Origin of the sequence: Paraburkholderia tagetis (genome assembly GCF_022213065.1) — a bacterium.
Classification (GTDB): domain Bacteria; phylum Pseudomonadota; class Gammaproteobacteria; order Burkholderiales; family Burkholderiaceae; genus Paraburkholderia; species Paraburkholderia tagetis.
Map to the genome: position 1 here is coordinate 1 of NZ_JAKLJA010000041.1, position 56327 is coordinate 56327.

The window sequence follows — 56327 nt, forward strand, 5'->3', positions numbered from 1 at the left end:
GAAACAGCTCCACGCCGATGATAGTGCGGATTGCCCGTGTGAAAGTAGGTAATCGTCAGGCTCCCTATGCAGTATGTCCAGAACCCCGGTCGCTCCGAAAGAGCACCGGGGTTCTGGCGTTTTTGGGCGCCGGAAATCCTCAATGATCGCCGGTATCGCGGGACATCGATACCAGCACTGCAGCCATTCAACCTGCGCATACAAAAACAGCCGTCACACGAACGGCTGTTTTACATTCCGCATCCAAGGACCGCAGTTCAGGTTCAATCCGCAGTTTTTAGCCTTTCTGACTGGCTGCGAGGGCATCGGGCGTTGAAATCGCAGCGCTGTCCACAAGCTGTTCCTGCGTGAGCTCTTCGAGCAACGCCATATCGCGAGCGATCACCTGTGGAAGATGTGCACGCAAGAATTCCACCCAGGTCTTCGTTTTCGCATCCACGAACTTGCGCGACGGATACAGCGCGTACACGTGGTTTTTCTGCAGGATGTGCTGAGGCAGCACGCGCACAAGCGAGCCGTTGCGCAGACCCTCTATTGCCGCATACACCGGCAGCATGCCAATACCCATTCCTTCACGAATCGCCACCGCAAGCGACTCAGCGATGTTCACCTGAACCGGCCCGTCCACTTGCATCTCGATGCTGCCTTCGGGGCCTTCGAGCACCCATTCATGTGCGGGCGCAGTTGGCGTCTTGAGGATCAGGCAGTCGTGATGCGCGAGATCCGCCGGCGCGCGCGGCGCGCCGTGCGTATGCACATACGCGGGCGACGCGCACAGGATGCTGCACGACGAACCCAGTTGGTGCGAGACGAGATCGGAGTTCGGCAGCGAAGCTGCGGTCACCACCGAGACGTCACTGCTGCCCTCGAACAGATCGGGCATGCGCTGCGAGAGCGTGAGTTCGACCGTTACTTCGGGATGCAAAGCACGATAGCGCGAGATCGCGGGCAGTACGTACTGTTGCCCGATGCTCGCGAAACTGTGCATACGCAACGCCCCCGCAGGGCGCTCGTGGGCACAACTGGCTTCTTCTTCGGCGCTGTCGACGTCCGCGAGAATCTGCGAGCAGCGTTTCAGATAACGTTCGCCGGCGGGAGTGAGTGCGAGTCGGCGTGTCGAGCGATTCAACAGGCGCGTGCGCAGGTGCGCTTCCAGTTCGGAGACCGCGCGCGACATCGCGCCCGTGGTCGAATCGAGCGACTGGGCCGCGGCGGTGAAGCTGCCGGCTTCGACAACGCGGATAAACACCCGCATATTTTGTAGCGTATCCATCAGACCTTCTTTAAGAACTTCTTGTTCAGCACGAAAACAATATTGTCCGCCCGGCGGACCTCGACATTGTTGAGTGATCTGGAACGGACGTTCCCTGCCCGTCCCGTTAATTCGCTCAACTGACACTCCTACAATCGGCGGCTGTCGACCAGAGTTGGCGCTTCAGCGCTTACTCTGGTCCCATGCAGAGCAGTCGACCAGAGTTGGCGCATTAACGCGTACTCCGGATCCCATGCAACTTCGTTGCTCAGCCACTGCATTTGCAGCGGCATTCTTCGTAACAATCCAAGCGTAGTGCGTTTTAAATGAACCGCCAGCCAGCGATACATCGAGCGATCGACCCGCGTCGTCGCGGCGAAATCATATGGCGAGCCGCGCGGCGAGGCCTGAGAGACTGGCAGGGTAGCGATGGCGCGATCTGGCTGCATCTGCTGAAAACGGTTGCTGCGGGATTGCTCGCAATGGGCATTTCGATGCTGCTCGATCTGCCTCAGCCGCGCATTGCGATGACGACAGTGTTCGTGTTGATGCAGCCGCTTTCCGGCATGGTGTTCGCGAAGAGCGTTTACCGCATCGTGGGTACCGCAGTGGGTATGGTTGCGGCGGTCGTGCTGGGAGCCGTGTTCACCCAGCAGCCCGAGCTTTACATTCTCGGGATGACGGGGTGGGTGGCTGCATGTACCGCGGCCGCCATGCGAAATCGGCATTTTCGTTGGTACGCTTTCGTGCTGGCAGGCTATACCGCTGCGCTGATCGGCATTCCACTCGTGACGCAGCCAAACGGACTCTTTCTCGCCGCGCTCGGGCGCGGGGCCGAAGTCGCCGTGGGGATTCTGTGCTCCGGGGTGGTCAGCGCCGTTATCGTGCCCCGGCAGTCGGGCTCGGTGCTCGAACGCACCTTGCGCACTCGCTATCTGGATTTTACTGCGTTCGCCGCGCTCGTGTTGTCCGGCGGTCTCGAAAGAGGCGTATTCGAAGGGCGATTCGCGAAACTCGTGGATGAGATCGTTGGCTTCGAGGCCACGCGTGCTTTCTCATTTTTCGAAGATCCGACCATGCGCTCGCGCAGCCAGTTGCTCGCGCGCCTGAACGGCGAGTTCATGGACGTATGCGCGCGCCTGCACGCGCTGCGTCAGTTGAAAAAGCGTCTGCGCCGGAGCGACGAAGCCATCGCACCGCTTGCACCGTATTTCAGCGAGCTTGCAGCGCTGCTCGCGCAACGCCCTCGCCAGGGGGAAGCCGATCGTGCGTATGCACTGCGTATCGCGCAAGACCTGGAGTCGTTCAAGCACACACTGCCGCGCCATGTGCGCGAGACGCGCCGGCCAGTCGAGTCGGCCGCGCCCGATGCGCTGCAGGACTTCGACACGTCCGCGGAGCTGATCTACCGCTTCACGGCCGAGATCGCGCGCTACAGCAGTACGTGGGCGTCGCTCACGCAGGCGGGTTTGCCACCCGAGCCGCGCATTACGCGCTATGTGCCGCGCACGAGCTGGTATGTGGTGGGGTTCACTTTCATGCGCACGGCCGTGGTAGTGGCGGCGCTGGGCTGGTTCTGGGTGGAGACCGACTGGCCCAGCGGCGGTCTCGCGATGGTCGCCGCCGCGCTGACCTGCGCGCTTACCTCATCGGCGCCGCGTGCCACGCGCATGGCCTTTCAGATGGCCGCGGGCGCGGGCTGCGCGGCCGTCGTCGGCTATCTGCTCACGTGCTACGTGTATCCGGGCGTCGACGGCTTCCCATTGCTCTGCGCCGCGCTCGCGCCGGCGCTCGCGCTGGGTGCGTTCTTCGCAACGCGGCCACGCATCGCCGGCTTCGGGGTCGGATTCTCGGTGTTTCTCTGTCTGCTCGCGGGACCCGACAACGTGATCGTCTACACGCCGGATCTGCTGATCAACAACGGCGTCGCCGTGGTTGCGGCGATGATCGTGGCCGCGCTCGGGTTCGCCGTTGTCTTTCCACCGCACATGAACTGGCTCGTCGAGCGCATGCGCGTGGCGTTGCGCGCTCAGGTCGAGCTCGCTTGCCGCGGCGAACTGCAAGGCCTCGGCCAGCAGTTCCAGTCGGGTACGCACGATCTGATGCACCAGTTGAGGCTGCTGCTCAACGGCCGCGAGCAGGCTCACCGGCGCGCGCTGCGCTGGATGCTGATCACGCTCGAAGTGGGGCACGCCGTGATCGACTTGCGTCACGAGGCACAGGCCGCCACGTGGCTCGGCATTGCCGATCGCAGATGGTCGGCGAGTCTCGATCAGGTGCTGGACGATATCGCGCATCTTTTCGAGGATCCCGGCGCGGTGCAACTGGAGCGTGCGCTTTCATCGGTGCGGGCGGCCACCTGGATCGCTCAGGAAGCGCTTCCCGGCGTTCACCATGACCGTGAGCGCAGGCACGACGTGCAGCGGCTCCTGAGCCATCTGCATTTCATCCGCAGCGCGCTCATCGACCGCGATGCACCGCTTGGCGCGCTTGCGCGTCAGGCGCGCTGCCGTCGGTCGTTGCGCGCGGGAGCATCTTGAAGCAGTCGCCCCGGCGGGCCTGCGGGCGCGATCTTGTCACAGTCTGGAAATATGCGTTCCAACCAGCCTTCTTAATCATTAAGGGTCCCGGTCATATAGTCACATCACTGCTTCGCAGTACCCGTTAGCACTGGAGAGTGAGATGAAGTCCCTGAAGATCGCTGTTGTTGCATGTTCGCTGTTTGCCGCCGCCGCTGCTTATGCACAGAACGAAGCACCGGCAGCGAGCGTCCCTCAGCAGGTCGCGCAAAGCGCAGCCCAGCCGGCTGTGCAGGCCCCCGCCAATCAGATCGCAAAGCCGGCGAAGAAAGACGAATGTGTCGGTCCGGTCAGCTTTTGCAACCTGTATTTCGGTAGCTGAGATCGAGTGAACGCCCGCGATGAATGAGCGAGGCGCAAGCTTGAATTCCTTGCCGCGGCGCCTTCGTATGAGGCCTCGCGGCTTTGTGCATTGTGGCTGCAAAACTGTATTGCAAAAGCCCTGATGCAATGCCGCCGAAGCGAGACCTGAAAAGGGCATTTGGCATTTCCGAGAGTTTGTGGAGACTTTGATGTACGAAGACCGTATTCGTTGTGCCGCGTTGCGCGGAAAAATCACTTCGGCTGCCGAGGCAGCGAAACTCGTGCGCAACGGCATGCGTGTCGGCGCGAGCGGCTTCACGCGCGCGGGCGACACGAAGGCCGTGCCCATCGAACTGGCGCGCCGCGCGCGCGAAGAGCAGGGGCCGCTGCGCATCACGCTAATGACGGGCGCCTCGCTCGGCCACGACGTGGACCGCATGCTGACCGAAGCCGGCGTGCTCGAGCGCCGCTTGCCGTTCCAGGTCGACGCCACGTTGCGCAAGGCCATCAATCGTGGCGAAGTCATGTTCGTCGACCAGCACCTCTCCGAGACCGTCGAGATGCTGCGTGCGAACCTTCTCGGCAAGCTCGACCTCGCGATTATCGAGGCCGCCGCGATCACCGAAACAGGTGGCATCGTCCCCACGACCTCAGTCGGCAATTCGGCGAGCTTCGCGATTCTCGCGGAGAAGGTGATCGTCGAGCTCAATCTCGCGCAGCCGCTTGCGCTCGAAGGTCTGCACGACGTGTGGATTCCGGGCCGCCGCCCGCATCGCGACCCGCTGCCCATCGTGCGCCCGCAAGACCGCGTGGGCACGCCCATCATCGACATTCCGGCCGAGAAGATCGCTGCCATCGTCATCACGAATGAGGCGGACAGCCCTTCGACCGTGCTGCCCGCCGACGAAGAGACCGCGCGCATTGCGGGCCATCTCATCGAGTTCCTGCAGCATGAGGTCAAACACGGACGCATGAGTGCGCAGTTGCCGCCGCTGCAGGCCGGTATCGGCACGATCGCGAATGCGGTGCTCTCGGGCTTCGTGGATTCGCCATTCGAAGCACTTACAATGTACTCCGAAGTACTTCAGGATTCCACCTTCGACCTGATCGATGCGGGCAAGATGGTGTTCGCTTCGGGCGCATCCATGACGCTCTCCGCACCGCGTCAGGCGCAGGTGCTGGCCGAACTCGACCGCTATCGCGACAAGCTCGTGCTGCGTCCGCAGGAAGTGAGCAACCATCCGGAAGTGATTCGCCGCCTGGGTCTCATTGCGCTGAACACGGCGCTCGAATGCGACATCTATGGCAACGTGAATTCCACGCACGTGAGTGGCACGCACATGATGAACGGCATCGGCGGCTCGGGCGACTTTGCGCGCAATGCGTCGTGCGCGATCTTCGCGACCAAGGCCATCGCGAAGGACGGCCGCATCTCCAGCATCGTGCCGATGGTGCCGCACGTCGACCACAACGAGCACGACGTGGACGTGATCGTCACCGAGCAGGGTCTTGCGGACCTTCGCGGCCTCGCGCCGCGCGAGCGAGCCAGGCTGATCATCGAGCGCTGTGCACATCCGCTCTATCGCGACCTGCTGCGCGACTACTATAGCGATGCGCAGAAGATCGGAGGCCAGACGCCGCACAATCTTGCCAAGGCATACGAAATGCATCTGCGCTTCAACGAGACTGGATCGATGCTTCCGGGCGTGGCAGAGGCGGGTACAGGCGGCCTCGTCGCTAACGGTTGATAGACGCGAGCGCGTAGATGCCAAAAGCGGTGAAAGCGGCCAAAGCGGTGAAAGCCGCGAAAGCCGCAAGCCGATGAAAAAGCGGGAGCACCGGTAACGGCGCTCCCGTTTTTTATTGACGGCCTTGAATCGCTACCCTCTTCGGAACAGCCTGATGATGAAGAGCAGGATGACCGCACCGATGATGGCGGTGATGATCGAGCTGATCATGCCGCCGCCGATGTGGATCCCGAGCAGGCCCGCGAGCCAGCCGCCGATGAAGGCCCCGACGATCCCGACGATGATGTCGACGATCAAGCCGAAGCCGCCGCCCTTGACGAGCAGTCCGGCCAGCCAGCCCGCGATTGCGCCGATGATGAGCCACGCGATGATGCCGTGTTGCATATGGAGGACCCCTCTAGTTGATGTGAACAAGTCACAATGAACTGGAGCTTAGTCCACGGACGGGGTCGAGTCCATGAAACGTGGCCAGAATTGACAGTTCCTGGCGTCTCTCGCGGGACATTTAAAAAACTACAACAGTGCTGAAATTAAATCGTAAGGAATGCATGGCGATTATGGTTCGACCCAGTGCGTGGCGCGCGCATTCGGGAGCGACCTCGGCTTGCGCAGCGTTCCAGCTAATGCTCGAAATGCCTTTTTTCAAGCTCAGGCGGTTCCCAAGCTGACGCGGCTGTCATGTACGAGTCAGCATGGGGCCACGGCCTGTAAGCGAGACTGGCACTATCGATGGCGGAGTGCTCGGGAGTCGCTGATGGACACGCTGCGCAATATGCGGATTTTCGTGAGAGTGGTGGAATCGGGCAGTTTTACGCGCGCCGCCGTGAGCGAGATGATGACGACGGCGCAAGTCTCGCGCGCCGTCACCGATCTGGAGTCGCGGCTGCGCGCGCGTTTGCTGAACCGGACTACGCGGCGCATGTCGCTGACCGAGGCTGGCGAGCGCTATCTGCAAAGCTGCAAGCGCATTCTTGCCGATATCGAGCAGGCGGAGTCCCAAGCCGCCGCTGCACAGGCGAACCCGGCGGGCAAGTTGCGCGTCTATGGCGGCACGAGCTTCGGTCAGCATTACGTGATGCCGTTGATCGCGCGCTACCAGCAACATTTGCCCGATGTCGCCGTCGATCTGACCATCGCGCAACAGATGCCCGACATCATCGAGGAAGGCTTCGACGTGGCCGTGGTGCTGGCCGCCGAGCTCGAGGATTCCGCGCTGATCTCCCAGCATCTGGGCAGCACGGCGGCCATTCTGTGCGCGTCGCCCGCATATTTGCGCTCGCGCGGCGAGCCGCGATCGTTCGACGATCTTCGGACGCACACCTGCCTGCACTTGACCGATGCGAGCCTGCCCGTGGGGCAGTGGGTTTCGGAGGGGCCACACGGCGAAACATTCCGCCATACCGGCGTGACGCCTTTCCAGGTGAACAATCCCGAAGCGCTCGCGCTTGCGATACGCGAGGGCATGGGCATTGGCCCGTTACCGGTGCCGGTGGCGCTGCCGGGCCTCGCCGACGGCTCGCTCGCACGCGTGCTGCCCACGCATCGGCTGCAAAAGCTCAACGTCTACGCGCTCTATGCTTCGCGCCGCTATCTGGATGCGAAGATCCGCACGTTCGTGGAGTTCCTGCGCGAAAAGGTGCCGGCGATGCTTGCGGAGCAGGAAACATCGCTCGCCGCCTGCGACGTGTCGCAACGCCAGCGCGCCGCGTCGCGTGCGCGTCTGCGCGAAGCGCGCCAGTCTCATGAAGTGCGTGAGGTCGAGCACCTGCGGCTCGTGAACTGAATCGTTTGCCTGTCGCGCGCGGCGCAGCATGTACCACTTCGCGAAGCCATGAACCAACCTGCACAACACACATCTCTCGACATCGTCGTGGACGGCGAGCACGATATAGGCTTGCCCAGGCGTGCGCGGGTGGGAAAGCGCGCGAGGGTCGCGGTGATCGTCGTCGCGTTGATGCTGGGTGCCGGCGCAACGCGTACGATCGGCACGATCGTCTCGAACGTGATGGGCGCGCGCCATCTGGCCGAAGTCACGAAGCAGAACGGGCCGCAATACTGCAGCGCGGGTCCCTGCCGCGAGGCGCTGGCGGGCGCTGCGCGAAGAGGAGGGTGACAATGAAAGTCCTGGTGGTCGAAGACGAGCGCAAGGTCGTGGATTATCTGCGCAGCGGGTTGAGCGAGCAGGGCTGGGTCGTCGATGTGGCGATGGACGGCGAAGACGGCGCGTGGATGGCGACCGAGTACGACTTCGACGTGATCGTGCTCGACGTGATGCTGCCGAAGCTCGATGGTTTCGGCGTGCTGCGCGCGGTGCGCGCGAAAAAGGACACGCCGGTCATCATGCTGACCGCCCGCGACCGCGTGGACGACCGCGTGCATGGTTTGCGCGATGGCGCCGACGACTATCTGACCAAGCCGTTCTCGTTCCTCGAACTCGTCGAGCGCCTGCGCGCGCTCACGCGCCGCGCACGTGTTCAGGAGTCCACGCTTATTGCCGTGGGCGATCTCCAGGTAGATCTCATCAGCCGCCGTGCGACACGCGACGGCGTGCGGCTCGATCTCACGGCGAAGGAGTTTCAACTGCTTTCGGTGCTCGCGCGGCGGCGTGGCGAGATTCTCTCGAAGACGCTTATCACCGAGCTCGTCTGGGACGTGAACTTCGAGAGCAACGCCAATGTGGTGGAAACGGCCATCAAGCGACTGCGCGCGAAGCTCGACGGACCCCATGCGTCCAAGCTGCTGCATACGATACGGGGCATGGGTTACGTGCTCGAAATGCGTGAGGCGCGCGAGGACGGAGGCCCGGCGTCATGAAGCGCTCGATCTCGCTGCGGCTTTCGGCGATGTTCGCAGCGGTGTCGCTGATCGTGTTCACACTCACCGGCACGGGGCTTTTTTTGCTGATGCAGCATCAGCTCTTCAACGAGCTGCGCGAAACGCTCGACGCGCGAGCGCGCATCGCCGGCCTGATCGTCGCCCATGCGCCGGACATCAAGAAGTGGGCGTTCGTGCAGGAGAAGCTGCGCGATCTCTCGCCTGCGGACAGCCGCATGCACTATTACGTGGAAGGCCCTGACCCGCGCTTTCGCTTCGGCGCGCCGATCATCGGCAAGATCACCGGCGATGTCGGTCCGAATTATCAGCTCGTGCGGCCAGCGGGCAGCCATTACGACTTGCTCGTCACGGGCATGAGGCTGCCCGCGAACGGTGACCGCCCCGCAGTGACGCTCGTGGTGGCGAGCGATTGCATGCGCACGGAAACCATGCTGCGGCGCTTCGGCATTGCGCTGGGCGTGTTGATCGCGCTTTCGACGGTCGTAGTTGCGCTGTTGAGCCGTGTCGTTACGCGCTTCGGTCTCGCGCCGCTTACGCGGCTCTCGCGTGAGGCGGCGCAACTGAGTCCCTTGAACCGCCGCCAGCGCCTGCAGGCTGGCGAGCTGCCCGAGGAACTGCACGAACTCGCCACCTCGTTCAACGGCGCGCTGGAGCGGCTGGACAAGGCCTACGAGCGGCTCGAATCATTCAACGCCGACGTCGCGCACGAACTGCGCACGCCCGTGAGCATCCTGATCGGCCAGACTCAGGTGGCGCTCACGCGTGATCGCTCGGTCGCACAGTTGCAGCACACGCTGCAATCGAATCTTGAGGAATTCGAACGATTGCGCGTGATCGTCAACGACATGTTGTTCCTCTCGCGCAGCGATCGCGGCGAGCGCGCGACCGAGCTCACGGAGGTCTCGTTGCGCGCCGAAGTGGAGCGCATGCTGGAATTCCTGGAGATGCCGCTCGAAGAGGCGCAATTGAACGTGCAGGTGCAGGGCGATGCGCGTGCGTGGGTGAATACCTCGCTGATCGGCCGCGCAGTGAGCAATCTGTTCGTGAACGCGATCCAGCATTCGCCGCCCGGGACCATGCTGCAGGCGACCATCGCGCCGCAGAACGGTCATGTCGAGATTGCCGTATCGAACCCCGGTGAGCCACTCGATCCGGTGGTGCGCGAGCACATTTTCGACCGTTTCTACCGCATTCAGGAAGCACGCTCGAATAGCCATGAGAACCACGGCTTGGGGCTTTCCATCGTCAAGGCGGTGGCCGAAATGCACGGCGGCACGGTATTCGTGCGCAGTGCGACCGGTGTCAATACGTTTGGTTTTTCAGTGGCCGTGCAGGGTGGCGAAGCCGTGGACGGCGCGCCCGGCACAGCCGTCGCGTCCGACGTTGCGCGCCAAGGCCGCGCAGGGGTGCCGCTGCACGTCTCTTCCTGAGGGGGCGATGCGTGGCGTGGCGTTGCCTTCGGCGGCGCTCGCTCCTAGACCAGATCGTCGTCCACGGCCTGGCTGGCGACGTCGTCGTTGTGGTGGTGCTGGTCGCGCCGCAGCAGATCCCAGCAACTAATGAAGAGCGCGGCAATCAGCGGCCCGATCACGAAGCCGTTGATGCCCATGAGCGAGATGCCGCCTAACGTCGAAATCAGCACGACCCAGTCGGGCAGGCGTGTGTCCTTGCCCACCAGCACGGGGCGCAGCACGTTGTCCACGGTGCCGATCACGAGCGTGCCGAAGAGCGCGAGGCCGATGCCTTTAGCGAGCGCGCCCGTCGAGAAAAAGTAGAGGGCAATGGGCACCCACACGAGCGCCGCGCCCACTGCGGGCAGCAGCGAGAGCAGCATCATCACGAAGCCCCACAGCAACGCGCCCTGAATGCCCAGGACCCAGAGCGCGATGCCGCCCAGCGCGCCCTGCACGAACGCCACGGCCACATTACCCTTCACGGTCGCGCGGATCACGGTTGTGAACTTGCGGATGAGATGCTGCTTGTGCGATTCGTCGAGCGGGATCGCATCGCGGACGAGCCGGGAAATCTCGCGACCGTCACGCACGAGGAAAAAGAACATGTAGAGCATCACGCAGAAGCTCACCATGACCTGCACCGTGATCTGCCCGACGCTCAGTGCGCGCGTGGCGACGAACTGGCTGATTTGCGCGGCGCCGGCGGAAAGACGCTGCTGGAGACCAGGCAGATCCATCAGGTCGTAGCGGGCGAGCAGGTTTTGCAGCGATTGCGGCAGCACATGCACGATCTGGCTGAAGTAGGCGCCGAAGTCGAGATTGCCCGAGCGCACCTGCGAGTACGCGTAGCTCACTTGCTGGATCAGCGTGCCCGCGACAAGCGTGAGCGGGAAGATCACGATGACGAGACAGATGGTAAGCGTGATGAACGCGGCGAGATTGCGTCGCCGCCCGAGGCGCGCGACGATGCGGCGCTGCACAGGCTGGAAGATCAGCGCGAGTATCGCGCCCCAAAGCACGGTGCTGAAGAACGGCGCGAGCACGAAACACAGCGCAATGGAGACGACGAAGAGCAGCAGATAGAACGCGGACTGGTGGAGGTGCTTTTTGCCGTCCATGAGCGATGAATTCCTGTGGGTACCGGGCGAGAGGAACCCCGCGCGAGCGGGTGGCGTTGCCGTTCATGATACGGCTTCGTGCGGGCCGCTGGCGGCAGCCTGCGCGCTGCCGGTGCGGACTACCCTGCGGCGTCTTGCGCGAGGCGTGCGGCAGGGACGTCCGGGTCCATATTGGATGCGTGCACAACTATTTTTGGGTGGCTGATCAAGCCAGGCCAGCGTTGGTTCAGCGGGCGCCGACGAGCCGCACGCGCGTGATTTCCGACGGCGCGCCGAGCCGCTTCGGCGGTCCCCAGTAGCCCGTGCCGCGGCTGGTGTAGACCCACAGGCTGCCGAGCTTTTCGAGGCCGGCTGTGAACGGCTGCTGCAACCGCACGAGAAAATTCCACGGGAAGATCTGCCCGCCGTGCGTGTGGCCCGACAACTGCAACGTGTAGCCCGCGTCTGCGGCGGCATGGGCGGTGCGCGGCTGATGGGCGAGCAGGACGCGCGTGTTCACGTCGTTGGGCGCGCCGCGCAATGCGCCTTGCGGATCGCTGCGATGCGCGGGATCGAAGTGGCCGCCTGTGTAATCGGTCACACCGGCGAGCACGAGCCGCGCGCCGCCGTGCTCGATCACCACGTGCTGGTTCATCAGCACCGTGAGGCCGATGCGCCGGAATTCGGCAACCCACGCGTCGGCGCCCGAGTAGTACTCGTGATTGCCGGTGACGAGGTAGACGCCATGATGCGCGGCGAGCCGCCCGAGCGGCGCGGTGTGATTCGAGAGATGTTGCACGCTGCCATCCACGACGTCGCCGGTGATCGCCACCACGTCGGCGTCGAGCTGGTTCACGGCGCGCACGATCGCATCCACGTAATCGTGCTTGATGGTGGGCCCGACGTGGATGTCGCTCAATTGCACGATCGTGAAGCCGTCGAGCGCGGCGGGCAGCCCGCGAATCGGCACGTCGACGCTGCGCACGCGCGCGCGCCGCCGCGCGTTGAAAAAGCCGAATGCGCTCGAGCAGAAGGCGAGCACGACCACGGCGGCGGCGCTGCCCGTGCGCCAGCTCGCGAGATCGATGTCGCCTGGCCAGATCGACGCGACTGTCATGAGCGAAGCGAGCACGAGATCGCGCACGATCGTCAGCATGAGCAGCGACGAGAAAAATCCCATCGCGACCATGCCGGTCCAGGCAAGACGGTCGCCGAGCGGCTGGCGCTTGAAGCGGCGCGCGAGCATGCCGGGCGGAATCGCCAGCACGGAAAGCACGAGCCACAGCACGGCAAGCCACTTGCCCGTGGCGGGCACGGGCAAGTCGGGAATCAGCCGGAAACCGACATAGATGTGCAACAGCACACCTATGGAAATGAAGCGGAGCAGAAACGAAAGTCGAGGCATGTCGGGCCGATGATGAACTCAGATAACCGGTTGAACAACTAAGTCGGACAACTAAGGCTGCGGAGTGGGAGGCGCAGGCACGGACACTGGGCGCGCCGCAACGCGCGGCGGATTGCGCGAGGCCGGCGGCGCGTGTCGCATGGCCCGCGACGCGGTTCGTGCCGATGCACCGCGCGTGCATCCGTCGCATTCTACCGGCAGTGCGGGGTTCGTGCCGGGCATGACGGACGCCGCTTCGGCTGCATTGCAGCACCGCATGTCCGGCATCTGGCGTCGTCCCTTTTTCGACTTGCAGCGCGCGGGTAACGGGTATGCAGCGGCCGCGCCAGGCTCGTGCAGGAAAGGGCGAACGGCAGCACGACGAGCCGGGTGCGGCGCTGCGGCATAACCCTGGATTGCCAACTTCGGGCCGTCGTCGCACTATTTTCTTGCGGGTCGGTGTGTGTTATTAAACGTTCATTGAATCGACCCGGTCGATGGACTATGCTCGAATCGAGGCCCGAGCGGTTTCGGGCGCTCGGGGGGGAGACGGGTCATGAAAATTACCAGGCCGGATATGCAAGGGCTTCATGGTCGTCATGTGGGTCACGAGGGTAGCCATGTCATGCTGCCGATGGTCGTGCTTTCGGTCATGGCCGTGGCGTTGTATTTCGCGGTCAGGCACGTCGACATTCTCGAGATCGGCCGCAGCGCGCTATTCGATGTCGTGATGGTGTTCGTCGCGCTCGGCATAGCCGGGTTCTTCGGCGTGGCGGGGGCGTGGCTGCGCTCGCGCAAGACCGATGAGCCGCCCGAAGGATTTTGCTTTGTCGGCGCGCTTATCGGCGCGGTCGTGTTCTATATTGCGCTGCTGACCTGAGGCGGCGACAGTTTCCGCTCGAGCCTCGATTCAAGCGCTTCCGATGTTCGATCTCTTCGACGATACTCCACAACCCGACGTCGACTGGCATCCCGCGTGGCTCACGCCCGAGGCGGCGGCCGAATGGCTTGCGCGCATCGTCGCCGAAACGGGCTGGCGCCAGGAGCGCATCCGCACGCCGGGCGGCTGGGTCGACCAGCCGCGTCTGACCGCGTGGCAGGGCGACCCCGGCGCCGTCTATATCTATTCGGGAATCCGCAATGTGCCGCAGCCGTGGACGCCGGCGGTGGCCGAACTGCGCGACGCCATTGACGCGCTCTGCGGCGTGCGTTTTAACAGCGTGCTGCTCAACTGCTACCGCAGCGGCACGGATAGCATGGGCTGGCACGCTGACCACGAACCCGAGCTCGGCCCGGAGCCCGTGATTGCCTCGCTGAGCCTTGGTGCAACCCGGCGTTTCGACTTGCGCCACAACGCGACCGGCGTGACGCGCTCATTCCCGCTTTCGAGCGGCAGTCTGCTGGTGATGCGCGGCAAGACGCAGGCGCAGTGGCGCCACCGGGTGCCTAAGGAGCCTGCTGTGAGCGGCGAGCGGGTGAATCTGACGTTTCGTGTGGTGATGCCCGAATTGCGTAAAAAGTAGGCGCGTTGACGGGTGTTTGCCGGGAATTGAGCGTTATTTCGCCGAAATTGCGTTCTGTCGGAGGATGTGGCGCTAAAAATCCGGTTCGACTTTATGCGCATAAATATTTTATTCGCGAATTTACGCCGATAGCCGGCGAGCGCATTGTCAGTCGACGCCCAGGCGCCGCCGCAGGGTGACCGCGAGCCGGTCGAGCGGCAGCGTGGCCGCGCTCAATGCCGCGATGTCGGGGTAATGCTCGCGCGCGATGTCGGTGAGCACCTGGCCGGGCGGCGCTTCGACCAGCACGGTCGCGCCCGACTCGATCATGACCGTGAGCGCGTCGAACCAGCGCACCGTGTGGCGCATATTGGTGGCGAGGTCGGCGCGAATCGCATCGCCGTCGTAAAGAGGGCGGCCGCCGCGATTGTCGACATAGACACCTTCGGGCGAGCGAAAAGGAATGTCGCGCGACCACGCCACGAGTTGTTCCGTGGCGTCGGTCAATAGTTCGCAATGCGAAGGAACGGAAACCGCGAGCCGCTGCGTCTTGCGTGCGCCCGCCGCGCGCGCGCGCGTGGCGAAAGTTTCGAGCGCCGCGTCGGCGCCCGCCACGACAATCTGGCGCGGCGCGTTGACGTTGGCCACGTAGACGCGCTCGCCGCCGTCCTGCGCGTTTGCGAGCGTCTCGACCTGCGTCTCGCTGAGTCCCGAAACAGCCGTGAGGCCATACCCCGATGGCCACGCGGACTCCATCAATTCAGCGCGCCTTTTCACCATGCGCAGGGCGTCGGGGAAGGCGAGCGCGCCGCAGCACACGGCGGCCGGATACGCGCCTACCGAGAGGCCGGCGCTGAACTGTGGCGTCAGTCCCGCCTGTGCGAGCGCGCGAGCGTGCGCGACACCGGCCACTACGAGGCCGATCTGCACGGCAACAGTCGATTGCAGCGCTTCGGCGCTATCAAGCGCAAGCACGTCGATGCCGAGCGTCGCCGAGGCTTCATCAAGCGTAGCGCGAACGATCTCGTGCTCGGGCAGTCGATGCAGGAAGCCAGGGCTTTGCGCGCCCTGGCCGGGAAAGAGACAGGCGAGGCTCATGATGTTTGCCATGGATCGGCGACTAGGCGTGCGCCGTCGCTCGCACGCGCGAGCACGTGTGCCTTGCCTTGTGCCAACTGCGCGAGTTCGGCGAGCGCGACTCCGCCCGCCGGCGTTTCCACCTGGGCGTCCACACGCGTGCCGGCGCGCTGCGCGGCACGCGCGAGCGTAGCGGCGAGCGCGTGGACCGTCGCCGCGTCGCTGCGTTGGGGCATGCGAATCAGCACGTCGAGATCGCTGGACCCGGTGAGCGTGGGGACTTGCGTGGCTAGCTCGAACCCCGCGCTGCCCGTCGGTCCCCAGATGAAATCGTGCAGCAGGCTTGGGGTTTCGCGCAGTGACGCGAGGGCCACGAACGCCGCGAGCGACACGCGCCCGGGCGAAGGCACCGCTGCGGCCAGCGATTCGGGCGACATGGACGATTCGATATCCTGATCATTAATCCATGTGCCGAAGCGCTCGGCGCGCGCGGTGCCGCGTATGCCCGCTGCCACGAAACCCGATGCGGCCTGAGCGCGGCGCACGACTGCAAACGGCGCGCGGGCGAATGCGGCGCGCACCCAGACCGGTTCGTCTTCCACAGCCGTGAGGCGTGCGAGCCGAAGCAGGTCGTGCGGGCGCCAGCGCGCATCGTTCGCGCGCGGCGCGTCGGGTGCGAACGGCGGTGCGGCACATACCCGCATTAGCTCGCATTCCACTGTTGAGCCAGCCGCTTGCGGACCTCGATCGACGCCGTGCGCGTCTGTTGCGCCGCTTCGCCCTGAAGGCGATGCGCGAGGCCGCTTTGGTCGGCGCGCGCTTCGCGCACTCGCCGCGCAAGCACTTCGCGCACGCGTGCGATTTGCGCGTCGTCCGGCGCATCGGCATCGACGCCCGCGATCAATTCGTCGAGCAGCCCGAGCTTCGCGAACGAGGCCATCGAATACGACATCGGCACGATTTTCTCGCCGAGTTCGTCGAGTTCTTCGACGCTGCGTCGCGTGACGCGCGCCGCCGCTTCCTTGCCCATTGCGTGCACCATCGTGCCCGGCGCATCGAGTGCGACGATGCGGTTCGCCTGATAGCCGTGCGCGAGGAACGCGCCCGACATGGCGGGGCCGACGATCAGGGCTACTACGGGATGCCCAGCGAGACGCGCGCTCGCATAGGCGTCGACGGCGGCCGCGCAGGCGAGGTGAATGCCGAGCATCTCTTCGCGATAGCCGTATGCCTGGCTTTTCACGTCGACGATCGCGACGAGCGGGCGGCGCGTGCCGCTGGCGGCGTCTTCGGCCATCGCCTCGCGCACGGCCTGCGCGAGACGCCAGCCTTGTTCGAGGCCCACCACGTTGTCGCGCGCGCGAGAGAAGCGGTTATCGGAATCGGGCGCGACCGTGATGAAGCGCGCAGTTTCGCCGTCGAGCGGCGCATCGGCATATTGCACGCAGGGCGCGCATGCATCGGCCGGCGCGCCCGCGAGTGCACGCAGCCACAGCGCGCCCCGGCTCAAATTCGCATCGCTCATGCGGGCTCTCCGTGTGCATGTGACGTATCGAACATCGCGCCCATCGTTTCGGACGTGATGCTGGCGGGATCGATTTGCGCGAGCTTCGCCAGCGTGGCATCGACCTGCTCGGTGCGATGCGCTTGTGGCACGCCTTGCGCGAACGCGGCGCGCACGGCGGCACGCACGTCGTCGACGGCGTCTTCAACGAGCGTGTCGGCATAACCGGTGCGTGCGCGCTGCTCGCCGCCGATCAACTGCCACACCTGGCGGCGGTCGCTCGAATCGAGCTCTTCAATGCCCGCTTCCTGCTCGATCACTTCGGGGCCATTCATGCCGAGGCGCCCTTGCTTCGTCATCACGAGATATGAGCACAGCCCCGCCGCGAGCGACATGCCGCCGAAGCAGCCCACCATGCCCGCGATCACGCCGACCACGGGCACGTGGCGGCGCAGCGCGACGATGGCCGACTGAATTTCGGCGATCACGGCAAGCCCAAGATTGGCTTCCTGGAGGCGCACACCGCCGGTCTCGAACAGCACGACGGGCCGCACGATCTTGCCTCGCTCGCAATCGGCGAGCGCGAGTTCGAGCGCGGCGGCGATCTTGCTGCCCGACACCTCGCCGATGCTGCCGCCCTGGAATGCGGATTCGATTGCGCACACAACGGCAGGCTCGCCGTCGAGCGTGCCGCGCGCGATCACGGCGCCGTCGTCGGCCTGGCAGACGATGCCTTGCAGCGGCAGCCACGGCGACTCGATGCGGTCGAACGGGCCGAGCAGTTCACGGAATGTACCTTTGTCCAGTACCGCAGCGGCGCGCTCGCGTGCGTTCAGCTCGATGAAGCTCTCGCGCAGCAGGGTTTGCGTGTTCGTACCCGCGCTCATGCTTGTGCTCCTTGCGCGCCGTCCTGCGCCGCTTCCACGGCTTCGGCCAGACGCAGCGCCACGACGCCCGGCGTCGCGCCGAAGTCGTTGATCTCGATGAGCGCCGCGCCGTCGTAGCGCGTGAAGAAGCGGTCGAGCACGCTCTTCCAGATATGGCTGTAGCCGTCCACGCTCGTGTGCACGACCACGCGCGCCTGCATATTGCTTGCTGGCTGCAGCAGTACTTCGAGATCGCCCGAGCCCACCACGCCCACGTGGGCGCGCGTCGTCACGGCGCGCTGCGCCGGATAGTCGAATGTCAGTTGTTCCATGAACCCATCCTCCCGCCGATGCGGTGGTGAACCAGTTTGTCGATGAAGAGCGTCGCGGCGAGCAGATCGGCCGCGCCGCCAGGCGATGCGTTGAGCGCGAGCAGCGCGCGTTCGAGTGCGTCGAATGCGGCGCGGCCCACGCGCGTGGCGATGCCGCCCGCGTCGCGCACGCGCTGCGCCCCCGCTTGCGCGGCCTCGCGGCCCGCGAGGCCCGCGCGGTGCAGCACGCAGGTGTCGTCGAGCGAGGCCATGATGGCGAGCAGGGCATCCACGCGCGCGGCCGCTTCGTCTTGCCCTTGCGCGCGCGCCGCATGAAGCGCGGGCAGGCCCACGCGAATCACATGTGGAAAACCGTCTTGTGCCTCGCGTCGCGCGCCGCCCACGTTGTAGCGCTGTCGCACGCGTTCGCCGTTGCTTTGCACGGGCCGCGCGAGCAGATCGTCGAAGCGCGCGATCCGTGCAGCCGTTTCGGCAATCTCCATGGCATGCGGATGGCCGCCTGCGTCGTTCGTTGGGGCGTGCGAAATAGTTGCGCCAGCAACCAGCAGGCCGACGATCCAGATCGCGCCGCGATGCGCATTGCTGCCGCCGGTCGCGCGCATCATCGCGGCTTCGCCGGCGCGGCCAATGCGCGCGAGGTCGGTGCGTAGTGCGTTGCCCGGGATCGCGCCGCGCGAAGCGCGCGCGAGTGCCGCGAATGTGGGTTCGAGCGCGTGCGCGGAACGCAGCATCGTCGCGAGATCGAGATCGATGTGCGCGCCGCTGCCGCGTGCATCCACGAGCGCGGGCTTGGGCGTGAGACGCGCTTCCTCGATCAGCGCGTCGCGTGCGAAGCGCGCGAGTTGCGCGTCGGGGTCCAGCGCATCACACGACGCCGGCTGCGTTGGTGCCGTCGCCGCCGTTGCCGTCGTTGTATAGGAGGCCGCCGCGCCTTCGGCCAGCGTGTCCAGTGAGAACGTGCGCATCGCGCTTACCAGCTACGGAAGCGCGCGGGCGGCGTATAGAGCCCGCCCGACCACGTCACGAGATCGTCGATGCTGCGCGCCGCGAGCAGCGAGCGTTTCGCGTCGCCGCGGCGGATGTCGAGATCTTCCGGGAACTGAACGATGCCGCGGCGGCGCAGTTCTTCGGTTTTCTGCGGCTGCGCGCGCAAGCCGATGGGCGTCACGCCCGCGACCGCCGCGAGCGCGGCACGCCGTTCGTCGACGCCTTGCGCGCGATGCAGGTGCGCGATGCCTTCCTCGGTTACCACATGGCTCACGTCGTCGCCGTAGATCATCACCGGAGCGATGGGCATGCCGCTCTTTTCGCCCACGGCGATGGCATCGAGTTCGTCCACAAAGGTGGGCTCGCCGCCTTTCTTCCACGTTTCCACGAGCTGCACGACCAGCTTGTGGCCGCGCCCGATCGACGGTTGCGGGCCGCTCGCCTTGAGCAGCTTGAGCCACGCGTCGCTCGCGTGGCGGCGCCCGCGCGGGTCGTGGCCCATGTTCGGTGCGCCGCCGAAGCCCGCAAGCCGTCCGCGCGTGACGGTGGACGAGTTCGCGTCGGCGTCGATCTGCAGCGTCGAGCCGATAAAGAGGTCCACGCCGTACTGGCCCGCGAGCTGGCACAGCACACGGTTCGAGCGCAGGCTGCCGTCGCTGCCGGTGAAGAAGACGTCGGGGCGCGCGGCGACATACGCTTCCATGCCCACTTCGCTGCCGAAGCAATGCACGCTGTCGACCCAGCCCGACTCGATGGCGGGAATCAGCGTGGGATGCGGATTGAGCGTCCAGTTGCGGCAGATCTTGCCCTTGAGGCCGAGCGATGCGCCGTAAGTGGGCAGCAGCAATTCGATGGCCGCGGTATCGAAACCGATGCCGTGATTGAGCGAGGTGATGTTGTACGGCGCGTAGATGCCCTTGATGGTCATCATCGCGGTGAGCACCTGCAGGTCGCCGATATGGCGCGGATCGCGCGTGAAGAGCGGCTCGACCGCGAAGGGCCGGTCGGCCTGCACGACCACGTCCACCCACGAGCCGGGAATGTCCACGCGCGGCAGCTCATCGACAATTTCGTTGACCTGAACGATCACGATGCCCTGACTGAACGCGGCGGCTTCGGCAATCGTGGGCGTGTCCTCGGTGTTCGGGCCTGTGTAGAGATTGCCGTGTCGATCGGCTTTTTCCGCGCACAGCAGCGCGACCTGCGGAATCAGGTCGACGAACATGCGCGCGTAGAGCTCCACGTAGGTGTGGATCGCGCCCACTTCGAGTCGGCCGTCTTCGAGCAGTTGCGCGACGCGCAGGCTTTGCGGACCTGCGAACGAGAAGTCCACGCGGTGCGCGATGCCGCGCTCGAACAGCGTCAGATGTTCCGGGCGGCTGATGCTCGAAATCAGCAGATGAACGTTGTTGAGCTTCGCAGGATCGGCTTTGGCGAGCGAGCGCGAGAGAAAGTCGGCCTGCTTCTGGTTGTCGCCTTCGAGAGCGACGCGGTCGCCAGGGCGAATCAGCAACTCCAGCGCTTCGGTCGTGCGCGCAGCGGGCAGGATGCCGTCTTCGAGCCAGCCGGCAATGGCGGCGAGGCGGCGGGCCTTTTCGTCGCGGCGCGTGGTCCACGAGCGCTGCGCCGGGTTGGCGAGGTCGGGCGAAGTAGGCGTTTCAGCTTGAGGCTTCATCGGGAGTTCGGCTCCGTGAGCGGGGTGTTGCGGGAGAGGCGGGAGCGCGGCTGGCGCGCCGTTTTTTTGCGGCGGGTTGCGCCGCGGCGCGCTCGGTCAGGAAACGGTAGATCAATTCGCCCGTGCCCAGCAGGTGCGCGGCCACGAGCGTCTGCGCGGCGGGGATGTCGCGCCGCTGCACAGCGGCGAGGATCTCGGTGTGCTCGGCATCGGATTCGCCCTTGTAGGCGGGAAAGCCGAATTTCAGGCGCAGATAACGCTCGCCGCGCTGATGCAGCGTGGTGAGCATCTCCATCAGTTGCGGACGGCCGGCGGGGGCATAGAGGCTCATGTGGAAGGCCTCGTTGCGCGCCACGTACAGCGAAGGGTCGCGCTCGCGCGACGCGGCGGCGGCCAGTGCCTTTACTTCGCGCAGCGTCTGCTCCGTGTGATTCGGAATCGCGAGGCCGAGCGCGAGGCTCTCGAGCGCCGAGCGGATCTCGTAGATCTCGCGCGCTTCGTCGCGCGAAAGCGAGGCGACACACGCGCCCTTGTTGACCTCGATCCTCGCCCAGCCTTCGCTCGCGAGCTGGCGCAGCGCCTCGCGCACGGGAATCGCGCTCACCGAGAAGTGACGCGCGATCGCGTCCTGGCGCAGCGGCGCGTCGGGCGCGAGCGTGCCCTCGACGATGGCGGTGCGCAAGGCGTCCGCGATCATGCGCGACGTGCTGGTGCGCGGCGCCGCAGCGGCCGGCAGGCCCGGCAACCCTTGCGGGGCGGGCTGTGCAGCGTCCGTGACGCTGCCTTCCAGGGGAAAACCATTCGTTGCGTGGCTCATGAGATCAAATATTATATATAAAACGATGACTTTGAAAGCCTCGAAAACCCGAGATGTGGGATGAGATTCCGCTGCAAACCGCATGGCAAAAAACCGGCAGGCGGGCAGCGCAAGAAGCGGAGGTTCGCAAATACCTCATGGTATTCCGGAGGGCGCTGCAAAGGATCAGAAGGGAGTTTGAGGCAGGGGAGCTTGAAGCAGGGGAGTTTGAGACAGCCGGCGCAAGTCCGGTTCGCGTTCCGTACCCGCGTGGCGCCGCTTCGGCGCGCGAGGGATCACAGCTTTGCATGGGACCAGACCAGAGTAGGCGACCGCTCAAGCGCCAACTCTGGATCGACAGGAGAGAGGAGCATATGAATTCGATCACCGGGGCCGCGCAGCGTGCCCAGAAGACACCGCTCAACCGTTCGCAGATCGTGGGTTTCTGGGGCGCCTGGGCCGGCTGGACGCTCGACGGCATGGACTCGTTCATCTACGCGCTCGTGCTCACGCCGGCGCTCACCGAGTTGCTGCCGCGCTCGGGTTATGCGGCGACGCCCGCGAACATCGGTCTCGCAGGCTCGATCCTGTTCGCGCTCTTTCTGGTGGGATGGGGGTTGTCGTTCATCTGGGGACCGATGGCCGACCGCTTCGGCCGCACGCGCGTGCTGGCGGGCACGATTTTCATGTTCGCGATCTTCACGGGGCTCTCGGCCACCGCGCAGAGCGTGTGGGCGCTCGGCATTTACCGCTTTCTCGCGGGCGTGGGCATCGGCGGCGAATGGGCGCTGGCGGGCACCTACGTGGCCGAGTCGTGGCCCGAGGATCGCCGCAAGATGGGCGCGGGCTATTTGCAGACGGGCTATTACGCGGGCTTCTTCATCGCTGCGGCGCTCAATTACACGGTGGGCGTGCACTTCGGCTGGCGCGCGATGTTCCTCATGGGCGCCGTTCCCGTTGTCGTGGCCATTCTCGTGCTCACGCGTGTGGAAGAGCCGCAGACATGGAAGCGCTCGGAAGCCAGCCACGTCCATCGCGGCCACCCGCTGCGCGAGATCTTCGGCAGCGTTTACCGCGTTCGCACCGTGGTGGCGTGCGCGCTTCTGACCATCGCGATCATCGGCTTGTGGGCGGGCGCCGTGTACGAGCCTTCCGCCGTGATCCAGCTCGCGACGCGCGCGGGTGCGAGCAAGGCCGAGGCCATCCGCACGGCTTCCATCGCTACCGGCATTCTCTCCATCGGCACGATTCTCGGCTGTCTCGCGCTGCCGCCGATGGCCGAGCGCATTGGGCGCAAGTGGACGCTCGCGGTCTATTTCGCGGGCATGGCCGTCACGATTGCGGCGAGCTTCGGCTGGGCCTTCTACCTCGAGAACGGACTCGTGCCCTTCATCGCACTCCTGTTCGTGCTGGGCTTCTTCGGCGGCAACTTCGCGCTCTTCAGCCTGTGGCTGCCCGAGCAGTTCGAGACGCGCGTGCGGGCGACGGCGTTCGCGTTCTGCACCTCGTTCGGGCGTTTCGTGGGCGCGGGCGTGAACTTCCTGCTGGGCGCCGCCGTGTTGCATATGCATACCCTGGGCGTGCCGGTCGCGCTCACGGCGCTCGTCTTCGTGCTCGGGCTGCTGATCATTCCGTTCGCACCGGAAACCAGGGGCGAGACGCTGCCCACCTGAAGCGCGTTTCGAATCGCTTTTTCATGACCCCAGGCGGCGCGCTTCAGCGCCGCCTGAGCACGAGCCCCGGCGGCAACAGGCGCCAGCCGAGATTCACGCCGAGGCTCGCCAGCACGATCAGCACCATGCCCGCGAGTTGCGGCGTGCTCAGCGCACGACCATAGACGATGGCGTCGACGGCAATCGCCGTGAGCGGATAGACGAACAACAGCACGGCGATCACGGGCGTGGTGAGCTTGGGCAGCGCGCCGTAGATCAGCACATAGGAAAGCCCGGTGTGCAGCACGCCCATGCCGACGAGCCAGCCCCACTGCGCCGGCGCGATATGTGCGAATTCGAGCGGCGCAACGAAGGGCGCGATGAGCGGCAGGCAGATCGTCCCCACTGCGCACTGCGTGAGCGTGAGCAGGTGCGGGCGGAAGTCGCGCAGGCTCTTCGCGATCAGCGTGACGCTCGCATAGAGCACGGAGCCGCCCAGCGCTTCGGCGAGGCCGATCAGATAGCGCGGATGGTCGGCGACATGGCTTTCCGCGAGCACGCCCGAGGCGAGCACGAGGCCCGCGAAGGCGATCGCGATCCAGCCGAGCCGGTCGGCGCCCAGCCGCTCGTGAAAGAGCGCCGCGCCCATCAACACGACCCAGAACGGCTGCACATGAAACACGACCGTCGAGACCGCGATGCTCGTGCGATGAATCGAATCGAAGAAGCCCACCCATTGCGTGACCATCAGCACGCCCGAGACGAACGCGAGCGCGAACGTGCGGCGCGTGAACTGGCGCTTGATCTGGCTGGGGGCGAGCCAGCCCTTCCACGCGCAATACGCGGCGAGCGCGAGCATGCCGAAGAAGCAGCGGAAGAACACGAGCGTGAGCGCGCCGAGGCGCGCCTCTTCGACGAAGATGCCGATCGTGCCCATCAGGAGCCCGCCGCCCGCGAGCATGACGACGCCTTCACGGCGGCCGGTATGGAGTCCGGATTGCATGGATAGAGTTCGTGGATGGAAAGCCCGTTGAAAACCGGGTCAGTATTCGTCAGTTGCGGGGTATCGGCAAACGAATTAAATTGAAGAATTCCATCAACGTGACTTATGAATCATGAACCCCGAGTTCGATCTCGACCTGTTGCGCACTTTCGCGGCCGTCGCGGACGCGGGCAGCTTCACGAAGGCGGCCGTGACCGTGCATCGCTCGCAGGCGGCGGTCAGCATGCAGATCAAGCGGCTGGAGCAGATGCTCGGCACCACGCTGTTCACGCGCGACACGCGCAATCTTGCGCTCACGCGGCCCGGCAGCACGCTGCTGGAATATGCGCGGCGCGCGCTCGATTTGCAGGAGGAGGCGTGGTCGGCGCTGGTGCGGCCCGAGGTGACGGGCCGCGTGGTGCTGGGCGCGCCCGACGACTACATGGCCGCGCTGCTTTCGCCGGTGCTCAGGCGGTTTTCGATGCTCTATCCGCATGTGGAGATCGAGATCGTATGCGCGCAGAGCGTGGCGCTCGGGCCGATGCTGGCCGACAACAAGATCGACGTCGCGTTCGTCACGCGCGACAAGAAGATGCGCGGCGAATTCGTGCGCAGCGAGGACATGGTGTGGGTGGGTTCGCCTGACGATCCGGCGCCGCTCGCGATGTCACCGCTGCCGGTGGGCCTCTACGAGCACGGCAGCGTGGCGCGCGCGCATACGGTGGCCGCGCTCGATGCGGCGCGCATTCGCTATCGCGCGGCCTATAGCAGTGCAAGCCTGATGGGGCTGATGGCGACGGTGGAGGCGGGCATCGCGGTGGTGGCGCTCACGCGCTGCAGTGTGCCGCCGCGCTTCGAGATCCTCGGCGAGGCACAGGGGCTGCCGAAGATCGAGCCGCTCGATATCATCGTGGCGCGCAGCGTGAAATCGAACCGGGCGACCTGCGATTACTTCGTACAACAGATGGTTCAGGATCTTTCGGTGCGGCGTCCGCGCGGGTAGGCAGCCAGCGTGGCACGAGCAGCGGTGCGTTGCAAACGCGCGTAGTCGACGAGCCATATAATGGGCCTCTTCGATTCCTTCGCAGAGCGAGTCGCCTCCATGTCCGACCTCGATTTCCAGTTCGACCTCGATCGTTATTTCGCACGCATCGGTTACAACGGAGAGCGCAAAGCGTCGCTCGACGTGCTGCGTGCGCTGCATCGCCTGCATCCGCGTGCGATTGCTTTCGAGAATCTCGATCCGTTTGCCGCGCGGCCCGTGTCGGTCGCGCTGCCCGACGCGTTCGCCAAGCTCGTGGCATCGCGGCGCGGCGGCTACTGCTTCGAGCACAACACGGTGCTTGCGCACGCACTCATGAAACTGGGTTTTCATATCGAGCCGCTGGCTGCGCGCGTGCTCTTCGGCCGCCCGGAAGGCGCGATCACGCCGCGCACGCACATGCTGCTGCGCGTGCATGTGGACGGCGCGGACTGGCTCGCCGATGTGGGCTTCGGCAGCGCATCGCTGTGCGCGCCGCTGGCATTCGCCGAGCGCGGCGCGCAGGAGACGCTGCTCGAGCCCGCGCGGCTCACGCCGCTTGGCGATCGCGAGTGGAAGCTCGAGCAGTACGACGGCAATGCTTGGGTCGACGTCTATCGCTTCGACGACGCTCCCGCGCAATGGGTCGATTACGAAATGGCGAACTGGTACACGTCGGCATCGCCGCAATCGTTCTTCAGGGAGAGCCTGATTGTCTGCATCGCGCGCGAAGACAGCCGCGCCATTCTCTTCAACGACCGCCATTCGGAGCGCGACGCCACGGGGCAGTGCGCGACGGTGCATATGATCGGGAGTGCAGAGGAACTTGCGCGCTGCCTGAACGAGCGCTTTAACCTCGATACAACGAGTTTCGACATGGACGCGCTGTTTGCGCGCGTGCAAGGACGGGGCGCTATTCGCTGAAGCACTCGCTCCGGTCGCGCAGGAGGGCATGGTGGACCAATCTCTCGTCAAGCGCCTGTTCACGCAGACGTTCATCTGGCTGGTGTTGCAGGGCGCACTGGTGTTCGTCGGGGCGGGCACGCTGGCGTGGGGCGCGGCCTGGCTCTGGCTGCTCGAATGGGCCGTGTTGGGCGCCTGGATCGGCCTGTGGCTCGCGCGCACCGACCCGGGTTTGCTTGCCGAGCGCCTCGCGCCATTCGCGCAGCGCGGACAGGCGCATTGGGACCGCATCTTCATGATGGCGGTCTCGGTGTGCTGGTGCGCGTGGCTGGTCCTCATGGGTATCGATGCCATGCGCTTTCACTGGTCGCATGTGCCGTTCTGGCTCGGCGTGTGCGGGGCGGTGGGAATCTTCGTCAGCCTGTACGCCACGCGCGCGGTGTTCGCGGCCAACCGCTACGCGGCGCCCGTGGTGAAGATCCAGCGCGAGCGCGGCCACACGGTCACGGATAGCGGGCCATACGCCTACGTGCGCCATCCCATGTATGCGTTTGCGATTCCGCTGCTGGCGGGCACGCCGCTCATGCTCGGCTCGTGGTAGGGCCTTGCATGCGTGCCGTTGATGGTGGCGGGAATCGGCTGGCGCGCCGTGCGGGAGGAACGCGCGCTCGCCGCGGAGTTGCCGGGCTACAGCGCGTATCTGGAGCGGGTGAGGTATCGGTTCGTGCCGGGTATCTGGTGAATCGGGTGAAGGCCGCGCACGGAGGCGCCTTTATTTGACCGCGAAGAGCGTGAGGTTCATGAAGACCCTGAACGCGAAGCCGAGCGCGACAGCGGCGCCCACGCCGCCGCACCAGAGCAGCACGAACCAGAGCCAGCCGGGCAGCGTGTGGTTGCCGCGCGAGGCGCGCTCGCTGCGCGCTGCGGCGGCGCCGGTCTTAGTGGTAGTGATGGGTGTCGCCATGACGGAGCTTGCCTCGGAAGACCCAGTAGCTCATCGCTGTGTACGCGACGATGATGGGCAGGATGAACGACGCACCAACCAGCGTGAAGGTCTGGCTTTCGCGCGGTGCGGCCGCTTGCCAGAGCGTGAGTTGTTGCGGGATCGCATAGGGCCACAGGCTCACGAGCAGCCCCACGTAGCCGAGCAGCACGAGCGCGAGCGCGGCCGCGAACGGCGTCTTGTGATGGCGCGATTGCACGGCCCAGCGCATCCACACGGCGCACGCGAGCACGAGCAGCGGCACCGGCGCGAGCCGCCAGAACAGCCCCGAGCCGAACCAGCGTTGCGCGATGAGCGGGTCTTGCAGCGGCGTCCACGCGCTAACGAGCGCGATGAAGCCGAGCAGCATGACCGTGAGCGGCCACACGAGCTTGTGCAGGCGGCGCTGCAGATCGCCTTCGGTCTTGGCGACGAGCCAGCAACTGCCGAGCAGCGCATAGGTCGCCACGAGCCCGAAGCCCGAGAGCAGGCTGAACGGCGTGAGCCAGCCGAAGGCATCGCCGGCGAAGCGCCCGTCGGCCATCGGAATGCCTTGCAGGAAGGCGCCCAGCGCGATGCCCTGGAAAAACGCCGCGCCCGTCGACCCGCCGATGAACGCGAGATCCCACAGATGCTTCGTGCGGTTGGCCTTCGCGCGGATCTCGAAGGCGACGCCGCGGAAAATCAGGCACACGAGCATGAACACGAGCGGCAGATAGAGCGCCGAGAGCACCGTCGAATAGACGATGGGAAATACGGCGAAGAGCCCCGCGCCGCCCAGCACGAGCCAGGTCTCGTTGCCGTCCCAGACGGGCGCGACCGTGTTCATCATGAGGTCGCGTTCCTCTTCGTCGGGAAAGAGCGGAAACACGATGCCGATGCCCAGATCGAAGCCGTCCAGCACCACGTAGAGTAAAAGGCCGAGCGCGATGATCGCGGCCCAGATGACGGTGACGTCCATGTTTGTATTGCCTCGTTTTCGAATGCGGTTCGTGCGGTTCGCAGCGGTTTGTGCAGGCCGCAGCGGTTCGCTGTGTCAGGCGTCGATCAACTGATCGGCAGCGGACCTTGCGCGTCGTTCGGATGCGCTCGCGGATTGACTCGCGGCGAGCGCGGCAGGCGCGAGCCGCGCCCCATCGCCGGACCTGACTGGCAAACCGTGCTGCGGATTCGAAAGCCCGCGGGGTCGGGTTGCAGGCGGCTGCGTGTCGGACATGGCGCCGGGCAGTGCCGGGCCGGTGCGCATGAGCTTGAGCATGTAGTAGATGCCCGTGCCGAATACGAGGAAGTACACGACGATAAAGGCCATCAGCGAGACGCCCACCTGTTGCGCCGTGAGCGGCGAGACCGCTTGCGAGGTGCGCATCACGCCGTAGACCACCCAGGGCTGGCGGCCCGCTTCGGTCGTGATCCAGCCCGCGAGCAGCGTGATGAAACCGGTGGGGCCCATCGCCAGCGCGAAGCGCTGGAACGTGCGCGATTCATAGAGCGTGCCGCGCTTGCGAAGCCACCAGCCCGAGGCGCCCAGCACGATCATCAGGATGCCTAATCCAACCATCACGCGGAAGGTCCAGAACAGCAGCGTCGAGTTCGGGCGCTCGGCGGGCGGGAACGACTTGAGCCCCTTGATCTCGCCGTCCCAGCTATGCGTGAGGATCAGGCTGCCCAGATGCGGAATCTTCACGGCGAAGCGCGTGGTTTCCGCCTGCATGTCGGGAATGCCGAACAGATTGAGCGCGGTGCCGCCCTGCTCGGTGTCCCAGATGCCTTCGATCGCGGCGATCTTGGCGGGTTGGTATTCGCGCGTGTTCAGGCCGTGCGCGTCGCCCACGATGGCCTGCACCGGCGCGAGCACGAGCAGGAGGCCGAGCGCCATGGCGAACATCTTCTTCACTGCCGCGTCGCGCCGGCCCTTGAGCAGGTGCCACGCACCGGTTGCGGCCACCACGAGCGCGGCCACGATGAACGCGGCAATCGCCATGTGCGCGAGGCGGTACGGGAACGAGGGGTTGAAGATGATCTTGAACCAGTCGGTGGGCACGACGTGGCCGTCCACGATCTTGAAGCCTTGCGGCGTCTGCATCCAGCTATTCGAAGCGAGAATCCAGAACGTGGAGATGAGCGTGCCGATAGCCACCATCAGCGTCGCGCCGAAGTGCGCGCGCGGGCTCACGCGGTTCCAGCCGAACAGCATGATGCCGAGAAAGCCCGCTTCGAGAAAGAACGCGGTCATCACCTCGTACATGAGAAGCGGTCCAGTGATAGGGCCCGCGAACGAGGAGAAGCCCGCCCAGTTGGTGCCGAACTCATAGCTTATGACCACGCCGGAGACCACGCCCATGCCGAAGGCCACGGCGAAAATCTTCGACCAGAACAGGCACAGGTCCTTGTAGAACGGTTTGCGCGTCTTGAGCCAGCAGGCTTCGAGCACGGCGATGAAGCTCGCGAGGCCGATGGAGAGCGCCGGAAAGACGATGTGAAAGGAGACGGTGAAGGCGAATTGCAGCCGCGCCAGATCGAATGCGGAGAGTGACGACAGCGTCTGTAACGCGGGGATGGACGATTGCATGTGCGTGCCTACTGTGTGCTTGCGTAGCGGAAAGCGCTATCGCGCGAGGCCTGGCGGGAAAGCGCCCGGCGATGAACAGGCCGGAGGCGCCGCGCGCGATGCGTCGTGCGAATGGACGTAAGCGTAGGGGAACAGGGCGCGTTTTGCTGCGCTGCGACGTGCGCCAGCGTGTCGCAGCTGTCAATCGTTAAGCGACTAAATCCTGCGCTAAATCGTTGATGCAGGGCAGTTTAGATTAAGGATTCGCTGGAAGTTGATTCGGCGCTTGGGGGCGCGCGCTGCGTCAATTTGCGTCAAATCGAGTGCGATCGAGTGCGATCCGCGGTGCTGGCGTGTGCGGTGCGTCAATTCGCCCAGGTGCGAAGATGCGAGGTTTCGAATCGGCTCGGCTCGGCGGGGCGGGGCGGGTGCGAGGCTGTGCGGCGTCTGGCGGAGCATGCTGTCGAAGCAGGCGGCATTAGAGCCGTATTCAAGCCGTACTAAAACCGCCATACAGCCTCGCGATAGATCATCAGGATAACGATCTAATGGCGGGTCGGGCTCAGCGCGGATCGCTCCACAGCTTGCCGCCCGTCGCCCAATCCTGGGTCTTGACGTCGGTGAAGATGATGTCGACGGATTGGGCATCCACACCCAGTACCTTGCAGGTGGTTTCGGTGAGCGCGGCGGCCAGCTCGCGCTTTTTCTCGACGCTGCGGCCCTCGAACATCTCGATGTGGAAAGTCGGCATACGGATCTCCTTGTTTGCAGTGGATAGGTGAAACGGATTCAGTCGCAATCAATCACGATATGAAGTATCGATGCGGTCGAGCTTGCGCAGCAACGCGGGCCATTCGAGCACGCCCTCGATCGCGCCGCCGTCGCGCAGTTGCTCGGCTGTATGCGCGCAGACCTCGGGCGTCGGCAGCACGAGCGGCACGCCGCCGGCCTGGGCCTGCAACTGGATTTCGCAGGCCTTGATGAGCGTTGCCATGAGTACCCACGCCTCGGCGATCGTGCGGCCCGTGGTGAGGGTGCCGTGGTTGCGCAGCAGCATCGCGGGATGCGCGCCCAGGCTCGCGGTGAGGCGCGTGCCTTCCGCGGGCGAGAAGGCGAGGCCCTCGTAGTCGTGCCAGCCGAGCTGGCCGTAGAAACGCAGTGCATGCTGCGAGGCGGGCAACAGTCCGTCGCGCTGGATCGAGACCGCAATGCCCGCCGTATTGTGCAGATGCATCACGCACACGGCGTCGGGGCGCGCGAGATGCACGGCCGCGTGTAGCGCGAAGCCGGTCGCGTTGACCGGATGTTCGCTCTTGCCGACGATGCGCCCTTCGGTGTCGATCTTCACGAGATTCGAGGCGCACACCTCGTCGAAGGCGAGGCCGAACGGGTTGATCAGGAAGCGGCCGGGCTCGCCGGGCACGGCGGCCGAGACATGCGTGTAGATCAGGTCGTCCCAGCCGTAGAGCGCGATGAGCCGGTAGGCGGCAGCAAGGTCCACGCGCAGTTGCTGCTCCTCGGCGGAGGGCGGCGCGGCGTCGTCTGTGACGCTGGTCGGGCGATGGGCAAATGACATGGACGGCTCCTTCTGCGAACGGTAGGGCGGGCGCGCGGCTCGATTTACAGCCTGGCTTGCTGCCCGGGTTGCGGCTCTATTGGCGCACCGATTGGTCTTCCGATTGGCGCTTCGATTGGCGCACCGATTGGCGCTTCCGTTTGCGCCCCGGTTAATGATCCGATTAGCTGCGCGACGGGCAGGCCCGCTTCATCAGGCAGCACGCCGGGCGCGGCATTGGCGCCCGTTCCGTGCGCCTCGCCGGTTGCGGGTTCCGCGCGCGAGCGCTGCGAGCCCGGCGTGAACAGGCGCGAGGCGCCGTGAACGGTCCACCCGGCGAGCGCGAACGGCGCGGTCATGACGGGCAGGCCCAGACGCACGGCGGCCAGATGCAGCGCTGCGGCAAGCATGGTCGCACAGATTGCGGCGCGCGGGCCGAGCGCGCTGGCGGCAAGGGCCGCGAGCGCACCATTGAAGCCGCAGAGGCCCGCCGCGAAGCTCGCGGGCGGCGCGCCGAAGGCATATTCGATGGTGCTCGCGAGCGCCGCGCCGCCGAGCGCACAGGCTGCGGCCTGGCGCGACGACCAGGCGAGGCCCGCGAGCATCACGAGGCCCGGGAGCGCGCCCGTGGCGAACGTGGTTTGCGCGACGCCGCTCAATACACCCGCCGCAGCGTCGAGCCAGGGCCGTGCCACGTGGGCCGACGCAAGCGCGCTCGCCGCAGTGGTGCGCGCGCCGCCGGCGTCCAAGGCCATCCACGCCCAGGTCGCGATGAGGCAGGGCGTCGAATAGACGGAGAGGCCCACGCGGCGCAGCCACCGCGAGAGCGGCGCGCCTATCCACGCGGTGGCGGCCGCCGCAAGCACCGCGAGGATGGCCGCCGTGACGGTGTCGCCCGCGAAGGTGAGCGCCGCAAGCCCGGCGAGCGCGCCATTGAAGCCCACGAGGCCGTCGTGGATCGTCGCGCGCGGCTCGCGGACCAGCCGCGCACAGACATTGGCCGTCGTCGCGCCGACTACCGCCGCGCACGCGAGCCACCCGTCGCACAGCGCGAGCGCTGCAAGCAGGCAGGCGCCGGTGCCGGCATGCCGTTGCAGGACGATCTGGCCAAGGCTGCGCAGAAGCGTGCGCAACAGCCCAGCGAGGCCTGGCGGCGTCTCCGTGGAAGTCGCGTTGGCGAGCGGGCTGGCGAAAGCGGCGTCCGGATTGGCTTGGGCGGGCGCTGGGGTGGACATGATGGGCGAACGGGAGCGAAGAAGGCGCGGCCTGTGAATGCAGACGAATGCGGGCAGACGAATGGGCGGGCAAACAAATGCGGGCGGATTCGGACAAATTCGGGCGGGTGAGGAGCGCAGCGGAAAAAGCGCGAACCGGAAAGCACGGACACACAGCGCGAACCCAAAGCAGCGAGCCAGAAACCGCCCTGTCGACCCGCACCGCGAGGATAGGCGAAGCGGGGTGTCTTGCGCATGCGCGGGCGTTGATAGTCGCTATTTGCCGCTGATCGGCGAGTGTATTCGATTACCGCTGCATTTGGGGGGGGCCTCGGGGTAATTTGGGGTGCCCGCGCCACTGTCTGCGCTACGATGGCCGCTGCCGGGTTGGCTGTCGGTCAGGGTCAGACAGAGGATCAGAGGTCAGCGGTCAGTCAGCGGTCAGTCAGCGGCCCTTCACGGGACCGAAGCCTGGCGAAAGCGCCCGCCCCGGTCCATCAGGAGACGAGTCATGCGCGAGGTACGTTGGGTTTCGGAGGAAGGCGAAGGCATCGAGCATCTGGCCTTCGACGCGAGCGGCGGCCAATCGAGGTCGCCTATATCGCGGCGCCCGGGCTCGAGCCCAAACGCGTCGAGCAGGCCTACGTCTGCATCGAGCCGGATCGCGAGTACCGCTACGAAGGCATCTTCCGCGACTTCACCGCGAACCTGCGCGTCGATGAGGACGGCCTCGTGATCGACTATCCCACGCTATTCCGCCGCCTGCCGTCCCCCACGCGCTGAAGCGGCGCAGCGGTATCAGACCGTCTCGCTCGCCTGGGCTTTGCCGAACAGCAGATGCTCGACGAGATCGTTATCGATGGTCTCGTTATTGAGCGTGCGCGCGAGCAGTTCGCCCGCGAGCAGTTGCGGCGAGAACACCATGTCGGGCTGCAACAGACGCAGGCGTTGCAGGTTGCGGCTGTCGTTCACGAGCGCCACGGTGCGCACCTTCGGCGCGAGCTCCTTGATCGCGAGAATCACGAAGGCGTTTTCGGCGTCGTCCATGCGCAGCGCGAGCACGGAGAGCGCGGTCTCCGCGCCCGCGTGATGCAGCGTGGCCGTGTCGCTCGCGTCGCCCTCCACGAGATCGGCCTCGGGCGGATAGGTGTGCGGCGTGCCGGGCGAAACGATCACCGTGACGGCGTAGCCGCGCTTCCTGAGGCCCGCGTACACGCTATGCGCGAGCGGCGAGGCCCCGACGATCAAATAATGGTTCTTGCGGGTCACGTTGGAAATACCTCCCGTCACAATGCGTTTGAGCTTGCCGCCGATCACCGGTCCGAGCACCGCGCTGATCGACGTGGCGAACACCGTAATGCCGAGCACGATGATCGAGGCCGTAAAGAGCCGCGCGGTGTCCGAGCGCGGCACGATATCGCCGTAGCCCACGGTCGACATCGAGACGATCGAGAAGTAGAACGCCGTCACCATGGTGCGGATGGGCGGCGCGAAGTCGTCGCCGAGATAGAGCGCGCCGAACATCGCGTAGAGGAGCAGCGAGCCGATGCTCAGGACAGCGAACAAGGTGCTGGCGGCGAAGCTCGAGCGGTCGAAGCGCCGCCAGTAAAAGAGCAGCGCCACGGCCAGCAGGAGCGTGAAGACGAACATCGCGCTGCTGCGATAGTCGCCCCACAGGCTGATGCCGGCCGCAGCGGCGAGCAGCAGGAGCGAGATCACCCACGCCACGCGGGCGCGCAGCGCAATGCCGATCGCCATCGTCGTGAGGCCCGCGGCGATCACGGCCTGCGGCAGCGCGAGCACGCCGAAGGCGTTGATGATCGAGATCCAGTCCTCGAACCACGAGCCGCGCGAATGGCGCAGCACATTCTCGGCCACGGGGCGCAGCAGCATCAGCCCGTCGACGACGAGCAGCAGGGCGAGATACCCATGCGGCACGAGCTGGGTGGCGAGCGTGCGCAGGCGGCGTGCGAAGGCATTCATGCGGGCGTCGGCTGGCAGGGATCAGGCGCCGCGCTGGGCCGTCTGGCCCGCCGTGGCCGGCTGTGCGGTTTGCTGTGCGGCTTGGGGCCCGGTTTGCTGCGCGTTTTGCTGTGCGGACGGTGCGGCTGGGGTAGTTTGGGCGGGCTGCGTCTGCACGATATGCAGCTCGCGCGTGCGCAACGGCAGCGCGCATTGCGCGTCGTTGAGCGCCTGGCGCACCTTGCGCGAGAGACTCCAGCGCATGTCCCAGAACGTGTCGATCGTGGACCAGAGGCGAATATTCAGGACTGCAGTGCTGTCGTCGAAGCGGCTCACCATGACCTGCGGCGCCGGCGTGTCGAGCACGTGCGGCTCGGCGGCGGCCAGCGCGCGCAGCACCTCGATGGCGCGGTTCACGTCGTCGCTCATCGAAACCTCCACTTCGAGGTCGAGGCGCCGCGTGGGATTGCGGTTGTAATTGCGGATCGAATTGCTCCACAGCGCGCTGTTGGGCACGTATTCGCAGATGCCGTCGGGTTTCGTGAGGCGGGTCGTGAAGAGATTCACTTCCTCCACGGTGCCCGCGACGCTGGCACCGCTGCCGCCGTCGATGGAGTCGCCCACCTTGAAGGGCCGCAGCAGCAGCAGCATGATGCCCGCGGCGATGTTCTGCAGTGTGCCTTGCAGCGCGAGGCCGATGGCAAGACCCGCGGCGCCGAGCACGGCCACGATGCTCGCGGTCTGCACGCCCACTTGCGAGAGCGCGCCGACGATCGCGACGAGGCGCACGCCCCACAGCGACGAATCGCGCACGATGGGGCGCAGTGTGGCGTCGATGCCGTCCTGGCGCGCGAACCAGTTGCCGACGCGCCGCGCGATCCACCAGCCGATCCAGAGGATCGCCGCGGCCGCGCACAGGCGCAGCGCGAAGCTGGTGAGTGCGTCCCACAGGAAATTCCAGTTGGACGGTTGAATGTGGGTGTACAGGGATTGCATAAGCGCGAGGTCCTCGAAGTCTGCTGGTCCGGCGCGCAGCCGGTTTGCCGGGAGGACGTATTGTAAGGGCGTGCGTGCGGCATCGAGCACGCGTTGCCCCAGGCCGCGCCTGGTTGCGCGCCGTTGTATGTGAGCTCGTCCGCGCGACAACCCATTGGCGCAACCTGCGGCAGCCTCAGCCTCAGCCTCAGCCGCGCTGCGCCTGCGGCGCGCGGTTCGCTGCCGAAGCGACGCGCCCGAAGCGTCGCGCCCCGGCCACGCAGCCGATCACCACGACGGTCACGGCGATCATCGCGGGCGGCACGGCCTCGTGCAGCAGCAGCGCGGCGAGCACGAAGCCGAAGAACGGCTGCAGCAATTGCAACTGGCCCACGCCCGCAATGCCGCCGAGCGCGAGGCCGCGATACCAGAACACGAAGCCGATCAGCATGCTGAAGAGCGACACATAGGCGAGCCCCCACCACGAGGCCGCGCTCACCGCCGCGAACGAGGCGGGCAGGAACCACCAGGCGAGCGGCGCCATCGCGGGCAGCGAAATCACGAGCGCCCAGCAGATCACCTGCCAGCCGCCGAGGTGGCGCGAGAGCCGTGCGCCTTCCGCATAGCCCAGTCCGCAGGCGACGATGGCGCTCAGCATCAGCGCGTCGCCCACGGGGGACGCGTCCACGCCGTGACGCAGCGCGAACGCGACCACGGCGCCGCTGCCGATGGCGGAGAAGACCCAGAACGCGGGCTGCGGACGCTCGCCGGCGCGCAGCACGCCGAAGATTGCCGTGGCGAGCGGCAGCAGGCCGACGAAGACGATCGCGTGCGCCGAGCTCACGTGACGCAGTGCGAGCGCGGTGAGGAGCGGAAAGCCCACCACCACGCCAAGCGCCACGATCACGAGCGGCCAGACTTCGCGCCGCTCGGGCCGCGGCGCGCGCAACACAAGGAGCAGCAGCGCGCCGAGCGCGCCCGCGAGCGTGGCGCGCGCGCCGGTGAGGAAGAGCGGGTCGAGGCCGAGCACGGCGAGGCGCGTGGCGGGCAGCGAGCCGCTGAAGATGAGGACGCCTGCGAGGCCGCAGAGCCAGCCATCGGTGGTGGGGTCGAGAGATTTGCGCATAGGCCTGATATGTCGTAAGCGGGGTCGTGCCGGGGTTGTAAGGGGTCGCGAGCGATGGCGAGGGCGCGCGCGAGTGCGTGCCGATCGGGGCATCATGCGCGCGTGGCGGCAAACCGGTAAGCCAAGGATCAGTACAATATGGACAAACTGTATTGAACACGGAGCAGTACAGATGGAAGACACCCGGCAGACAGGGAACCTGGCGCTCACCCGCGTCGAGCAGGTAATGCAGGTATTGCGCGAGCGCATCGCCGCGCGAGCGCTGGCGGCGGGGGCGCGCGTGCCGTCCATCCGCATGATGAGCGAGCAGATCGGCGTCTCGAAGTCCACGGTGGTGGAGGCGTATGAGCGGCTCGTGGCCGAAGGCGCGCTCATCGCGCGGCGCGGTTCCGGCTTTTTCGTGGCGGCGCACGCGCTGCCGGGCGGTCGCGGCGAATTCGGAGCATATGGCGCATTCGCGGCGCGCGGGCCGATGGGCGCTATGGGCGCTATGGGTGCGACGGGCCCGCGCCTCGATCGCGAGATCGATCCGCTCTGGCTCACGCGCCAGTCGCTCGAGACCGATGCGCGCGCACTGCGGCCCGGCTGCGGCTGGCTGCCTGCGTCGTGGCTGCCGCAGGACGCCGTGCGCCGTGCGCTGCGCGCGATTGCCCGCGACCCGCACGCCCAGCTCACCGACTATGCCTCGCCGCTCGGGCTGCCCGCGCTGCGCCAGCAACTGGCGTGGCGGCTCGCGCAGCACGGCGTGGAGGCCGCACCGGAGCAGATCGTGCTCACCGACGGCGGCAGCCAGGCGCTCGATATCCTGTGCCGCTTCCTGCTCGAGCCGGGCGACACCGTGGTGGTCGACGACCCGTGCTACTTCAATTTCCAGGCGCTATTGCGCGTGCATCGCGTGAAGGTCGTGAGCGTGCCGTACACGCCCACCGGCCCGGACCTCGCGGCATTCGAGCGCGTGCTTGCCGAGCATCGTCCGCGCCTTTACGTGACCAACTCGGCGATCCACAACCCCACCGGCGCGACGCTCGCGCCCACGGTTGCGCACCGCCTGCTCAAGCTCGCCGAGGAGCACAACCTGTTGATCGTCGAGGACGACATCTTCGCCGACTTCGAAACCCATCCGGCGCCGCGTCTCGCGGCCTTCGACGGCCTCGCGCGCGTGGTGGCCATCGGCAGCTTTTCGAAGACGATGACGGCGGCGGCGCGCTGCGGCTATATCGCGGCGCGCACGGACTGGATCGAGCCGCTCGTCGACCTGAAGCTCTCGGTGTCGTTCGGCAATGGGGAGCTGGCCGCCGATCTCGTGCAGCGTCTGCTGGTGGACGGCACGTATCGGCGCTACCTGGACGGCTTGCGCGCGAAGCTCGCCGACGCGATGGGCGAGACGCTGCGGCGCCTGGCTTGCGCGGGTGTCACGGCGTGGACGCGCCCGCAGGCGGGCATGCTGCTATGGGCGCAATTGCCCGATGGACTCGACGCCGCGCTAGTCGCGCGCGAGGCGCTCGCGCACGGCGTGGTGCTCGCGCCGGGCAACGTGTTCAGCGTGTCGCGCGGCGCGGGCAGCTTTCTGCGCTTCAACGTTTCGCAATGCAACCGGCCGAAGGTCTACGAAACGCTGCAGCGTGCGATGGAGCGGGCCGTGGAGGCGAAGGCGCAGCCCGCTTGAAAGAGCGGGCATGGCGGCCCGCTCATCTGCACGATCATCGGCCCGATCAAGGCTCGTGGCGCAGATACCCTTCCTTGCTCGGGTCGCGCATGCGCCACGACACGATCAGCGAGATCGCGCACAGCGCCGTCACGTACCAGTAGAACGTCGACTCGCTGCCGATCGACTTGAACCACAGCGCCACGTACTCGGCCGAGCCGCCGAAGATGGCGTTGGCGACCGCATATGAGAGGCCCACGCCCATCGCGCGCACTTCGGGCGGGAACATCTCCGCCTTGATGAGGCCGCTGATCGACGTGTAGAAGCTCACGATTGCGAGCGCGACCACGATGAGCCCGAACGCGGCGAACGGGCTCGTTACGTCCCTGAGTGCATGCATGAGCGGCACCGTGCCGAGCACCGAGAGAGTGCCGAACAGGATCATCGACATGCGGCGGCCGATCTTGTCGGACAGCGAGCCGAACACGGGCTGCAACAGCATGTACACGAAGAGCGCGCCGGTCATCACGTTGCTGGCCGTTTTCGCGTGCATGCCGGCCGTGTTCACGAGGTACTTCTGCATATACGTGGTGAACGTGTAGAAGATCAGCGAGCCGCCGGCGGTGAAGCCCACCACGGTAAGGAACGCGCCCTTGTGCTGCCACACGCCGCGAATCGTGCCCGCGTCCTTCTTGTGGCGCGATTCGTTCGTGGAGGTCTCGTCGAGCGATTTACGCAGGTACAGCGAAATCAGCGCGGCGGCCGCGCCCACGACAAACGGAACGCGCCAGCCCCACGCCTTGAGCTCCTCGGTCGAGAGCGTCTGCTGCAGGATCACGAGCACGAGCAGCGCGCAAAGCTGCCCGCCGATCAACGTCACATACTGGAACGAGGCGAAGAAGCCGCGCCGGCCCTTGAGCGCGACCTCGCTCATATAGGTCGCGCTGGTGCCGTATTCGCCGCCCACCGAAAGCCCCTGGAACAGGCGCGCGACGAGCAGCAACAGCGGTGCGAACGCGCCGATCTGCGCGTAAGTCGGCAGGGCCGCGATCACGAGCGAGCCGCCGCACATCATCAGCACGGAGATCATCATTGCGGCGCGGCGGCCGTGGCGGTCGGCGATGCGGCCGAACAGCCAGCCGCCGATCGGGCGCATCAGGAAGCCCGCCGCGAACACGCCGGCGGTGTTCAGCAACTGGGTCGTGGTGTTGCCGCTCGGAAAGAAAGCAGGCGCGAAATACAGCGCGCAGAACGAGTAGATGTAGAAGTCGAACCACTCGACGAGATTGCCCGAAGAAGCGCCGACGATGGCGAGCACGCGCCGGCGGGTGTCGTGCGGGTCGACCACGACTGGCTCGGTCTTGATGTTCATGGGTGGGTCTTTTCCTCTGTAGTAGCGCTGGGTGGTGCGCCTTTTTTGGGGCACGACGGCTGAGTGAGCGTCGCGTGCGATTGCGTGGGTTGCGCGGACCGCCTTGCCGGGCGCGCAGCCACAGGATTTTAGCCAATCGTAATATTTTTTCCAGGAAACGTAAGATAGACGCCCCCGCGCGCCGGAGCATGCGGGGCGCTAACGGATGATTTTGCAATCGCTACCGGCAGGTCTTGCCCGGTCCGCATCGAAGCGCGGTGCCAGAAGGGCAAATCGGTGTGGGGCGGGGCGATTCGCGCCGTTGTCATCGGCGTGACCTCGACTGCGGCTATCGTGCGCGGCGCCGTGCTGAACGCGCGGCATCGGGATTGCTCTAATTGGGCGATCGGGCACGTTGCCCGTAGTGTGTTGCCCGCTGCGAACCGCGCGCCCCGATTGCGCCGATTGCGCCGCGCGGCAAGCCAAACAGACAGAACGGCCTTAAGCAAACACAATGAACGCAGTACACAAGCTCGACCAGACGACCATCGTGCTGGTCGAAGACGACCCGCAAAGCCGGGATTCCCTGACCTCCTTGCTGGAGGCGGAAGGAGCCCGGGTCGTTGCGGTAGAGGACGCGGAAACGGGCGTCGAAGCGGCTCTGAGCCTGCTTCCCGACGCCGTGGTCTGCGATCTGGACCTGCCCGCGATGGACGGCTTCTACCTGATCCAGCGCCTGCGCGACCATGAGATTCGTGGCGATCATGCCCCGGTTGTCGCGGTGGCGCTCACAGGCCACACCGACGAGAGCTGGCGCCTGCGCAGCATCGGCGAGGGCTTTCAGCACTTCATGACCAAGCCGGCCCGGCCCGAGGCGCTGGTTGCGTTGCTGTGCGACGCGATCGACGCGCGTCAGATGCCTTGATGGAGCCTTGAAGGAGCAGCGCCGCTGCGGCGCCAGGCGACGGCCAGGTGGCGGTGTCCTGCGCCGCCGCTGCTTCAGGGCTGTGCGGCGGCCTTCGCGGCAGTCTGCGTGCCTTCGGCACCGCCGGCCTGTCCGGCCTGCTGTCCGGCCGCGTTGTCGGCCTGGGCCGCCTGGCTTTCCTGAGTCTCCTCGCGCGCCTGGATCGCCTGGCATTGCGCGCAGACGCCCTTGAGCTCGATGCCGTCGCCGGAGAGCCGGTAGCCCGCGGCTTCGATCTGCGCGACCAGCGCCTGGCGCAGTTTGGGCTCGTGCAGTTCGGTGACGTTGCCGCATTGCTGGCAGACGACGAGGATGCCGTGCTGGCACTGCGTGAGGTCGTGGCAGACGGCAAACGCGTTGATCGATTCGATGCGGTGGACGAGCCCCGCCGAAAGCAGGAAGTCGAGTGCGCGATAGACCGTGGGCGGCGCCGATCCCGGATGGATCTGGCGCATTTCGTCGAGCAGCGAATAGGCTTTGGTCGCGCGGCCCGAGGTGAGCAGCAACTCGAGCACCTTGCGGCGGATCGGCGTGAGCTTCTCGCCGCGCTCGCGGCAATAGGCCTCGGCCATCACAAGCGCGCTTTCGAGCGACGCGCCGCTGGCGCTCATGCCGGGAGCGCCGTGCGCACCCGCAACACCATTCGCGCCGCCCTCGCCATGACGATGATCGTGCGCCTCGTGGGCGTGATCGCGATCATGCGCGTGGCCGTGCGGGGCCGGGGTGTCCGGTGACGGTTTTGCTGTCTTCATGCCGCGATTATACGGGGCGCGTCGTGCGTGCGCTGACGCGCCCGGGCTCACATGAGCGTCACGCCGGGCGGTGCAGTTCAGTTCCGCCCGGTTCGGTTCCGCTCAGGTCAGCGGCAGGTCGATGTACTTGCGAAAGCCCTGACGCTGCGCGAGGCGCTGATACCAGCGCTCGAGATTCGGCAATGCGGGCCGCTCGATGCCATCGAGCCCGAACCAGCGGCGCGCGAACGCCCCCAGCACGATATCGGCAAGCGAGAAGCGCTCGTTTTCGAGGAAGAAGCGGCCTCGCAGATGGTGGTCGAGCAGCGCCCACAGCGCAGCCACGTTTTGCACATCGGCTTCGATCTTCACCGGGTCGCGCTTTTCCGGCGGCGTGCGCACGAGTGCGAGAAAGAGCGGCCGCTCGGCGGGCGCGAGCGTGCCGATCGACCAGTCGAGCCAGCGCTCGATCGAGGCGCGCACTTTCGGGTCGGTCGGGTAGAGCAGGCTCGACGGGCCGTACTCCATGGCCAGATAACGCAGGATCGCGTTCGATTCCCACAGCACGAAATTGCCGTCCACGAGGGTCGGAATCTTGCCGTTCGGGTTCATCGCAAGATAGGACGTTTCGTCGAGGTGGCCGAACGGGCCGCCCGCATCGATCCGCTCGAACGGCAGCACGAGTTCGTCGCAACACCACAGCAGTTTCTGGACGTTCACCGAGTTGGCGCGTCCCCAGATTTTGATCATCCGGCGCTCTCTCCTTTGCAGCAAAAAAATGGCGCGCGATGCGTCGGGGGATCTGGCGCAAGCGGCGCGCGGCGCAGCCCCGGTCGATCGGGGCCAAGACCAAAACGATACACGATCCGTGCGGGACTACCCGCGTCTCAACCCCAGGCCGATGCGCCGATCAACGTGCCTGCGCGCGCCTGCGCGTTCCACCAGACCACGCGCAGGAGCGGCGCGAGCCGCGCGATATAGATGGCCTGCACCGGATCGCTCTCGATGAAATGCGTCACGCCGCAGCGCACCGCCGCAGCGGCTTTGTGCTCGGCGGCGCCCGAAGACGTGTCGTCGTGCTCGCCCCGGGCGCGCATCATCAGTTCCAGATGCCCGAAGCCGTGCCGGTCGAGCCAGGCCTGGGTGCGCTCGCGGTCGATTTCGGGGCGTCCGGTGATGATCGCGCGCGCGTGCTTCAGGTCGATGTCGGGAATGCGTTCGAGCGGCAGCAGCGCGTCGCGCTCGGCGAGCGCCGCCTCGAGATTCTCGTCGTAGCGCGAGAGCGGAATGTCGGGCAGGAGAATGCCGTCGAGGTCGATCGCGTAGACCGCGTAGTCGTGATCGTCGGCCATGCCCGTGCCTTCGCGCGCGCCCTCGCGGGCCCAGTCGGCGCGATAGCGGTCGGTGTAGGCCTGGCGCTCCCACGGGAACAGCGCGAAATAGCCGCTCGCGTCGATCGAATAGTCGGGGCGCAAGCGGCTCAGGTCGTCGTAGGCGCCCGTGAGCGTGCGCACCACGAGGCCGTGCTCGCGCAGGAACGCGATGCAGTCCACCAGCGTGTGGCCGCGTCCGGCAATGTCCTCGCACACCAGCACTTTCGAGCCCGGTTCGGGCATCGGCAGCGTGGAATCCCAGCGCACCTCGCGTGTTTCGCGCGTGTAGCGCAAGAACGCGACGTTCGCACCCGTTGCGTGCGAGACCATCAGTGCGAGCGGCGCGCCGCCGCGCAGGATACCCACCACGGCGGCGAAATCCTCCTCGATCAGCAATGGCTGCAGCGACTCGACCCAATGGTCGAGCTGTTCATAGGTGAGCGGAACGACGGGTTTGTTCATGGGACGGGGATGGCGGGGTGCGATGACGGTCTGCCGCGCCGCGCCGCCGTGTGCTACCGATGCGTGCACAGGCGAACATGACGGCGAACAAGGCATCTATTGTTGGATCAATGTTTGACGATATTATGCCTATGCTTGCCGGCCCATGCAGGCCGGCACGGTGCGTGCCGCGTAATGGACGTAGGGACGTAGACGGCGGGACGTAAACAACGCAACGCGCGTAGAAAAACACAGACAGCGCAAAGGGCCGGATCATACGGCCTGACCACACAATGAATTTTGCGCCAGGGGAGCGAGAGCAATGCAGGATCCAGTTGTCCGGCAAGATGGCCGGCAGAAAGACCGGCCCGTATATCGCGAGCGCCGGCGCTTCATGGCTGCGCTCGCGGGATGGCTGGCGGTGGCTGCCGCCCCGGTTCCCGAGACTGCACTGGCGGATTCGGACGGCGCGCTCCAGCTCGACGTGAACGGCGAAGTGCGCGTGACCAACAACGCCGCGCACACCGCCTATCACTTCAGCCCGCAGGCGCTGCTCAAGCTGCCGGCGCATTCGATCGTGACGTCCACCAACTGGACGCCGCGTTCCACCTTCACGGGCGTGCTGCTTTCGGACGTGCTCAGTACCGTGGGCGCGTATGGCACCCAGATCGAGATTCACACCATCGACGACTACACCTGCGTCGTGCCCGTGGCCGACGCCGCGCGCTATGGCGCGGTGCTGGCCTACGAGATGAACGGCAAGCGCCTGAAGGTGAGCAATTTCGGCCCGCTGTTCCTGATCTATCCGCGCGACCAGTTCCCGATGGAGCTCGACGGCGCGGAGGGCGACGCCAAGTTCGCCTGGCAGATCGTTTCGATGACCATCAAGCCGTGAGAAGGTGATGCGACGTCCGCTGCGGCGCCTGCTGCATGTGTTGATCTGGGTTGCCGCGCTGGCGCCGGCGGTAGTGGCCGTGGGCTACCTGCTCTACGCGAACCTGCTCAATCCCAACGTGGTGCAGCGCCTGACCGGCAACTACGACGGTCTCTACTGGGACGCCGCGCAGATGCAGATCGCCTACGCGCGCTTCGAAAGCCAGTTGCTGATTTATGCCGATGGCCTCGACCGCGACCTCGACAAGGTACGGCTGCGCTACGAAGTCCTGCAATCCAAGCTCAACGTGATGAAGGGCTCGACGCGCGAGCTCGCGGGCAAGACCGATCTTCTGAAGCGCCAGCACACCGATCTTGCTGCGATCGATATCGCCATTGCGCCATTCGACGCCGAGATCGAGACGCTCGCCGATAATCCCGAGCGCGCCGTGCCCATGCTGATGGCGCTCGACACGCATTGGACCCAGGTGACCGATCTCGCGCTGAGCCGGCGCTTTGCCGACGTGACCGAGCGCGAAGGCATCCGGCGCGAGTTCATCGCGAAGCGCCGCGAGCTGTTCGCAGCGGGACTCGTGCTGCTGATGCTTTCGTCCGCCGCGGCGGTGCTGCTCGTGATGAACGGCTACCGGCGCACGCGCCTGATCCGGCAGCAGCACGCGGCGCTCGAGGCCGAGGCTCAGGCGAGCCGCGCTGCGCGCGATGCGAGCATGGCCAAGGACGCGTTCCTCGGCATGATCAGCCACGAACTGCGCACGCCGCTGCATGCCATCGTGTCGTCGATCGAATTGCTCGGCTTCAACTCGCATTCGGAGGCGGACAGCAAGGTGATTCAGCGGCTCGAAACCGCCGCGCGCCAGCTCGAGGCGCAGATGAAGGACCTCACCGATTACGCGCGCCTTGGCGCGGGCAAGCTCGAGTTGCGTCAGGAAGTGTTCGATGCGCGCGAGCTTCTGCAGTCGATCGTCGACGAAAACGAGCAGGCCGCGCGCGCACGCGGACTGACGTTCGAGCATGCGAGCCACGGCGTGGAACAGGCGCTCGTGGCCGATCCGCACCGCATCCGCCAGATCGCCAACAATCTCGTGACCAACGCGATTCGCTACACCGAGCAAGGCTCGGTGTGCATCGAGTTCGCGTGGGGCGCCACGACGCCGACGACGCAGGGCGGCACGACGCCCGCGCAAACGTTGGCGATCATCGTGAGCGATACCGGGCCGGGCGTGTCGGCCGCGCAGATCCCGCTCATCTTCAAGGAGTTCACGCAACTCGACACCTCGCGCTCGCGCCGCTACGAAGGCGCGGGCATGGGGCTCGCGATCGTGCGCGGGCTCGTCGATCTGTTCGGCGGCACGATCGAAACCGATAGCCGCGTGGGCCGCGGCACGACCTTCACGGTGACGATTCCCGTCATGGCGGTCGTGGCGCCGGTGGCCGACGTGGTCGCGCCGCATCCCCATGACGAGGCGCGGCAGCCGCAAGTGCTGGTGGTGGACGACAATCCGCTCGTGCGCGAGTCGCTCTGCGAGATGGTCGCGCACATGGGCTACGCGGCGCTCGCCGCCAGCGACGCGGACAGCGCGCTAGCCCGCCTCGACGAGACGCGCTGCGACGTCGTGCTGCTCGATCTGCACATGCCGGGGCGCGACGGCTATGCGTTCGTGGCGGGGCTGAAGGCGCGCGAGGGCGCGGACAAGGAAGGGATTGGCGAGCGTCCGCGCGTGATCGCCGTGAGCGCCGACGTGGCCGCGCTCGCGGCCACTGCCGCCGATAGCGCGAATCCGTTCTTCGACTTGCTGCCCAAGCCGGTGCACTACGAGGTGCTGCGCCGGGCGCTGCTGCGCGCACTCGATGCGCCGCTTTCATTCGATGTGCTGCGTGCGGCCAGTGACACGCGCGAGAAGCTGGGGACCTGAGCGGCCGGTGTCAGCTACGTATTTCAGCCGCGTATTTCGGCTACATATTTCAGCCTGTATCAGCCGCGATTGAGCCGCTTGGAGAGATCGGCGACGAGAATCGCCATGCGCGCCGGTTTTTCGTAGCACGCCACGTTGTAGTGGCGCACCACCTGGCTGATCTCCGATTCGCTCGCCTTGCCCGTCAGCAGTTCGCCCGTGAGCACGAAGATGGGCGCGTCGGGGTTCTCGGAGGCGCGCACCTGGCGGATGGCATCGGCGGAAGTCTGGCTGCCGAACAGCCAGTCGATCACCACGCCGTCGAACACGTTCTGCTCCAGCGCCTGCTCGAACGCGGCGAGGCCGTAGAGCGCCTGCGCCGCGTAGCCGCTGTGCTCGAGGTAGTCGCGCAGGTTGTCGGCGGAGGCCTGGTCGTCGTCGACCACGGCGATGAGCGGCTTGTCGGACTCGGCGCGGCGCGGGTAGATCTCGATCTTGTGCACTTCGCGCGCGTTCTGGTAGAGCCCGCCGTCGGGGCGCACCACGCGCCATTGGCCCTGCTTCTCGTAGGCGACGAAGTCCGGGCGGCTGCCCGGCTCCACGGGCGCGCCAATCCAGGCGGTGCAGGCGAGTTCCGCGGCGCTCACGCACAAGAGCGCTTCCTGCGCGGTCGCGCCCACCATGCCGGGGTCGAGCAACTGCGCGCCGAATAGCTGCCCGGCGGGCTCGCCGAACGCTTCGGCTACTTTCTTGATTTGCGCGAGCGTCCACGGGCTGTTGCCGCGCAATTTGCGGTGCCCCTGCGAAAAGCTCAGGTCGAGGATCCGGCATAGCTCCGTCGTTTGCTGACGTTTGCCGATGCCATGACGGCTCATCAGCTCGCGTACGCGTTCTGCGACCGCGGCCGAGTCGGTTGCGTGTTCAACGTTCGGCATGCTGCAAATGGGGGGGATCGAGAGTCGGGTTGGGCTCATTATCTCGTGCCGTGGCACTGCCTCAGGAACAAATAATTCTGATAGAGCGCGGACGCGAAATATTCTAAACGCATAACTTTACAGTTATGCAAGCTTTTGGTCGACAACGTTCGATGACGACTCGATATGTGAGCGCAACGACCGTTCCTGGCCTTGCTTTCGCGTCCCGAAGCTTGCGCGAGCGCTCGCTTTTATTTGCGACAATATCGGTTTTACGCGAATTTCCCGGTGCGGGCCGTGGGTCTGTGCATCTTCCGATATCGCGAGGAACGATAGATCGAATGAACGAGTTCACGCGCGGCATCCGCCATCGTGGCGTGCCGTACTACAGCCAATGGGGGAGCCCGGACTGGGTGGCGCGCATCGTCGAAGAGGGCGCGGACCCGTGCGACGATCCGGGCTGGCGTGCGAGCGGCTTCGCGCTGCCCGGCGACTACCGCTTCTGGGCGAAGCGGCTGTGCGGGCTGACCTGCTTCGAATCGGCGCTCGACTACTGGGGCATCGCTCACGCGCCGCGTGCCGGGCTGCTCGACGATGCGTTGCGCCACGGCGTCTACCGCATGCGCGAGGACGGCGGCGTGGACGGGCTGATCTACCGGCCGTTCGCCGCGTGGGCCGAGGCGGCGTTCGGCGTGCGCGTGGAAGTGCTGACCGACGAGGACATCGAGACCAGCGCCGCGCGCCTGAATGCCGGCACGCTCGCGATCGTTTCGGTGAGCCCCGAGATCCGCTACCCCGAGCGGGCGAACGCGCATCAGGGCGGCCACCTGATCCTGCTGCACGGGCGCAGCGACGGCGGCGTGTGGTTCCACAATCCTTCGGGTGTCGCGCCGTATCAGGCCGATGCCTGGCTGCCTTACGCAACCGTCGCGCGCTTTCATGCGCGACGTGGCATGGCGCTCACGCGCGTGGCGTGAGGCCGCGCTCGCGGCTGGGGGCATGCTGCGTGCAGCAGCGCTTTGCGCTTTGTTCCGCCCTGTTCCGCCATCTCCAGTCATGGCCCCGTGCGCATCAAGCCGGCTGCAACCCGCCGAGCAACTGCCGCACGCGAGACAGATCGCGATTGATCGCGCCCGCGCCCTCGAACAGCGCGGCGAGCCAGTCGACGAATACGCGCACACGCGGCGAGACCTGACGCGATTTCACGAACGCGACCGAGACCGGCGTGGGCAGCGGCTTCCACTGCGGCAGCACCTCGACGAGCGCGCCGCTGTCGAGATAAGGCTGCGCCGCGAGCAGCGGCGGCTGGATCAGCCCATAGCCTTGCAGGCCGCAGGTGAGGTAGGCGAATTCGTCGGAGACGTGCACGAAGCCGTCCACCTTCACCTTGGTCGCGCTGCCGTCCACTTCGAAATCGAATTCGAACGGACGGCCCGTGAGCGGCGAAAGAAAATTCACCACGGGATGCCGCGCGAGATCGTCGAGCGATTGCGGCGCGCCATGGCGTGCGAGATACGCGGGGCTCGCGCAGGTCACATGCTCGAGCACGCCGAGGCGCCGCGCGGCGAGCCCTGAGTCGGGCAATTCGCCGAGCTGGATGCTGCAATCCACGCCTTCGCCAACGAGGTCGACGTTGCGCAGGCTCACGCCGATCACGAGATCGATCTGCGGATGGCGCGCGTGGAAATCGTCGAGCGCGGGCAGCACGATCGCGTTGGCGATCAACCCCGGCATCTCCACGCGCAGGCGCCCGCCGATCGCGCCGGGCGACTGGCGCACGCTCGCTTCGGCATCGTCGATGTCGGCGAGGATCTGCGCGGCGCGCTCGTAGTACGCGGCGCCTTCGGGGGTGAGCGAAAGACGGCGCGTCGTGCGCACGAGCAATTGCGTGCCGAGCAGTGCTTCGAGGCTCTGCATCAAGGTGGTCGCGCTGGCGCGCGGCATGTCGAGCGAGTGCGCGGCTTTGGTGAAGCTGTTGGTATCGACGATGCGAATGAAGGTACGCATCGCCTGAATGCGGTCGATCACGGGCGAGCTCCTGATTCAATCTGGTTAGAACGGCTTGAACGAATTCCGCGCTACGGCAGAAGCGGACAAAAACGCCAATAGCGGTTTGGAGCGCGGCGCGCGCGCCTCGCGTGAGGCGGCGCCGCTCGACTACGTGAGGCCGGGAACAGCAGGCCTCGGCACGACGGGGCTGGGTGGGCCGTCAGGAAAGGACGGCCCGGCGGGGAGCAGGGGTTACGTCAGGCGCCAGCGTTCGCTTATTGGCGCAGCGAATCGATGTCGATCACGAAGCGGTATTTCACATCGCTCTTGAGCATGCGCTCGAAGGCGTTGTTGATGTCCTGCATCTTGATCATTTCGATATCGGACGTGATGCCATGCTGCCCGCAGAAGTCCAGCATTTCCTGCGTTTCTGCAATGCCGCCGATCAGCGAGCCCGCGAGACGGCGGCGCTTGAAGATCAGGTTGAACACTTGCGGCGACGGGTGATCGTGCTCGGGCGCGCCCACCAGCGTCATCGTGCCGTCGCGCTTGAGCAGTTCGATGAACGGGTTCAGGTCGTGCTGCGCGGCCACCGTGTTGACGATCAGATCGAAGCTGTTGGCATGCGCCTTCATCTGCTCGGGGTCCTTCGAGATCACGACTTCGTCGGCGCCGAGACGCTTGCCGTCTTCGATCTTCGAGGGCGAGGTGGTGAACAGCACCACATGCGCGCCCATCGCGTGCGCGAGCTTCACACCCATGTGGCCGAGGCCGCCGAGTCCCACGATGCCGACTTTCTTGCCGGGGCCCGCGCCCCAGGTGCGCAGCGGCGAATAGGTGGTGATGCCCGCGCACAGCAGCGGCGCGGCACCCGCGGGGTCGAGGTTCTCGGGCACGCGCAGCACGAAGGCTTCGTCGACGACGAGTTGCGTGGAATAGCCGCCGTAGGTGAGATCGCCGCTCACGCGGTCGATGCCGTTATAGGTGCCCACGAAGCCGTTCTCGCAATACTGCTCGAGGCCTTCCGCGCAGCTCGCGCAGGTGCGGCACGAGTCGACGAGACAGCCGACGCCCACGAGCTCGCCCACTTTGAAGCGCGTGACGCCCTTGCCGACTTCCGTCACGCGGCCGACGATCTCGTGGCCCGGCACGACCGGAAAGAGCGTGTTGCGCCATTCGTTGCGGGCCTGATGCAGGTCGGAGTGGCACACGCCGCAGAACTGCACGTCGATGCGCACGTCGAGTTCGCGCAAATCGCGGCGCTGGAATTCGAATGGGGCGAGCGGCGAGGCGGCGTCGCGGGCGGCATATCCGTAAGTGGGGTACATGGGCGATGACTCCTGAAGCTAAAGGGGCGTGCTGAATGTGCAAAACGTGCGCGCAAACGCCCGCGCAAACGCCCGCATGCAGCGCATGAAGAAACGCTGGGTCGATGGGAGTTGCGGGTGTTGCGGCAGGGTTCCCATGCTAAGGATCGCGCTCCACCCAGGGAATACCTGAATCTATCGAAGACTTGCCTGATTCTCCTGGCGGCCAGCAAACGCGAGCGTTCGGTGATAGATTGGCAAGCCTGTTTCTCCGCTTCTATCGATGAATTCAGGAGCGCTACTGTCATGAAAAGTGCACAAACCGACGACGCCACGCAGCGCCGCATCGTCGAGCTGCTCACGCAGCTCACGCAGCGCGACGGCGTGCATCCCACCTCGATCGACTGCGTGCGCCTGCTGCGCGGCAGCGAGAGCCATCCGCGCAGGCCGGTGATGTACGAGCCGAGCATCGTGATCGTTTGCCAGGGCCGCAAGCGCGGCTTTCTCGGCGACCAGGTGTTCATCTACGACGCGCAGCAATATCTCGTGCTCTCCGTGCCGCTGCCGTTCGAGTGCGAGACCGAGGCCACGCCCGACAAGCCGATCCTCGCGATTTCGATTCGCGTCGATCTGACCATGGTCGCCGAGCTGCTGATGGCGCTCAACGACACGCGCGGCAACGCCGTGGCCGAGCCGGTGGGCATCTACGCGACGCCGCTCGACGCATTGCTCTCGAATGCCGTGCTGCGCCTCGTCGAAGCGCTCGCGCAGCCGAGCGACGCGCGCATTCTCGGCCCGTCGATCGTGCGCGAGATCTGCTATCGCGTGCTGAGCGGCGAGCAAGGCGACGCGATTCGCGCGGCGCTCACGCATCAGCATCATTTCGGCCGCATCGCGAAGGCGCTGCGCCGCATTCATGCCGACTATCGCGGCGACCTCGACGTGGAGACGCTGGCCGCCGAGGCGGGCATGAGCCTCGCGGTCTTTCACGCGCACTTCAAGGCCGTCACCTCGACCTCGCCGATGCAGTACGTAAAGACCACGCGCCTGCATCAAGCACGGCTGTTGATCACGCACGACGGCATGAACGTGAGCGCGGCGGCCACACGCGTAGGCTACGAGAGCGCTTCGCAGTTCAGCCGCGAATTCAAGCGCCTGTTCGGCTGCAGCCCCGCCGACGACATGCGCCGCGCGCGCAGCGCCGCCGAGGCCGCCGCGCCGCGCGTGGAAGCGGCGGCACGTTACGCGGGCGCTACCGTGTGAGCATCCACTTAAGTGCGTCTTAAGGCACGCCAGGCTACCTTGGCCGCGCTGATTCCAGAATCACCATTCGTGCGCCCCGTGTCACCTTGTTGACTGCCTGGTTATGTACGCTGGGCCACGTCCCGAAGAAAGTCTCCGCAGTGACGGCCCTCCACGCGTTCATGCATGCCGTATCATTTCTCGTTGAGCGACCAGGCCTCGCTCGCCGCCTTGCGCGCCGCGCTCGGATGGCCGACTTCCCCACGCCCGGGCGCTACGCATGCAAACATTGATCGAGGCATTGCAACGAACCGCCGACCTCGTGGTGAATCAGTTCTATGAGGAACTGGCGCGCTTGCCCAAGTCCCGGCGCATCCTCGAAATGCTGTCGGAGCAGGAACTCGCGCATCTCAAAGGGCGGCAGGTGCAGAACCTCCTCGCGCTCGCGCAGCCGGCCCTGAACTCGCAGGAGCATGCCGCGATGGCGATGCGCATCGGGCGCATCCATGCCATCGTCGGACTCGACAAGGAAGAGCTCGTGCGCAGCCGCGGCATTCTTCAGGAACTCGTCTACAAGCAGATCGGGCACCGCGTGAGCGGCCAGGCGCTGTCGCTCTATGCGCGACGCCTTACCTCGGACACCGCCTGGCAGCTCAAGGCGTATCAGGCGGTGGAGGATTCGCAGCAGGAAGTGCTTCAGCGCATCACGCGCATCGTCTGGGTGGCGGGCAGCTACACCCATTTCATCGACCAGGTGATCGGCGCGCTCTCGACTCACGACGAGTTGGTCGCGTGCGCGATCGGCCGCCCCGATGCAGCCGGCATCTTCCACTTCGAGGCGGGCGCGGGTGGCAGCGCTCAGGACGGCAACGTGCTGCTCGCCGCGCTGGGCGGGCAGGGACACGACATCAGCGTGCGCGCCGACCACCCATGCGGGCAGGGCGCCGTGGGGCGTGCCTGGCGCAGCGGCAAGGCCGAGCGCGTGGTGAACTATCAGACCGACCCGCTCGTCGCGCGCTGGCGCGAGATGGCCGAGCGCGAGGGCTTGCGCTCCGCCGTCGCGCTGCCGCTCGCCGCGCCCGGGCAGCCGCCGATCGCGGTGCTGATGCTCTATAGCGCCTGGCCGGGCGGCTTCGTCGGACCGGACCAGGTGGCGTTTGTCGAGCTATTGCAGACATTGCTCGGCTGCGCAGTCACGCGCCTGCAGATCCAGGAGGGCATGCACGGCGCCGCCGTGCCGGTGAGCGTGCGTCAGCATCGGGCCGCGCTCGTGCGCACGGGCGCATTGGAGATGCACTACCAGCCGCTGCTGAATCTGGCGACGGGCCGCTGCGGCAAGGTGGAGGCGCTGGCGCGTCTGCGCGACGGCGAACGGCTGCTCACGCCCGACGAATTCCTTTTCTCGCTGGCCTCCGACGATCTGCTCGAACTGTTCGCGCGCGGGCTGGATCAGGCGCTCGCCGACCGCCGCCAATGGCTCGCCGCGGGACACGATCTGGATATTTCGATCAACCTGCCGCCGGCCGCGCTCAACGACATCCGTTATTTCGAGGCGACCCGCGAGGCGCTTCAGACGCACGCGTGCCCGAGCGCGCGGCTCACGCTGGAAGTTCTGGAAACCGAAGCATTTTCGCTAATCGAAGGGCAGCGCGCGATACTCGCGAAGTTTCGCGCGCTGGGCGTGCTGCTCGCGCAGGACGATCTCGGCTCCGGGCATAGCGGGCTCGCGCGGCTGCGCGAGCTGCCGTTCGACTGGATCAAGATCGACCGCGAGATCGCCCAACTCGACGGCGACACGGCGCTCGACGCATTGCGCGTGGTGTATCAGGTCACGCGTCTCGGTCATTCGCTCGGCAAGCTCGTGCTCGCGGAGGGCGTCGATTCGGCGGATCTGCTGGCCGCGCTCGCGATCCTCGGCGTGGACGGCGTGCAGGGCTACGTGATCGCGCGGCCCATGCCGGCCGCGCAACTGCCGGGCTGGATTGCCGGCGCCGACGTGCACGATGCACACGATGCGTCCGGTGCGCAGGCGGGCGAGAGCGTGCTTGCGCGGCTCGCGCGCTTCGTGGTGTGGGAGGAGCGGGTGCAGTTGATCGCGGCGGCCCCCGGTGCGGCGCGCGATCTGCTGAAAGCCGCCGGGTTTGTCGCGCTCACGCCGCTAGCCGAGGCGCTCGTGGGTCTCGGCGACATGCTTCCGGCAGGCGCGGCGCGTGACGAGCTCCAGAGCGATCTCCTGCGTGCCTTGCTGGACGGCGGCCGCGAGAGCGATGCGTGGCGCGCCGCGCTCGATCGCCTCATGCGCGCGATCGTGGCGACGGCGCAAGCGACTCTGCCGCCCGCGCCGGTGCCGTCGCATACGCACTGAGCGGGCAGGGCGCGCGCACGGAGCGCGCGTCCTGTTCGCGGTTTCTCCGCGCTTTTCCCACGTTTTCTCCGCGCATTCTCACCGTTTACTCGGCCAACGCGATGGCGACGTCCGTGGTCGTCGCCGGCTGCCTGCGTTGCAGCACCGCGATGCACACGAGCGAGACGGCGGCGAGCGCGCTATAGAAGAGCGCCAGCGGCCACCATTGCCCGGGAAAGTCGTGCGCGAGCAGCGTGCCCACGAGCGGCGTGAGGCCACCCGCAAGCGCCGCGCAACATTGATAGGATATCGAAATAGCCGAATAGCGCACGCGCACCGGGAAGGCGTTCGTCATGAAGCCCGCCATCACCGCATACGAGCTCGACATGCACATCACCGCAATGGCGATGCCGATCACGATGGCGAGCGGCCTGCCCGTGGAAACCAGCACGAACATCGGATAGGGCGAGAGCATCGCGAGCGCGGCGGCGAGCGTGAGGAAGCGGCCCGCGCCCACGCGCTGCGCGAACCAGCCCGAGGCGAGCTGCGTGAGGAACTGGATGAACGCGACGACGAACAGGCAGTCGAGAATCAGCGCGCGGTCGAGGCCGAGGGTCTGCGTCGTGTAGTTGAGCATGAAGGTGTTGACGAACCACGCGCCCGCCACGCCGATCACATTGGCGCCCAGGCACAGCAGCACGACGCGCCAGCTATCGCGCAGCACGTCGACGACGGGCAGCGCGGCCGTGCGGCGCTGGGTCTTGAGCGCTTCGAACTCGGGTGATTCGCCCACGCCCGAGCGGATCAGCAGGCCCACCACGAGCAGCACGGCGCTCGCGATGAACGGCAGACGCCAGCCCCACGAGAAGAGCGCGGCGTGGTCCAGATGCGCGACGCTGCGGAACGCGAGCAACGCGAGGATCAAACCAGCCGGGCTGCCCAGTTGTGCGAACGAGGCGAGGAACGTGCGCCTTTCCTTGGGCGCATGCTCGCCCGCCATCAGCACCGCGCCGCCCCATTCGCCGCCGATGGCGATGCCTTGCGCGATACGCAGCGCAACCAGCAGGGCCGGCGCGAGTGCGCCCGCGCTGGCGTAGGTCGGCAGAAAGCCGATGCCCACGGTGCCGAGACCCATGATCGAAAGCGTGGCGACCAGCGCCTTCTTGCGGCCGATGCGATCGCCCAGATGCCCGAACACGAGACCGCCGAGCGGCCGCGCGAAAAAGCCCACGGCGAACGTGCCGAACGAAGCGAGCGTGCTGTAGAAGGGCTCGTTCGACGGGAAGAACAGCTTGCCGAAGATGAGCGCCGCAGCCGTGGCGTAGATGTAGAAGTCGTACCACTCGATCGTCGTGCCGACGAAGGCGGCCAGTGAAGCGCGCGCGGGTTGGCGCGAGGGAAGGCTCGTCATGTTTGTCTCCTGTGTCGGTTTCGTTCTGCTTGCTGCTGTTGCGCTATCCCTTCACCACCCCGGCATCGAAAAGCTTCTGCTGAGTGGCGGCGTCGATGCCGAGCGCGTCGAGTACCGCGCGTGTGTCGCCGCCGAGCGCGGGCGGCAGCGTGCGATAGGTGGCCGGCGTGCGCGAAAGCTTGACCGGCGCGCCCGTGCCGCGATAGCCGTCCATTTCGACCAGCATGCGGCGATGGCGCGTATGCGGATGTGCGGCCACCGCATCGACGGTCTGCACGGGGCCGCACGGCACGCCCGCGGCGATCAGATCGCGTGCGAGCGTCTCGCAGTCGTGCTGCGCGAGCCGTGCTTCGAGCGCCGCTTTCAATTCGGGCCGGTGCGCGCAGCGGCTGCGGTTGTCGGCGAAACGCGGGTCGTCGGCGAGATCGGGCATGCCCAGGTGCGAGCAGAGCTTTGCGAACTGGCGGTCGTTGCCCACGGCGAGAAAGATGGGCGCGGTGCCAGTCGCGTAGCTGTCGTAGGGCGCGATGTTCGGATGCGCGTTGCCGCTGCGCTGTGGCGTGCGGCCGTTGCCGAAGAAGTTCGGCAGATGCGGATGCAGCAGCGAGACGCCGCAATCGTAGAGCGCGATGTCGACCGACTGGCCCTGGCCGCTCTTTTCGCGCTCCGCGAGTGCGAGCAGGATGCCGGCGAGCGCGTTCAGGCCCGTCACCATGTCGACGATGGGCAGGCCGATGCGCAGCGCGGGGCCGTCGCTTTCGCCGTTCACGCTCATGAGGCCGGCCATCGCCTGGATCACGGCGTCGTAGCCGGGCAGGCCGCCGAGCGGGCCGTCCGGGCCGAAGCCCGAGATCGCGCAATGGATCAGGCGAGGAAAGCGCGGCTTGAGATCGCGCTCGTAATCCATGCCCCAGCGCGCGAGCGTGCCGGGCTTGAAATTCTCGACGAGGACGTCGGCGCCTTCGAGCAGTTGCCAGAGAATCGCGCGGCCTTCGTCGCGCGAAAGATCCACGGCAATGCCCTGCTTGTTGCGATTCACGCCCACGTAGTACCAGGCGGTCTCGCCGAGAAAGGGCGGGCCCCAGCCGCGCGTTTCGTCGCCGTCGGGCGGCTCGAGCTTGATGACCTCGGCGCCATGGTCGGCGAGCGCCTGGGTGCAGTACGGGCCGCCCAGCACGCGGCTCAGGTCGATCACGCGCAAACCGTGCAGCGCGCCATTGACCTCGTTCGAAGCCAATGCTTCGGATATCTGATGACTATTCATTGCGCGGGTCTCACTGTGCGGGCAAGAGTTGCATCGCGTCCGCGAGCGGCAGCGGTTGTTCGTCGACGAGTGCGCGCAGTTGGGCGGCGCTGGCGTCACGCTCATCGAGTGCGAGCGGATCGCGCGGCAGCAGCTTGTGACGCACGATCAGATGCGCGAGCGCGAGGCGCCGGTAATCGTGCGCGCCGCGCGAGACCTGCGCGGCCTCGCACGCCATGAAGGTGGCCGTGGTGGCGTGATAGAGCGCGCTCGCG

General features: G+C 66.2%; 51 protein-coding genes and 2 pseudogenes (1 of these 53 running past the window's edge). 21 read left to right on the plus strand and 32 right to left on the minus strand.

The features are described from left to right. Window positions 1–277: 277 nt before the first annotated feature. A complete protein-coding gene (locus L5014_RS30995; RefSeq protein WP_238467619.1) occupies window positions 278–1273 on the minus strand; it encodes a LysR family transcriptional regulator in 996 nt (331 codons plus the stop codon). Window positions 1274–1578: 305 nt separating this feature from the next. Here L5014_RS30995 and L5014_RS31000 point away from each other — a divergent pair, with 305 nt between their 5' ends. From L5014_RS31000 to L5014_RS31010, 3 genes are all read left to right on the plus strand, one after another. Continuing rightward, on the plus strand, window positions 1579–3792 hold the full coding sequence (locus L5014_RS31000) for an FUSC family protein (protein ID WP_238467620.1): 2214 nt from the start codon (window positions 1579–1581) through the stop codon (window positions 3790–3792). Between the two features lie 142 nt (window positions 3793–3934). Continuing rightward, window positions 3935–4153 carry a hypothetical protein gene (locus L5014_RS31005; protein WP_238467621.1) on the plus strand — a complete coding sequence of 73 codons (219 nt, stop codon included), beginning with the start codon at window positions 3935–3937 and terminating at the stop codon, window positions 4151–4153. A 190-nt stretch (window positions 4154–4343) separates the two neighbouring features. Then, a complete protein-coding gene (locus L5014_RS31010; protein ID WP_238467622.1) occupies window positions 4344–5882 on the plus strand; it encodes an acetyl-CoA hydrolase/transferase family protein in 1539 nt (512 codons plus the stop codon). Window positions 5883–6014: 132 nt separating this feature from the next. On the opposite strand, the gene L5014_RS31015 is transcribed toward L5014_RS31010, so the two are convergent. Beyond that, on the minus strand, window positions 6015–6266 hold the full coding sequence (locus L5014_RS31015; RefSeq protein ID WP_238467623.1) for a GlsB/YeaQ/YmgE family stress response membrane protein: 252 nt from the start codon (window positions 6264–6266) through the stop codon (window positions 6015–6017). A 370-nt stretch (window positions 6267–6636) separates the two neighbouring features. Here L5014_RS31015 and L5014_RS31020 point away from each other — a divergent pair, with 370 nt between their 5' ends. Genes L5014_RS31020 through L5014_RS31035 form a run of 4 tightly spaced genes read left to right on the plus strand, consistent with a single transcriptional unit; the run spans window position 6637 to window position 10147 of the window. Continuing rightward, window positions 6637–7665 carry a LysR family transcriptional regulator gene (locus tag L5014_RS31020; protein WP_238467624.1) on the plus strand — a complete coding sequence of 343 codons (1029 nt, stop codon included), beginning with the start codon at window positions 6637–6639 and terminating at the stop codon, window positions 7663–7665. 48 nt (window positions 7666–7713) lie between these two features. After that, window positions 7714–7995 carry a hypothetical protein gene (locus L5014_RS31025; RefSeq protein ID WP_238467625.1) on the plus strand — a complete coding sequence of 94 codons (282 nt, stop codon included), beginning with the start codon at window positions 7714–7716 and terminating at the stop codon, window positions 7993–7995. 2 nt (window positions 7996–7997) lie between these two features. Continuing rightward, window positions 7998–8696, plus strand: a complete 699-nt coding sequence (locus L5014_RS31030; protein WP_238467626.1) for a heavy metal response regulator transcription factor — start codon at window positions 7998–8000, stop codon at window positions 8694–8696. Then, complete coding sequence (locus L5014_RS31035; protein ID WP_238467627.1) at window positions 8693–10147, plus strand: heavy metal sensor histidine kinase; 1455 nt, start codon at window positions 8693–8695, stop codon at window positions 10145–10147. The genes L5014_RS31030 and L5014_RS31035 overlap by 4 nt, the downstream gene beginning before the upstream one ends. 44 nt (window positions 10148–10191) lie before the next feature. On the opposite strand, the gene L5014_RS31040 is transcribed toward L5014_RS31035, so the two are convergent. Together L5014_RS31040 and L5014_RS31045 are read right to left on the minus strand one after the other, a co-directional pair. After that, complete coding sequence (locus L5014_RS31040; protein WP_238467628.1) at window positions 10192–11289, minus strand: AI-2E family transporter; 1098 nt, start codon at window positions 11287–11289, stop codon at window positions 10192–10194. 226 nt (window positions 11290–11515) lie between these two features. Continuing rightward, a complete protein-coding gene (locus tag L5014_RS31045; protein WP_238467629.1) occupies window positions 11516–12673 on the minus strand; it encodes a metallophosphoesterase in 1158 nt (385 codons plus the stop codon). 535 nt (window positions 12674–13208) lie between these two features. Here L5014_RS31045 and L5014_RS31050 point away from each other — a divergent pair. Both L5014_RS31050 and L5014_RS31055 read left to right on the plus strand, forming a co-directional pair. After that, complete coding sequence (locus L5014_RS31050) at window positions 13209–13532, plus strand: hypothetical protein (protein ID WP_238467630.1); 324 nt, start codon at window positions 13209–13211, stop codon at window positions 13530–13532. 43 nt (window positions 13533–13575) lie between these two features. Further along, window positions 13576–14175 (plus strand): alpha-ketoglutarate-dependent dioxygenase AlkB family protein, encoded by a 600-nt coding sequence (locus L5014_RS31055; RefSeq protein WP_238467631.1) that lies wholly within the window; start codon window positions 13576–13578, stop codon window positions 14173–14175. Window positions 14176–14322: 147 nt separating this feature from the next. Here the strand turns inward: L5014_RS31055 and mdcH are convergent, their stop codons facing one another. The 8 genes from mdcH to L5014_RS31095 are packed head-to-tail and all read right to left on the minus strand — an operon-like array spanning window position 14323 to window position 21412. Then, entirely contained in the window at window positions 14323–15252 is a 930-nt protein-coding gene (mdcH, locus tag L5014_RS31060) for a malonate decarboxylase subunit epsilon (protein ID WP_238467632.1), read from the minus strand. Beyond that, window positions 15249–15935 (minus strand): malonate decarboxylase holo-ACP synthase, encoded by a 687-nt coding sequence (locus tag L5014_RS31065; protein WP_238467633.1) that lies wholly within the window; start codon window positions 15933–15935, stop codon window positions 15249–15251. The genes mdcH and L5014_RS31065 overlap by 4 nt, the downstream gene beginning before the upstream one ends. After that, on the minus strand, window positions 15935–16756 hold the full coding sequence (gene mdcE, locus L5014_RS31070; protein WP_238467634.1) for a biotin-independent malonate decarboxylase subunit gamma: 822 nt from the start codon (window positions 16754–16756) through the stop codon (window positions 15935–15937). Before mdcE ends, L5014_RS31065 begins: the two co-directional genes overlap by 1 nt. Further along, the gene (locus tag L5014_RS31075; RefSeq protein WP_238467635.1) at window positions 16753–17622 is read right to left on the minus strand and encodes a biotin-independent malonate decarboxylase subunit beta; all 870 of its coding nucleotides are present in this window, start codon (window positions 17620–17622) and stop codon (window positions 16753–16755) included. Before L5014_RS31075 ends, mdcE begins: the two co-directional genes overlap by 4 nt. After that, a complete protein-coding gene (locus L5014_RS31080) occupies window positions 17619–17933 on the minus strand; it encodes a malonate decarboxylase subunit delta (protein ID WP_238467636.1) in 315 nt (104 codons plus the stop codon). The genes L5014_RS31075 and L5014_RS31080 overlap by 4 nt, the downstream gene beginning before the upstream one ends. Beyond that, the gene (locus L5014_RS31085; protein WP_238467637.1) at window positions 17921–18898 is read right to left on the minus strand and encodes a triphosphoribosyl-dephospho-CoA synthase; all 978 of its coding nucleotides are present in this window, start codon (window positions 18896–18898) and stop codon (window positions 17921–17923) included. The genes L5014_RS31080 and L5014_RS31085 overlap by 13 nt, the downstream gene beginning before the upstream one ends. Before the next feature lie 5 nt (window positions 18899–18903). After that, window positions 18904–20595, minus strand: a complete 1692-nt coding sequence (gene mdcA, locus L5014_RS31090) for a malonate decarboxylase subunit alpha (RefSeq protein ID WP_238467638.1) — start codon at window positions 20593–20595, stop codon at window positions 18904–18906. Continuing rightward, window positions 20579–21412, minus strand: coding sequence for a GntR family transcriptional regulator (locus L5014_RS31095; RefSeq protein ID WP_238467639.1), 834 nt, complete (start codon window positions 21410–21412; stop codon window positions 20579–20581). Before L5014_RS31095 ends, mdcA begins: the two co-directional genes overlap by 17 nt. Before the next feature lie 353 nt (window positions 21413–21765). Here L5014_RS31095 and L5014_RS31100 point away from each other — a divergent pair, with 353 nt between their 5' ends. Further along, entirely contained in the window at window positions 21766–23064 is a 1299-nt protein-coding gene (locus L5014_RS31100; protein ID WP_238467640.1) for an MFS transporter, read from the plus strand. Window positions 23065–23107: 43 nt separating this feature from the next. Here the strand turns inward: L5014_RS31100 and L5014_RS31105 are convergent, their stop codons facing one another. Further along, window positions 23108–24046: a DMT family transporter gene (locus L5014_RS31105; RefSeq protein WP_238467641.1), complete on the minus strand. Its 939-nt coding sequence runs from the start codon at window positions 24044–24046 to the stop codon at window positions 23108–23110. A 112-nt stretch (window positions 24047–24158) separates the two neighbouring features. Between L5014_RS31105 and L5014_RS31110 the strand changes: the two genes are divergently transcribed. The 3 genes and pseudogenes from L5014_RS31110 to L5014_RS31120 all read left to right on the plus strand — a co-directional run bounded on the left by L5014_RS31110 (window position 24159) and on the right by L5014_RS31120 (window position 26691). After that, window positions 24159–25028: a LysR family transcriptional regulator gene (locus L5014_RS31110; RefSeq protein WP_238467642.1), complete on the plus strand. Its 870-nt coding sequence runs from the start codon at window positions 24159–24161 to the stop codon at window positions 25026–25028. Between the two features lie 99 nt (window positions 25029–25127). Continuing rightward, on the plus strand, window positions 25128–25970 hold the full coding sequence (locus L5014_RS31115) for an arylamine N-acetyltransferase family protein (RefSeq protein ID WP_238467643.1): 843 nt from the start codon (window positions 25128–25130) through the stop codon (window positions 25968–25970). Window positions 25971–25998: 28 nt separating this feature from the next. Then, window positions 25999–26691 (plus strand): annotated as a pseudogene (locus L5014_RS31120) (methyltransferase family protein). Window positions 26692–26721: 30 nt separating this feature from the next. Here L5014_RS31120 and L5014_RS31125 read toward each other — a convergent pair. The 6 genes from L5014_RS31125 to L5014_RS31150 form a co-directional block, all read right to left on the minus strand. After that, complete coding sequence (locus tag L5014_RS31125) at window positions 26722–26913, minus strand: hypothetical protein (protein WP_238467644.1); 192 nt, start codon at window positions 26911–26913, stop codon at window positions 26722–26724. Then, on the minus strand, window positions 26888–27892 hold the full coding sequence (cydB, locus tag L5014_RS31130; RefSeq protein WP_238467645.1) for a cytochrome d ubiquinol oxidase subunit II: 1005 nt from the start codon (window positions 27890–27892) through the stop codon (window positions 26888–26890). The genes L5014_RS31125 and cydB overlap by 26 nt, the downstream gene beginning before the upstream one ends. 75 nt (window positions 27893–27967) lie before the next feature. After that, on the minus strand, window positions 27968–29500 hold the full coding sequence (locus L5014_RS31135) for a cytochrome ubiquinol oxidase subunit I (RefSeq protein ID WP_238467646.1): 1533 nt from the start codon (window positions 29498–29500) through the stop codon (window positions 27968–27970). Between the two features lie 541 nt (window positions 29501–30041). Further along, window positions 30042–30230, minus strand: a complete 189-nt coding sequence (locus L5014_RS31140; RefSeq protein ID WP_213304534.1) for a 4-oxalocrotonate tautomerase — start codon at window positions 30228–30230, stop codon at window positions 30042–30044. Between the two features lie 48 nt (window positions 30231–30278). Beyond that, entirely contained in the window at window positions 30279–31055 is a 777-nt protein-coding gene (locus L5014_RS31145) for a class II aldolase/adducin family protein (protein ID WP_238467647.1), read from the minus strand. Window positions 31056–31099: 44 nt separating this feature from the next. Then, window positions 31100–32269 carry an urea transporter gene (locus tag L5014_RS31150; protein WP_238467648.1) on the minus strand — a complete coding sequence of 390 codons (1170 nt, stop codon included), beginning with the start codon at window positions 32267–32269 and terminating at the stop codon, window positions 31100–31102. Window positions 32270–32815: 546 nt separating this feature from the next. On the opposite strand from L5014_RS31150, the pseudogene L5014_RS31155 reads away from it, so the two are divergent. Next, window positions 32816–33031, plus strand: a pseudogene (locus tag L5014_RS31155) (putative glycolipid-binding domain-containing protein); the annotation flags it as partial. A gap of 15 nt (window positions 33032–33046) precedes the next feature. Here L5014_RS31155 and kch read toward each other — a convergent pair. From kch to L5014_RS31170, 3 genes are all read right to left on the minus strand, one after another. Then, complete coding sequence (gene kch / locus L5014_RS31160; protein ID WP_238467649.1) at window positions 33047–34231, minus strand: voltage-gated potassium channel protein; 1185 nt, start codon at window positions 34229–34231, stop codon at window positions 33047–33049. A 21-nt stretch (window positions 34232–34252) separates the two neighbouring features. After that, complete coding sequence (locus L5014_RS31165; RefSeq protein ID WP_238467650.1) at window positions 34253–35206, minus strand: mechanosensitive ion channel family protein; 954 nt, start codon at window positions 35204–35206, stop codon at window positions 34253–34255. A 187-nt stretch (window positions 35207–35393) separates the two neighbouring features. Then, complete coding sequence (locus L5014_RS31170; protein ID WP_238467651.1) at window positions 35394–36311, minus strand: DMT family transporter; 918 nt, start codon at window positions 36309–36311, stop codon at window positions 35394–35396. A gap of 172 nt (window positions 36312–36483) precedes the next feature. Here L5014_RS31170 and L5014_RS31175 point away from each other — a divergent pair, with 172 nt between their 5' ends. Next, window positions 36484–37977: an aminotransferase-like domain-containing protein gene (locus tag L5014_RS31175; protein WP_238467652.1), complete on the plus strand. Its 1494-nt coding sequence runs from the start codon at window positions 36484–36486 to the stop codon at window positions 37975–37977. Window positions 37978–38023: 46 nt separating this feature from the next. Here the strand turns inward: L5014_RS31175 and L5014_RS31180 are convergent, their stop codons facing one another. Continuing rightward, the gene (locus tag L5014_RS31180; protein ID WP_238467653.1) at window positions 38024–39328 is read right to left on the minus strand and encodes an MFS family transporter; all 1305 of its coding nucleotides are present in this window, start codon (window positions 39326–39328) and stop codon (window positions 38024–38026) included. A 493-nt stretch (window positions 39329–39821) separates the two neighbouring features. Here L5014_RS31180 and L5014_RS31185 point away from each other — a divergent pair, with 493 nt between their 5' ends. Then, window positions 39822–40232 (plus strand): response regulator, encoded by a 411-nt coding sequence (locus L5014_RS31185; RefSeq protein WP_238467654.1) that lies wholly within the window; start codon window positions 39822–39824, stop codon window positions 40230–40232. 74 nt (window positions 40233–40306) lie between these two features. On the opposite strand, the gene L5014_RS31190 is transcribed toward L5014_RS31185, so the two are convergent. From L5014_RS31190 to L5014_RS31200, 3 genes are all read right to left on the minus strand, one after another. Further along, on the minus strand, window positions 40307–41023 hold the full coding sequence (locus L5014_RS31190; RefSeq protein WP_238467655.1) for a Fur family transcriptional regulator: 717 nt from the start codon (window positions 41021–41023) through the stop codon (window positions 40307–40309). Between the two features lie 102 nt (window positions 41024–41125). After that, entirely contained in the window at window positions 41126–41752 is a 627-nt protein-coding gene (locus L5014_RS31195; RefSeq protein WP_238467656.1) for a glutathione S-transferase family protein, read from the minus strand. A 137-nt stretch (window positions 41753–41889) separates the two neighbouring features. After that, window positions 41890–42837, minus strand: a complete 948-nt coding sequence (locus L5014_RS31200) for a phosphoribosyltransferase (RefSeq protein ID WP_238467657.1) — start codon at window positions 42835–42837, stop codon at window positions 41890–41892. Window positions 42838–43138: 301 nt separating this feature from the next. Between L5014_RS31200 and L5014_RS31205 the strand changes: the two genes are divergently transcribed. Both L5014_RS31205 and L5014_RS31210 read left to right on the plus strand, forming a co-directional pair. Further along, a complete protein-coding gene (locus L5014_RS31205) occupies window positions 43139–43711 on the plus strand; it encodes a putative pterin-binding protein (RefSeq protein WP_238467658.1) in 573 nt (190 codons plus the stop codon). 7 nt (window positions 43712–43718) lie between these two features. Beyond that, window positions 43719–45623, plus strand: coding sequence for an ATP-binding response regulator (locus L5014_RS31210; protein WP_238467659.1), 1905 nt, complete (start codon window positions 43719–43721; stop codon window positions 45621–45623). A 59-nt stretch (window positions 45624–45682) separates the two neighbouring features. Here the strand turns inward: L5014_RS31210 and L5014_RS31215 are convergent, their stop codons facing one another. Then, window positions 45683–46537 carry a helix-turn-helix domain-containing protein gene (locus tag L5014_RS31215; RefSeq protein WP_238467669.1) on the minus strand — a complete coding sequence of 285 codons (855 nt, stop codon included), beginning with the start codon at window positions 46535–46537 and terminating at the stop codon, window positions 45683–45685. A 320-nt stretch (window positions 46538–46857) separates the two neighbouring features. On the opposite strand from L5014_RS31215, the gene L5014_RS31220 reads away from it, so the two are divergent. After that, window positions 46858–47493: a C39 family peptidase gene (locus L5014_RS31220; RefSeq protein WP_238467660.1), complete on the plus strand. Its 636-nt coding sequence runs from the start codon at window positions 46858–46860 to the stop codon at window positions 47491–47493. A gap of 94 nt (window positions 47494–47587) precedes the next feature. On the opposite strand, the gene L5014_RS31225 is transcribed toward L5014_RS31220, so the two are convergent. Continuing rightward, window positions 47588–48544 carry a LysR family transcriptional regulator gene (locus tag L5014_RS31225; RefSeq protein ID WP_238467661.1) on the minus strand — a complete coding sequence of 319 codons (957 nt, stop codon included), beginning with the start codon at window positions 48542–48544 and terminating at the stop codon, window positions 47588–47590. A gap of 236 nt (window positions 48545–48780) precedes the next feature. Continuing rightward, window positions 48781–49833, minus strand: a complete 1053-nt coding sequence (locus tag L5014_RS31230) for an NAD(P)-dependent alcohol dehydrogenase (RefSeq protein ID WP_238467662.1) — start codon at window positions 49831–49833, stop codon at window positions 48781–48783. 285 nt (window positions 49834–50118) lie between these two features. Between L5014_RS31230 and L5014_RS31235 the strand changes: the two genes are divergently transcribed. Both L5014_RS31235 and L5014_RS31240 read left to right on the plus strand, forming a co-directional pair. Next, a complete protein-coding gene (locus L5014_RS31235) occupies window positions 50119–51075 on the plus strand; it encodes an AraC family transcriptional regulator (RefSeq protein ID WP_238467663.1) in 957 nt (318 codons plus the stop codon). 259 nt (window positions 51076–51334) lie between these two features. Next, on the plus strand, window positions 51335–53419 hold the full coding sequence (locus L5014_RS31240; protein ID WP_238467664.1) for an EAL domain-containing protein: 2085 nt from the start codon (window positions 51335–51337) through the stop codon (window positions 53417–53419). An 85-nt stretch (window positions 53420–53504) separates the two neighbouring features. Here the strand turns inward: L5014_RS31240 and L5014_RS31245 are convergent, their stop codons facing one another. The 3 genes in view from L5014_RS31245 to L5014_RS31255 are tightly spaced (at most 43 nt apart) and all read right to left on the minus strand, a layout consistent with a single transcriptional unit that may run on beyond the window. Beyond that, on the minus strand, window positions 53505–54809 hold the full coding sequence (locus tag L5014_RS31245) for an MFS transporter (protein ID WP_238467665.1): 1305 nt from the start codon (window positions 54807–54809) through the stop codon (window positions 53505–53507). 43 nt (window positions 54810–54852) lie between these two features. After that, window positions 54853–56073: a CaiB/BaiF CoA transferase family protein gene (locus tag L5014_RS31250; RefSeq protein ID WP_238467666.1), complete on the minus strand. Its 1221-nt coding sequence runs from the start codon at window positions 56071–56073 to the stop codon at window positions 54853–54855. Between the two features lie 10 nt (window positions 56074–56083). Beyond that, window positions 56084–56327, minus strand: the end of a protein-coding gene (locus tag L5014_RS31255) for an acyl-CoA dehydrogenase family protein (RefSeq protein WP_238467667.1). 1517 nt of this gene lie beyond the right edge of the window; only the last 244 of its 1761 coding nucleotides appear in the window; its start codon lies beyond the right edge, outside the window — the gene reads right to left on this strand; the stop codon is at window positions 56084–56086.

Bases quoted from the DNA above. Each gene is read 5' to 3' on its own strand.
- L5014_RS31125 (WP_238467644.1), bottom strand. From the start codon at position 26,913: ATGGCGACACCCATCACTACCACTAAGACCGGCGCCGCCGCAGCGCGC.
- L5014_RS31250 (WP_238467666.1), bottom strand. From the start codon at position 56,073: ATGAATAGTCATCAGATATCCGAAGCATTGGCTTCGAACGAGGTCAAT.
- L5014_RS31165 (WP_238467650.1), bottom strand. From the start codon at position 35,206: ATGCAATCCCTGTACACCCACATTCAACCGTCCAACTGGAATTTCCTG.
- mdcH (WP_238467632.1), bottom strand. From the start codon at position 15,252: ATGAGCCTCGCCTGTCTCTTTCCCGGCCAGGGCGCGCAAAGCCCTGGC.
- L5014_RS31035 (WP_238467627.1), top strand. From the start codon at position 8,693: ATGAAGCGCTCGATCTCGCTGCGGCTTTCGGCGATGTTCGCAGCGGTG.
- L5014_RS31065 (WP_238467633.1), bottom strand. From the start codon at position 15,935: ATGCGGGTATGTGCCGCACCGCCGTTCGCACCCGACGCGCCGCGCGCG.
- L5014_RS31170 (WP_238467651.1), bottom strand. From the start codon at position 36,311: ATGCGCAAATCTCTCGACCCCACCACCGATGGCTGGCTCTGCGGCCTC.
- L5014_RS31020 (WP_238467624.1), top strand. From the start codon at position 6,637: ATGGACACGCTGCGCAATATGCGGATTTTCGTGAGAGTGGTGGAATCG.
- L5014_RS31075 (WP_238467635.1), bottom strand. From the start codon at position 17,622: ATGAGCGCGGGTACGAACACGCAAACCCTGCTGCGCGAGAGCTTCATC.
- cydB (WP_238467645.1), bottom strand. From the start codon at position 27,892: ATGGACGTCACCGTCATCTGGGCCGCGATCATCGCGCTCGGCCTTTTA.
- L5014_RS31230 (WP_238467662.1), bottom strand. From the start codon at position 49,833: ATGTACCCCACTTACGGATATGCCGCCCGCGACGCCGCCTCGCCGCTC.
- L5014_RS31105 (WP_238467641.1), bottom strand. From the start codon at position 24,046: ATGCAATCCGGACTCCATACCGGCCGCCGTGAAGGCGTCGTCATGCTC.
- L5014_RS30995 (WP_238467619.1), bottom strand. From the start codon at position 1,273: ATGGATACGCTACAAAATATGCGGGTGTTTATCCGCGTTGTCGAAGCC.
- L5014_RS31240 (WP_238467664.1), top strand. From the start codon at position 51,335: ATGCAAACATTGATCGAGGCATTGCAACGAACCGCCGACCTCGTGGTG.
- L5014_RS31245 (WP_238467665.1), bottom strand. From the start codon at position 54,809: ATGACGAGCCTTCCCTCGCGCCAACCCGCGCGCGCTTCACTGGCCGCC.
- L5014_RS31040 (WP_238467628.1), bottom strand. From the start codon at position 11,289: ATGGACGGCAAAAAGCACCTCCACCAGTCCGCGTTCTATCTGCTGCTC.
- L5014_RS31080 (WP_238467636.1), bottom strand. From the start codon at position 17,933: ATGGAACAACTGACATTCGACTATCCGGCGCAGCGCGCCGTGACGACG.
- L5014_RS31100 (WP_238467640.1), top strand. From the start codon at position 21,766: ATGAATTCGATCACCGGGGCCGCGCAGCGTGCCCAGAAGACACCGCTC.
- L5014_RS31140 (WP_213304534.1), bottom strand. From the start codon at position 30,230: ATGCCGACTTTCCACATCGAGATGTTCGAGGGCCGCAGCGTCGAGAAA.
- L5014_RS31000 (WP_238467620.1), top strand. From the start codon at position 1,579: ATGAACCGCCAGCCAGCGATACATCGAGCGATCGACCCGCGTCGTCGC.
- kch (WP_238467649.1), bottom strand. From the start codon at position 34,231: ATGAATGCCTTCGCACGCCGCCTGCGCACGCTCGCCACCCAGCTCGTG.
- L5014_RS31045 (WP_238467629.1), bottom strand. From the start codon at position 12,673: ATGCCTCGACTTTCGTTTCTGCTCCGCTTCATTTCCATAGGTGTGCTG.
- L5014_RS31195 (WP_238467656.1), bottom strand. From the start codon at position 41,752: ATGATCAAAATCTGGGGACGCGCCAACTCGGTGAACGTCCAGAAACTG.
- L5014_RS31050 (WP_238467630.1), top strand. From the start codon at position 13,209: ATGAAAATTACCAGGCCGGATATGCAAGGGCTTCATGGTCGTCATGTG.
- L5014_RS31115 (WP_238467643.1), top strand. From the start codon at position 25,128: ATGTCCGACCTCGATTTCCAGTTCGACCTCGATCGTTATTTCGCACGC.
- L5014_RS31185 (WP_238467654.1), top strand. From the start codon at position 39,822: ATGAACGCAGTACACAAGCTCGACCAGACGACCATCGTGCTGGTCGAA.
- L5014_RS31175 (WP_238467652.1), top strand. From the start codon at position 36,484: ATGGAAGACACCCGGCAGACAGGGAACCTGGCGCTCACCCGCGTCGAG.
- L5014_RS31135 (WP_238467646.1), bottom strand. From the start codon at position 29,500: ATGCAATCGTCCATCCCCGCGTTACAGACGCTGTCGTCACTCTCCGCA.
- L5014_RS31180 (WP_238467653.1), bottom strand. From the start codon at position 39,328: ATGAACATCAAGACCGAGCCAGTCGTGGTCGACCCGCACGACACCCGC.
- L5014_RS31025 (WP_238467625.1), top strand. From the start codon at position 7,714: ATGAACCAACCTGCACAACACACATCTCTCGACATCGTCGTGGACGGC.
- L5014_RS31095 (WP_238467639.1), bottom strand. From the start codon at position 21,412: ATGAGCCACGCAACGAATGGTTTTCCCCTGGAAGGCAGCGTCACGGAC.
- L5014_RS31190 (WP_238467655.1), bottom strand. From the start codon at position 41,023: ATGAAGACAGCAAAACCGTCACCGGACACCCCGGCCCCGCACGGCCAC.
- L5014_RS31010 (WP_238467622.1), top strand. From the start codon at position 4,344: ATGTACGAAGACCGTATTCGTTGTGCCGCGTTGCGCGGAAAAATCACT.
- L5014_RS31145 (WP_238467647.1), bottom strand. From the start codon at position 31,055: ATGTCATTTGCCCATCGCCCGACCAGCGTCACAGACGACGCCGCGCCG.
- L5014_RS31200 (WP_238467657.1), bottom strand. From the start codon at position 42,837: ATGAACAAACCCGTCGTTCCGCTCACCTATGAACAGCTCGACCATTGG.
- L5014_RS31210 (WP_238467659.1), top strand. From the start codon at position 43,719: ATGCGACGTCCGCTGCGGCGCCTGCTGCATGTGTTGATCTGGGTTGCC.
- mdcA (WP_238467638.1), bottom strand. From the start codon at position 20,595: ATGAAGCCTCAAGCTGAAACGCCTACTTCGCCCGACCTCGCCAACCCG.
- L5014_RS31110 (WP_238467642.1), top strand. From the start codon at position 24,159: ATGAACCCCGAGTTCGATCTCGACCTGTTGCGCACTTTCGCGGCCGTC.
- L5014_RS31030 (WP_238467626.1), top strand. From the start codon at position 7,998: ATGAAAGTCCTGGTGGTCGAAGACGAGCGCAAGGTCGTGGATTATCTG.
- L5014_RS31085 (WP_238467637.1), bottom strand. From the start codon at position 18,898: ATGCGCACGTTCTCACTGGACACGCTGGCCGAAGGCGCGGCGGCCTCC.
- L5014_RS31150 (WP_238467648.1), bottom strand. From the start codon at position 32,269: ATGTCCACCCCAGCGCCCGCCCAAGCCAATCCGGACGCCGCTTTCGCC.
- L5014_RS31220 (WP_238467660.1), top strand. From the start codon at position 46,858: ATGAACGAGTTCACGCGCGGCATCCGCCATCGTGGCGTGCCGTACTAC.
- mdcE (WP_238467634.1), bottom strand. From the start codon at position 16,756: ATGAGCGATGCGAATTTGAGCCGGGGCGCGCTGTGGCTGCGTGCACTC.
- L5014_RS31235 (WP_238467663.1), top strand. From the start codon at position 50,119: ATGAAAAGTGCACAAACCGACGACGCCACGCAGCGCCGCATCGTCGAG.
- L5014_RS31005 (WP_238467621.1), top strand. From the start codon at position 3,935: ATGAAGTCCCTGAAGATCGCTGTTGTTGCATGTTCGCTGTTTGCCGCC.
- L5014_RS31015 (WP_238467623.1), bottom strand. From the start codon at position 6,266: ATGCAACACGGCATCATCGCGTGGCTCATCATCGGCGCAATCGCGGGC.
- L5014_RS31205 (WP_238467658.1), top strand. From the start codon at position 43,139: ATGCAGGATCCAGTTGTCCGGCAAGATGGCCGGCAGAAAGACCGGCCC.
- L5014_RS31215 (WP_238467669.1), bottom strand. From the start codon at position 46,537: ATGCCGAACGTTGAACACGCAACCGACTCGGCCGCGGTCGCAGAACGC.
- L5014_RS31055 (WP_238467631.1), top strand. From the start codon at position 13,576: ATGTTCGATCTCTTCGACGATACTCCACAACCCGACGTCGACTGGCAT.